Origin of the sequence: Variovorax sp. M-6 (assembly GCF_052114385.1) — a bacterium.
Lineage (GTDB): Bacteria > Pseudomonadota > Gammaproteobacteria > Burkholderiales > Burkholderiaceae_C > Variovorax.
Genome location: NZ_JBFREQ010000011.1, coordinates 111,253 through 167,778 on the forward strand (window position 1 = coordinate 111,253; position 56,526 = coordinate 167,778).

The 56,526-nt window shown below is 68.9% G+C and carries 50 protein-coding genes and 1 pseudogene (2 of these 51 cut by a window edge); 30 read left to right on the top strand and 21 right to left on the bottom strand.

Translation table 11 applies throughout. The annotated features are described in order from the left end of the window. The 3 genes from AB4Z46_RS14990 to AB4Z46_RS15000 form a co-directional block, all read left to right on the top strand. Positions 1 to 650, top strand: partial view of a carbon-nitrogen hydrolase family protein gene (locus AB4Z46_RS14990; RefSeq protein WP_442284293.1) — the 3' portion only. Its footprint begins 166 nt before the window's first position; only the last 650 of its 816 coding nucleotides appear in the window; its start codon lies off the left edge, out of view; its stop codon occupies positions 648 to 650. Between the two features lie 68 nt (positions 651 to 718). After that, positions 719 to 2,701, top strand: coding sequence for a two-component system sensor histidine kinase NtrB (locus tag AB4Z46_RS14995; protein ID WP_442284378.1), 1,983 nt, complete (start codon positions 719 to 721; stop codon positions 2,699 to 2,701). A gap of 10 nt (positions 2,702 to 2,711) precedes the next feature. After that, positions 2,712 to 3,338 carry a response regulator transcription factor gene (locus AB4Z46_RS15000; protein WP_442284294.1) on the top strand — a complete coding sequence of 209 codons (627 nt, stop codon included), beginning with the start codon at positions 2,712 to 2,714 and terminating at the stop codon, positions 3,336 to 3,338. Here the strand turns inward: AB4Z46_RS15000 and AB4Z46_RS15005 are convergent. Next, positions 3,335 to 4,000 carry an OmpA family protein gene (locus AB4Z46_RS15005; RefSeq protein WP_442284295.1) on the bottom strand — a complete coding sequence of 222 codons (666 nt, stop codon included), beginning with the start codon at positions 3,998 to 4,000 and terminating at the stop codon, positions 3,335 to 3,337. The two genes, AB4Z46_RS15000 and AB4Z46_RS15005, sit on opposite strands and share 4 nt — an antisense overlap. Positions 4,001 to 4,203: 203 nt before the next feature. Further along, positions 4,204 to 4,377 (bottom strand): hypothetical protein, encoded by a 174-nt coding sequence (locus tag AB4Z46_RS15010; RefSeq protein WP_442284296.1) that lies wholly within the window; start codon positions 4,375 to 4,377, stop codon positions 4,204 to 4,206. Here AB4Z46_RS15010 and mltA point away from each other — a divergent pair. Next, positions 4,376 to 5,512, top strand: a complete 1,137-nt coding sequence (gene mltA, locus AB4Z46_RS15015) for a murein transglycosylase A (protein WP_442284297.1) — start codon at positions 4,376 to 4,378, stop codon at positions 5,510 to 5,512. The two genes, AB4Z46_RS15010 and mltA, sit on opposite strands and share 2 nt — an antisense overlap. A 118-nt stretch (positions 5,513 to 5,630) precedes the next feature. Here the strand turns inward: mltA and AB4Z46_RS15020 are convergent, their stop codons facing one another. Both AB4Z46_RS15020 and AB4Z46_RS15025 read right to left on the bottom strand, forming a co-directional pair. After that, the gene (locus AB4Z46_RS15020) at positions 5,631 to 5,825 is read right to left on the bottom strand and encodes a hypothetical protein (RefSeq protein WP_442284298.1); all 195 of its coding nucleotides are present in this window, start codon (positions 5,823 to 5,825) and stop codon (positions 5,631 to 5,633) included. 36 nt (positions 5,826 to 5,861) lie between these two features. Continuing rightward, positions 5,862 to 6,323 carry an Lrp/AsnC family transcriptional regulator gene (locus AB4Z46_RS15025; RefSeq protein ID WP_442284299.1) on the bottom strand — a complete coding sequence of 154 codons (462 nt, stop codon included), beginning with the start codon at positions 6,321 to 6,323 and terminating at the stop codon, positions 5,862 to 5,864. A 106-nt stretch (positions 6,324 to 6,429) separates the two neighbouring features. Here AB4Z46_RS15025 and aceE point away from each other — a divergent pair, with 106 nt between their 5' ends. The 5 genes from aceE to AB4Z46_RS15050 are packed head-to-tail and all read left to right on the top strand — an operon-like array spanning position 6,430 to position 12,613. Further along, the gene (gene aceE, locus AB4Z46_RS15030) at positions 6,430 to 9,171 is read left to right on the top strand and encodes a pyruvate dehydrogenase (acetyl-transferring), homodimeric type (RefSeq protein ID WP_442284300.1); all 2,742 of its coding nucleotides are present in this window, start codon (positions 6,430 to 6,432) and stop codon (positions 9,169 to 9,171) included. A 48-nt stretch (positions 9,172 to 9,219) separates the two neighbouring features. Continuing rightward, a complete protein-coding gene (gene ltnD / locus AB4Z46_RS15035) occupies positions 9,220 to 10,113 on the top strand; it encodes an L-threonate dehydrogenase (protein ID WP_442284301.1) in 894 nt (297 codons plus the stop codon). A gap of 21 nt (positions 10,114 to 10,134) precedes the next feature. Beyond that, the gene (gene otnI / locus AB4Z46_RS15040) at positions 10,135 to 10,959 is read left to right on the top strand and encodes a 2-oxo-tetronate isomerase (RefSeq protein WP_442284302.1); all 825 of its coding nucleotides are present in this window, start codon (positions 10,135 to 10,137) and stop codon (positions 10,957 to 10,959) included. An 8-nt stretch (positions 10,960 to 10,967) separates the two neighbouring features. Beyond that, positions 10,968 to 12,158 carry an amidohydrolase family protein gene (locus AB4Z46_RS15045; protein WP_442284303.1) on the top strand — a complete coding sequence of 397 codons (1,191 nt, stop codon included), beginning with the start codon at positions 10,968 to 10,970 and terminating at the stop codon, positions 12,156 to 12,158. Beyond that, positions 12,155 to 12,613, top strand: coding sequence for a RidA family protein (locus tag AB4Z46_RS15050; protein ID WP_442284304.1), 459 nt, complete (start codon positions 12,155 to 12,157; stop codon positions 12,611 to 12,613). Before AB4Z46_RS15045 ends, AB4Z46_RS15050 begins: the two co-directional genes overlap by 4 nt. Before the next feature lie 81 nt (positions 12,614 to 12,694). On the opposite strand, the gene acs is transcribed toward AB4Z46_RS15050, so the two are convergent. Further along, positions 12,695 to 14,680 (bottom strand): acetate--CoA ligase, encoded by a 1,986-nt coding sequence (acs, locus tag AB4Z46_RS15055; RefSeq protein ID WP_442284305.1) that lies wholly within the window; start codon positions 14,678 to 14,680, stop codon positions 12,695 to 12,697. Between the two features lie 129 nt (positions 14,681 to 14,809). Between acs and AB4Z46_RS15060 the strand changes: the two genes are divergently transcribed. From AB4Z46_RS15060 to AB4Z46_RS15075, 4 genes are all read left to right on the top strand, one after another. Next, entirely contained in the window at positions 14,810 to 16,801 is a 1,992-nt protein-coding gene (locus tag AB4Z46_RS15060) for a hybrid sensor histidine kinase/response regulator (RefSeq protein ID WP_442284306.1), read from the top strand. Beyond that, entirely contained in the window at positions 16,798 to 17,556 is a 759-nt protein-coding gene (locus AB4Z46_RS15065; protein ID WP_442284307.1) for a response regulator transcription factor, read from the top strand. The genes AB4Z46_RS15060 and AB4Z46_RS15065 overlap by 4 nt, the downstream gene beginning before the upstream one ends. Positions 17,557 to 17,668: 112 nt before the next feature. Then, entirely contained in the window at positions 17,669 to 17,977 is a 309-nt protein-coding gene (locus tag AB4Z46_RS15070) for a DUF485 domain-containing protein (protein ID WP_442284308.1), read from the top strand. Further along, on the top strand, positions 17,974 to 19,698 hold the full coding sequence (locus tag AB4Z46_RS15075) for a cation acetate symporter (RefSeq protein WP_442284309.1): 1,725 nt from the start codon (positions 17,974 to 17,976) through the stop codon (positions 19,696 to 19,698). The genes AB4Z46_RS15070 and AB4Z46_RS15075 overlap by 4 nt, the downstream gene beginning before the upstream one ends. Positions 19,699 to 19,704: 6 nt before the next feature. Here AB4Z46_RS15075 and AB4Z46_RS15080 read toward each other — a convergent pair whose 3' ends face one another. From AB4Z46_RS15080 to AB4Z46_RS15125, 10 genes are all read right to left on the bottom strand, one after another. Further along, entirely contained in the window at positions 19,705 to 20,334 is a 630-nt protein-coding gene (locus AB4Z46_RS15080; RefSeq protein ID WP_442284310.1) for a 3'-5' exonuclease, read from the bottom strand. After that, the gene (locus AB4Z46_RS15085) at positions 20,331 to 22,172 is read right to left on the bottom strand and encodes a putative nucleotidyltransferase substrate binding domain-containing protein (protein WP_442284311.1); all 1,842 of its coding nucleotides are present in this window, start codon (positions 22,170 to 22,172) and stop codon (positions 20,331 to 20,333) included. The genes AB4Z46_RS15080 and AB4Z46_RS15085 overlap by 4 nt, the downstream gene beginning before the upstream one ends. Before the next feature lie 107 nt (positions 22,173 to 22,279). Continuing rightward, positions 22,280 to 22,954 carry a TetR family transcriptional regulator C-terminal domain-containing protein gene (locus tag AB4Z46_RS15090; protein WP_442284312.1) on the bottom strand — a complete coding sequence of 225 codons (675 nt, stop codon included), beginning with the start codon at positions 22,952 to 22,954 and terminating at the stop codon, positions 22,280 to 22,282. 36 nt (positions 22,955 to 22,990) lie between these two features. Next, positions 22,991 to 23,959: a PDR/VanB family oxidoreductase gene (locus AB4Z46_RS15095; RefSeq protein WP_442284313.1), complete on the bottom strand. Its 969-nt coding sequence runs from the start codon at positions 23,957 to 23,959 to the stop codon at positions 22,991 to 22,993. Positions 23,960 to 23,966: 7 nt separating this feature from the next. Next, the gene (locus AB4Z46_RS15100) at positions 23,967 to 24,986 is read right to left on the bottom strand and encodes an ABC transporter substrate-binding protein (protein WP_442284314.1); all 1,020 of its coding nucleotides are present in this window, start codon (positions 24,984 to 24,986) and stop codon (positions 23,967 to 23,969) included. Positions 24,987 to 25,022: 36 nt separating this feature from the next. Beyond that, positions 25,023 to 26,414: an FAD-binding oxidoreductase gene (locus AB4Z46_RS15105; protein ID WP_442284315.1), complete on the bottom strand. Its 1,392-nt coding sequence runs from the start codon at positions 26,412 to 26,414 to the stop codon at positions 25,023 to 25,025. After that, positions 26,411 to 27,292: an ABC transporter permease gene (locus AB4Z46_RS15110; protein WP_442284316.1), complete on the bottom strand. Its 882-nt coding sequence runs from the start codon at positions 27,290 to 27,292 to the stop codon at positions 26,411 to 26,413. Before AB4Z46_RS15110 ends, AB4Z46_RS15105 begins: the two co-directional genes overlap by 4 nt. After that, a complete protein-coding gene (locus tag AB4Z46_RS15115; RefSeq protein ID WP_442284317.1) occupies positions 27,270 to 28,070 on the bottom strand; it encodes an ABC transporter ATP-binding protein in 801 nt (266 codons plus the stop codon). The genes AB4Z46_RS15110 and AB4Z46_RS15115 overlap by 23 nt, the downstream gene beginning before the upstream one ends. A gap of 2 nt (positions 28,071 to 28,072) precedes the next feature. Further along, entirely contained in the window at positions 28,073 to 28,894 is an 822-nt protein-coding gene (locus AB4Z46_RS15120) for a creatininase family protein (protein WP_442284318.1), read from the bottom strand. A 155-nt stretch (positions 28,895 to 29,049) separates the two neighbouring features. Next, a complete protein-coding gene (locus AB4Z46_RS15125; protein ID WP_442284319.1) occupies positions 29,050 to 30,957 on the bottom strand; it encodes an acyl-CoA synthetase in 1,908 nt (635 codons plus the stop codon). A 126-nt stretch (positions 30,958 to 31,083) separates the two neighbouring features. On the opposite strand from AB4Z46_RS15125, the gene AB4Z46_RS15130 reads away from it, so the two are divergent. The 10 genes and pseudogenes from AB4Z46_RS15130 to AB4Z46_RS15175 all read left to right on the top strand — a co-directional run. Next, a complete protein-coding gene (locus AB4Z46_RS15130) occupies positions 31,084 to 31,467 on the top strand; it encodes a VOC family protein (RefSeq protein ID WP_442284320.1) in 384 nt (127 codons plus the stop codon). Continuing rightward, a complete protein-coding gene (locus AB4Z46_RS15135) occupies positions 31,451 to 32,680 on the top strand; it encodes an NAD(P)/FAD-dependent oxidoreductase (RefSeq protein WP_442284321.1) in 1,230 nt (409 codons plus the stop codon). Before AB4Z46_RS15130 ends, AB4Z46_RS15135 begins: the two co-directional genes overlap by 17 nt. A gap of 93 nt (positions 32,681 to 32,773) precedes the next feature. Beyond that, on the top strand, positions 32,774 to 33,289 hold the full coding sequence (locus AB4Z46_RS15140; protein ID WP_442284322.1) for a DUF1269 domain-containing protein: 516 nt from the start codon (positions 32,774 to 32,776) through the stop codon (positions 33,287 to 33,289). Between the two features lie 47 nt (positions 33,290 to 33,336). Beyond that, positions 33,337 to 34,500: a cytochrome c oxidase subunit II gene (locus AB4Z46_RS15145; RefSeq protein WP_442284323.1), complete on the top strand. Its 1,164-nt coding sequence runs from the start codon at positions 33,337 to 33,339 to the stop codon at positions 34,498 to 34,500. After that, complete coding sequence (gene ctaD / locus AB4Z46_RS15150) at positions 34,497 to 36,293, top strand: cytochrome c oxidase subunit I (protein ID WP_442284324.1); 1,797 nt, start codon at positions 34,497 to 34,499, stop codon at positions 36,291 to 36,293. Before AB4Z46_RS15145 ends, ctaD begins: the two co-directional genes overlap by 4 nt. A gap of 61 nt (positions 36,294 to 36,354) precedes the next feature. Beyond that, positions 36,355 to 36,981, top strand: coding sequence for a cytochrome c oxidase subunit 3 (locus tag AB4Z46_RS15155; RefSeq protein WP_442284325.1), 627 nt, complete (start codon positions 36,355 to 36,357; stop codon positions 36,979 to 36,981). Between the two features lie 11 nt (positions 36,982 to 36,992). Next, entirely contained in the window at positions 36,993 to 37,691 is a 699-nt protein-coding gene (locus AB4Z46_RS15160) for a heme-copper oxidase subunit III family protein (RefSeq protein ID WP_442284326.1), read from the top strand. 8 nt (positions 37,692 to 37,699) lie between these two features. Further along, positions 37,700 to 38,014 carry a cytochrome C oxidase subunit IV family protein gene (locus AB4Z46_RS15165; RefSeq protein WP_442284327.1) on the top strand — a complete coding sequence of 105 codons (315 nt, stop codon included), beginning with the start codon at positions 37,700 to 37,702 and terminating at the stop codon, positions 38,012 to 38,014. 215 nt (positions 38,015 to 38,229) lie between these two features. Beyond that, positions 38,230 to 38,439: a hypothetical protein gene (locus tag AB4Z46_RS15170; RefSeq protein WP_442284328.1), complete on the top strand. Its 210-nt coding sequence runs from the start codon at positions 38,230 to 38,232 to the stop codon at positions 38,437 to 38,439. Then, positions 38,402 to 38,932, top strand: a pseudogene (locus AB4Z46_RS15175) (sulfatase-like hydrolase/transferase); the annotation flags it as partial. The gene AB4Z46_RS15170 and the pseudogene AB4Z46_RS15175, both read left to right, overlap by 38 nt. Before the next feature lie 281 nt (positions 38,933 to 39,213). Here the strand turns inward: AB4Z46_RS15175 and AB4Z46_RS15180 are convergent. The 3 genes from AB4Z46_RS15180 to AB4Z46_RS15190 form a co-directional block, all read right to left on the bottom strand. Further along, entirely contained in the window at positions 39,214 to 40,377 is a 1,164-nt protein-coding gene (locus AB4Z46_RS15180; RefSeq protein ID WP_442284329.1) for an SGNH/GDSL hydrolase family protein, read from the bottom strand. Positions 40,378 to 40,461: 84 nt separating this feature from the next. Next, on the bottom strand, positions 40,462 to 42,090 hold the full coding sequence (locus AB4Z46_RS15185) for an MFS transporter (RefSeq protein ID WP_442284330.1): 1,629 nt from the start codon (positions 42,088 to 42,090) through the stop codon (positions 40,462 to 40,464). Between the two features lie 6 nt (positions 42,091 to 42,096). Further along, positions 42,097 to 42,615 (bottom strand): Lrp/AsnC family transcriptional regulator, encoded by a 519-nt coding sequence (locus AB4Z46_RS15190; protein WP_442284331.1) that lies wholly within the window; start codon positions 42,613 to 42,615, stop codon positions 42,097 to 42,099. Positions 42,616 to 42,786: 171 nt separating this feature from the next. On the opposite strand from AB4Z46_RS15190, the gene AB4Z46_RS15195 reads away from it, so the two are divergent. The 5 genes from AB4Z46_RS15195 (at position 42,787) to AB4Z46_RS15215 (ending at position 52,359) form a co-directional block, all read left to right on the top strand. Further along, the gene (locus AB4Z46_RS15195) at positions 42,787 to 46,392 is read left to right on the top strand and encodes an indolepyruvate ferredoxin oxidoreductase family protein (RefSeq protein WP_442284332.1); all 3,606 of its coding nucleotides are present in this window, start codon (positions 42,787 to 42,789) and stop codon (positions 46,390 to 46,392) included. A 211-nt stretch (positions 46,393 to 46,603) separates the two neighbouring features. Next, positions 46,604 to 46,933, top strand: a complete 330-nt coding sequence (gene yajC, locus AB4Z46_RS15200) for a preprotein translocase subunit YajC (protein ID WP_442284333.1) — start codon at positions 46,604 to 46,606, stop codon at positions 46,931 to 46,933. 120 nt (positions 46,934 to 47,053) lie between these two features. Beyond that, entirely contained in the window at positions 47,054 to 48,931 is a 1,878-nt protein-coding gene (gene secD, locus AB4Z46_RS15205) for a protein translocase subunit SecD (protein WP_442284334.1), read from the top strand. A gap of 12 nt (positions 48,932 to 48,943) precedes the next feature. Beyond that, entirely contained in the window at positions 48,944 to 49,897 is a 954-nt protein-coding gene (gene secF / locus AB4Z46_RS15210) for a protein translocase subunit SecF (protein WP_442284335.1), read from the top strand. 104 nt (positions 49,898 to 50,001) lie between these two features. Beyond that, entirely contained in the window at positions 50,002 to 52,359 is a 2,358-nt protein-coding gene (locus tag AB4Z46_RS15215) for a DUF1631 family protein (RefSeq protein WP_442284336.1), read from the top strand. Positions 52,360 to 52,627: 268 nt separating this feature from the next. On the opposite strand, the gene AB4Z46_RS15220 is transcribed toward AB4Z46_RS15215, so the two are convergent. The 3 genes from AB4Z46_RS15220 to AB4Z46_RS15230 all read right to left on the bottom strand — a co-directional run bounded on the left by AB4Z46_RS15220 (position 52,628) and on the right by AB4Z46_RS15230 (position 55,589). Then, entirely contained in the window at positions 52,628 to 53,143 is a 516-nt protein-coding gene (locus AB4Z46_RS15220) for a DUF494 family protein (protein ID WP_442284337.1), read from the bottom strand. Positions 53,144 to 53,213: 70 nt separating this feature from the next. Beyond that, positions 53,214 to 54,344 (bottom strand): DNA-processing protein DprA, encoded by a 1,131-nt coding sequence (gene dprA, locus AB4Z46_RS15225; RefSeq protein WP_442284338.1) that lies wholly within the window; start codon positions 54,342 to 54,344, stop codon positions 53,214 to 53,216. A gap of 18 nt (positions 54,345 to 54,362) precedes the next feature. Continuing rightward, complete coding sequence (locus AB4Z46_RS15230; protein WP_442284339.1) at positions 54,363 to 55,589, bottom strand: LysM peptidoglycan-binding domain-containing protein; 1,227 nt, start codon at positions 55,587 to 55,589, stop codon at positions 54,363 to 54,365. A gap of 160 nt (positions 55,590 to 55,749) precedes the next feature. Between AB4Z46_RS15230 and def the strand changes: the two genes are divergently transcribed. Then, positions 55,750 to 56,283: a peptide deformylase gene (gene def, locus AB4Z46_RS15235; RefSeq protein ID WP_442284340.1), complete on the top strand. Its 534-nt coding sequence runs from the start codon at positions 55,750 to 55,752 to the stop codon at positions 56,281 to 56,283. Positions 56,284 to 56,285: 2 nt separating this feature from the next. Continuing rightward, positions 56,286 to 56,526: the 5' portion of a hypothetical protein gene (locus AB4Z46_RS15240; protein WP_442284341.1), read on the top strand. It continues 245 nt past the right edge of the window; only the first 241 of its 486 coding nucleotides appear in the window; the start codon lies at positions 56,286 to 56,288; its stop codon lies off the right edge, out of view.

Sequence of the window (56,526 nt, forward strand, 5' to 3'; positions counted from 1 at the left end):
GCGAGACCGCCGGTGCCGGCACGGTGCAGAGCTTCCTGGCCGATGCCGCGCGCGAGTTCGGGCTCTGGATCGTCGGCGGCACGCTGCCGATCGAGACCGACGACGACCAGCATGTCTTCAACAGCTCGCTGGTCTACGGACCGGACGGCGCCTGCGTCGCGCGCTACGACAAGATCCACCTGTTCTTCTTCGACAACGGCCGCGAGCGCTACGACGAGCGCCGCGTGATCGCGCCGGGCTCGCAGCCCGTGTGCTTCGACCTGCCCTCGCGCGACGGCCGTCGCTGGCGCATCGGCATGAGCGTCTGCTACGACCTGCGTTTTCCCGAGCTCTACCGCGCGCTGGCGCGCGAGGGGGCCGAGCTGCTGCTGGTGCCCAGTGCCTTCACGCGCACCACCGGCGCCGCCCACTGGGAGGTCCTGCTGCGCGCCCGGGCGATCGAGAACCTCGCCTGGGTGGTCGCGCCCGCGCAAGGCGGCACCCACGAGAACGGACGCCAGACCTGGGGCCAGTCGATGGTGGTCGACCCCTGGGGCTCGGTGGTGGCGCAGCACGCCGAAGGAGAGGCCGTGGTGCTGTTCGAGATCGATGCCGCGCAGCTCGAAGCCGCGCGCGCGCAACTCCCCGCGCTGTCCCACAGCGTGATCTGAAGCCGGTGTCCGCGCCTGCACTGCCCGTCGCCCGCGTCCTGCGGCCCGCGTTCGCGCGCCTGCGCTTCATGCGCTCGGTGTGGCGGCGCTGGTTCCTCTGGGTGCTGCTGGCGATCCTGGTGCTGGCGCTGCTGGTCACCGTGGTCTGGCTGGCCGGGCGGCACGAGGTCGAGCAGACCCAGACCGTGCTGGACCGCGACACGGCCGATGCGGTGTCGGACCTGCGCGATGGCCTGCAACGCAACGTGCAGACGCTGCGCGCCTCGCTGGCCGGCGGGGTCGGCCGCGAGCAGTGGGAGACCCGGGCCGCGGGCCTGCTGCGGGACCATCGCGAATGGCTGCGTCTCGAATGGCGCGACCCGGCCCTGCGGCCGCTCGGGGCGGTCGATTCGCCCTATCGCCGGCGAGTGTTCGGCGACAACGAGCGCGGCCCCGACCAGACCGACGTCGAGCAGGCCTGCACCGCCGCGCGCAAGCTCGGCACGCCGGCCTATTCGCCCAGCCACTACGTGGCCTCGACCCAGGGCAGCGGCCTCGAGGTCCTGGAGCTGTGCGTGCCGGTCGAGGGCGGCGGCTATCTGGTGGCCGCCTACTCGCTGCGCGACACGCTGACCGAGATGCTGGCGCCGATGCTCAGCCGTGGCCAGGAGGTTGCCTTCACCGAGGCCGACGGCACCCGGCTCGTGGCGATCGGCGCGCCGCGCCGCATCGGCACGCGGGTCTTCACCTCGCAGCAGCTGATCGACCTTCCGGGTGCCACCCTGATGCTGCGCATCGACGGCTGGCGCGCCGTGCCCGACCTGTTCCCCAACATGCTGACCGCGCTGGTCACGGCGATCTCGATCGCGCTGGTGTCCGTGCTGGTGCTGCTGGCGCGCGACACACGCCGGCGCCTGCGCGCCGAACGCGATCTCGCCGATGCGCTGGCGTTTCGCAAGGCCATGGAGGACTCGGTCATCACGGGCTTGCGCGCGCGCGATCTCCAGGGCCGCATCACCTATGTCAATCCGGCCTTCTGCGAGATGGTGGGCTTCAGCGCCGAGGAGCTCATGGGCAGCGACGTCGAGGCGCCCTACTGGCCGACCGAACTGGCGCACGAATACCAGCGCCGGCAGGCGGTGCGGCTGGCCGGCGCCACGCCGCCGCGCGAAGGCTTCGAATCGGTCTTCATGCGCAAGGACGGCGCCCGCTTCCCGGTGCTGATCTTCGAGGCCCCGCTGATCAACGCCCAGGGTTCCCAGACCGGCTGGATGAGCGCCTTCATCGACATCAGCGAGCAGCGCCGCATCGAGGAACTGTCGCGGGCCAGCCAGGAGCGCCTGCAGGCCAGTGCGCGGCTGGCGACCGTCGGCGAGATGGCTTCGCTGCTGAGCCACGAACTGACGCAGCCGCTGGCGGCGATCGCGAGCTACGCCAGCGGCTCGCTCAACCTGCTCGGCGCCGACGGCCTGTCGCGCGCGAGCGAGCACGAAGAGGTCACGATGGCGGTGCGCCGCATCGCCGAGCAGGCCGACCGCGCCGGCCAGGTGATCCGCAGCGTGCACGACTTCGTGCGCCGGCGCGACCGCACGCGCGAGGCGGTTGCGCCCCAGGCGCTGGTCGACGCGGTGCTGCCGCTGGTGCGCCTGCAGGCGCGCAAGCTCGGCGTGCGCGTCGAGCTCGCGTTCGAGGAGCACCTGCCGGCCGTGGTGTGCGACCGGACGCTGGTCGAGCAGGTGCTGCTGAACCTGGCACGCAACGGCATGCAGGCGATGGACATGCCCGGCCTGGTCGAGCGGGTGCTGCGGCTGCGGGTCGTGCGCGCCAGCGGAAGTCCGGGTGCGGACGCGCGCCGCTGGCTCGAGTTCTCGGTCGCCGATGTCGGCTGCGGCATCAGCGACGAGGTGGCACCGCGCCTCTTCACGCCCTTCTTCACGACCCGGCCCGACGGCATGGGGCTGGGCCTGAGCCTGTGCCGCACCGTCGTCGAGCAGCACGGAGGCGTGCTCATGTTCGAGCCGCAGCGGCCGCGCGGCACGATCTTCCGTTTCACTCTTGCGACCGCCAGCTGACACTCACCTCATGCAACCCCTGATCGATGCCCTGATCTTCATCGTCGACGACGACGCGAGCGTGCGCGAGGCGCTGGCCTGGCTGCTGCGCTCGCGGCGCCTGGTGAGCGAGCAGTTTCCCAGCGCCGAAGCCTTCGAGGCGCGGCTGGCCGACGAGCCTTTGCTCGACCATCCGCACTGCCTGCTGCTCGACGTGCGCATGCCCGGCACCAGCGGGCTCGTTCTGTTCGACCGGCTCGCGGAACGCGGACTTCTCGACACCATGCCGGTGATCTTCCTGACCGGCCACGCGGATGTGCCGACCGCGGTGGACGCGGTCAAGCGCGGCGCCTTCGACTTCTGCGAGAAGCCTTTTTCGGACAACGCACTGGTCGACCGCATCGAGCATGCGCTCGGCGTCTCGCTGCACGCCATCGAGGCGCAACGCACGCGAAAGCTGCTCAAGCATCGCATCGACGAGCTGACGGAGCGCGAGCGCGACGTGATGCGCTGCGTGGTCGAAGGCCTGCCGAACAAGCTGATCGCCGATCAGCTCGCGATCAGCGTGCGCACGGTGGAGGTCCACCGCGCGCGCGTGTTCGAGAAGATGGAAGTCAAGTCGGCCGTGGAACTGGCCAACCTTCTGCGCGGCGTCTAGCCCTGCGGGCGTTCGCCGACGTAGATCTCCACGCGACGGTTCTGCGCCCGGCCGGCATCGCTGTTGTTGTCGGCGATCGGCTCGCGCGCGCCGCGGCCCTCGACGCGGATCGCTGCGGCCGGCACGCCGCGCGCGACCAGGTAGTCGCGCGTGCTGGCGGCACGCTCGATCGACAGCGGATTGTTGATGGCGTCGGTGCCGGTGCTGTCGGTGTGGCCGATGATGCGCACGTCGGCGTTCGGGTTGTTGCGCAGGCCGCTGGCGAACTGGTCGAGCACCGGCGAGAAATTGGGCTTGATCGCCGAGCGGCCGACGTCGAAGGAGATGTCGCTCGGGATCGCGAGCTTGAGCTCGTTGTTGGCGGTCTGGGTCACGGCCACGCCGGTGCCCTTGGTGGCTGCTTCCATCTGGCGCTTCTGGTTCTCCATGCGTTGCGACCACAGGTAGCCGCCCGCCGCACCCGCCAACGCGCCGACCGCCGCACCGGTGCCGATCGCGCCCCGGTTGCCGCCGGTGGCCGAGCCGATCGCCGCGCCCGCGAGCGCGCCCACCCCGGCACCGATGCCGGTGTTGCGCTGGGTGTCGGTCATGCCGGTGCCGGTGCCGGCACAGCCTGACAGGACGAGCGCTGCGGCACTGGTGGCAAGTACGAAATTTCTCATGTCAATCCTTCTCGGGGTGCAAAACGAAGAACGACGATTATCCCGAGCGACTCACGTCGAATTTGCGGTGCGGCGGTTTCCGCATGTAACACCCCCGGCGTTCGAGAGTCCTGGCCTGGCTTGCCGCTGCTTGCTGCGCTGCTAGCGATTCGATAGCGAGCGGCGCTGCGGCCGACAGGCCGAAGCGGCTCGGGGCTACGCCGTCAATCGCGCGGCGGCGGTTCGGCGGGTGAGCGCGGCGGCGTGCCCGGCGGCGCTTCGTCGGTGCCGTGCACGTCGTGCAGTTCGCCGCCCTTGCGGCCCGAGAACATAGTCCACCAGATGATGAGGATGAACACGATTCCGGCGCCGAGGGCTTCAAGCAAAATCAGACCCATGAACAAAGGACTCCGGTGGCTGGTAGGACTCGTGATCGTAGCAACGCTGGCGGGTTGCAGTGTCGGCACCCGACGGCCCGAGGTGCCGGCGGCGACGCCGAGCACGGCTGCGCCGCGCGATCTCGGCCCGCTGACCGGATCGCTCGCGCATCCCAAGAGCCGGTGGACGCCCGTGGCCTGGTCCGAGCTGCCGGGCTTCAACGAGGATGCGTTGCATGAAGGCTGGGTGGCGATGGTCGCCAACTGCGGGCGGCCGAACGCCGCCATCGCGCCGTTGTGCCGCGAGGTTCGCCAGCTCGCGTTGGCCGACGCCGACCAGCAGCGCGAATGGATGATGCAGCGACTGCAGCCCTTCCGGGTCGAATCGCCCGCGGGCCCGAGCGAAGGCAAGCTCACGAGCTATTACGAACCGGTCTTCGACGCCACGCGCCTGCCGACCGCGACGAACAACGTACCGCTCTACCAGACGCCCGCGGGCCTGGTCGCCAGGCGGCCGTGGTACACGCGCCAGGAAATCGACACCCTGCCCCAGGCCCAGGCCGCGCTGCGCGGCAGGGAGATCGCCTGGCTGGCCGACCCGATCGACGCACTCATGCTCCACATCCAGGGTTCGGGGCGGCTGCGCATCACCGAAGCCGACGGCTCGCAGCGCACGGTGCGCGTGGCCTTCGCGGCAACCAACGAGCAGCCCTACCGGAGCGTGCAGCAATGGCTCATGAGCCAGGGCGCGACCAAGGTGAGCCTGTGGCCGGAGGACACCAAGCTGTGGGTGGCGCAGAACCCGCAGCGCGTGTCGCAACTGCTGTGGAGCAATCCGCGCTATGTGTTCTTTCGCGAGGAGCCCTTGAACGAGGTCGATGCGGCCTCGGGGCCGGTGGGGGCGCAGGGCGTGCCGCTCACGGCCGGCCGCTCGATCGCGGTCGATCGCGACAGCATCCCCTACGGCACGCCGGTCTGGCTCGCTTCGCCGGGACCGGCCGTGCCGCTGGCCAAGCTGGTGGTCGCGCAGGACACCGGCAGCGCCATCGTCGGCGCGGTGCGCGCCGACTACTTCGCGGGCACCGGCGCCGATGCGGGCCGCGTCGCGGCTCGCGTCAATCAGCCGCTGCGCCTGTGGGCTCTGTGGCCTCGATAGGGTCTGATTGCGCCGACGCCCCTCTGCGCGTGAGCTGCCGCGGCCCGGCTTTGCCGGGCCGCTGGCAGCGCCCCCTGAAAGGGGGGGGGCGGCTACACGAAGTGAGCCAACCTGGGGGTCAGCCCATTTTTACGACGAAGATGGTGAGCATGGTCACGATCATGATGTGCATGAGGAACTCGAGCCGCCGCTCGCGCGGCGCGATGGCCAGCGCGGCGCCTGCCACGATCAGCGTCAAGGCGCCGAATACGAGATCGAAAGAGAAGTCCACTGAACCGTCGTCCTCGCTGGCGCACCGCGCCTGCACGATCACGGATTATCAATGAGGGCCGCAAGGCGGAGCCGGACTTCAGGGCAGCGGCAGCGCGGTCTTGTAGCGCACCTGCTTGAGCGCGAAGCTCGAACGGATCTTCTCGATGCCGGCGATCGGCGTCAGCTGCTCGAGGATGAACTTCTCCAGCGCCGCGATGTCGGCCACCGCGACCCGGATCAGGTAGTCGCTGTCGCCGGTCATGAGATAGCACTCCATCACTTCGTCGTGCTCCGCGATGCGCTGTTCGAACTCGGCCAGCGACTGCTTGCTCTGCGACTTGAGGCTGATCGAGATGAAGACGTTCAGGCCCAGGCCCAGCGCGCCGGCATGGACCAGTGCCACGTAGCGCTGGATCACGCCCGCGCCTTCGAGCGCCTTCACGCGCGCCAGGCAGGGCGAGGGCGACAGCTGGATGCGGCGTGCCAGTTCGACGTTCGACAGCGCGCCGTCGCGCTGCAGTTCGTCGAGAATGCGAAGGTCGATCGTGTCCAGTTGCATTCGATGCTGTTGATTGGGAGGGTCGCGGCATTTTATGCGGCTGATGCCTCGAAAAAGGCGTACAAACAGCAGCTAGTTTCAACGCCGCCGGCCTAAATTGCGGCTCATGAACGCTCCGATTTCCCCCAGCCAGCTGCGCGCCCTGTTCGACATGCCCGTGCACGATCCCGACCCCGTCGAAACCGCCGAATGGCGCGAGGCTTTCGTCGCGCTGGCAGAGGCCCACGGGCCGGAGCGGGCGCGCTGGATGCTCGACGAACTGGCTCGTCTGGCGCGGGCCCGGCGCATCGGCTGGCAGCCCGAACTGGCGACCCCCTACGTCAACACTATCGCGGTCGACGACCAGCCCGTGTTCCCCGGCGACCTCGCGATCGAGGAGCGCCTCGCCTCGCTGATGCGCTGGAACGCGCTCGCGATGGTGGTGCGCGCCAACCAGGCCTATGGCGAACTCGGCGGCCACATCGCGAGCTATGCCAGCGCGGCCGACCTGTTCGAGACCGGCTTCAACCATTTCTTCCACGCGCGCACCGACGCCGAGCCGCGCCGAGCCGCCCCAAGCGGCGAGCGCCCCCCGAGGGGGGGCAGCGACCCACACGAAGTGGGGGAGCGTGGGGGGCAACACCTTGGCGATCTCGTGTTCTTCCAGCCGCACAGCGCGCCCGGCGTGTATGCGCGCGCCTTCCTCGAAGGCCGGCTCGGCGAGGACGACCTCACGCACTACCGCCAGGAACTGACCGCGCCCGCCTTCACTGAAGGCCGCGGCGCCCGGGGCCTCAGCAGCTACCCGCACCCGTACCTGATGCCGGACTTCTGGCAGTTCCCGACCGGCTCAATGGGGATCGGTCCGATCAGCTCGATCTACCACGCGCGCTTCATGCGCTACCTGACGCATCGCAACCTGCTGAACTGCGAAGGTCGCAAGGTCTGGGGCGTGTTCGGCGACGGCGAGATGGACGAGCCCGAATCGATGAGCGCGCTGACTCTCGCCGCACGCGAGAAGCTCGACAACCTGGTGTGGGTGGTCAACTGCAACCTGCAGCGCCTGGACGGCCCGGTGCGCGGCAACGGCCGCATCATCGACGAACTCGAGAAGCTGTTCGCCGGGGCCGGCTGGAACGTCATCAAGCTGGTCTGGGGCAGCGACTGGGACGGTCTCTTCGCGCGCGACACCGGCGGCGCGCTGGCGCGCGCCTTCGCCAACACGGTCGACGGCCAGATGCAGACCTTCGCGGCCAAGGACGGGCGCTACAACCGCGACACCTTCTTCGGCCAGGACGAGGCGCTCGCGCGCCTGGCGCAGGGCATGACCGACGAGCAGATCGACCGCCTGAAGCGCGGCGGCCACGACCTTGTGAAGATCCACGCCGCCTATGCCGCCGCGGCCGCGCACAGCGGCCAGCCGACCGTGATCCTGGCCCACACCAAGAAGGGCTACGGCATGGGCAGCGCGGGCCAGGGCAAGATGACCACGCACTCGCAGAAGAAGTTCGAGGACACCGACCTGATCGAGTTCCGCGACCGCTTCGACCTGCCGCTCACCGACGCGCAAGCCACCTCGCTCGCCTTCTACAAGCCGGCCGAGGACAGCCCCGAGATGCGCTACCTGCTGGACCGGCGCGCCGCGCTCGGCGGCAGCATGCCGCGCCGCGTGACCGACTGCGAGCCCGTCGCCAAGCCCGCCATCGCGGCCTACGCGCAGTTCGCCGTGGCGGCCGCCGGCAAGGAGATGAGCACCACCATGGCCTTCGTGCGCATGCTGGGCAACCTCATGAAGGACGCCGCCCTGGGCCCGCGCGTGGTGCCGATCGTGGCCGACGAGGCGCGCACCTTCGGCATGGCCAACCTGTTCAAGCAGGTCGGCATCTATTCGAGCGTGGGCCAGCGCTACGCGCCCGAGGACATCGGCTCGGTGCTCTCGTACCGCGAAGCCACCGACGGCCAGATCCTCGAGGAGGGCATCAGCGAGGCCGGCGCGATCGCGAGCTGGACCGCCGCGGCCACCAGCTACAGCGTGCACGGGCTGGCGATGCTGCCGTTCTACATCTACTACTCGATGTTCGGCTTCCAGCGCGTGGGCGACCAGATCTGGGCCGCGGCCGACCAGCGCGCGCGCGGCTTCCTGCTCGGGGCCACCTCGGGGCGCACCACGCTGGGCGGCGAAGGGCTGCAGCACCAGGACGGCTCCAGCCACCTGATCGCCGCGACCATTCCGAACTGCAAGGCCTACGACCCGGCGTTCGCGGGCGAGATGGCGGTGATCGTCGATGCCGGCATCCGCGAGATGATGGTCGAGCAGAAGGACGTCTTCTACTACGTCACGCTCATGAACGAGAACTACGCGCAGCCCGACCTGCCCGCGGGCGCCGAGGCCGACGTGCTGCGTGGCTGCTATCGCTTCGAAGGCTGGCAGGGCGCGCGGGCGGACTCGTCGAAAGTCGAGGTCACGCTGCTCGGCTCCGGTGCGATCCTGACCGAAGTTATCAAGGCGGCACAGCAACTCGCCGAGCAGGGCATCACCGCGGAGGTCTTCAGCGTCACCAGCTGGAGCGAGCTTGCGCGCGACGGCCGCGCCTGCGAGGAGCGGGCACTGGCGGGTGAGGCGGAACCGGGCACGCCGTTCATTGCGCGGCAGCTTGCGGGCGGCAGCGGCCCCGTGATCGCGGCGACCGACTATGTGCGCACGGTGCCCGAGAGTGTTCGCGCCTTCCTGCCCGAGGGCCGGCGCTTCCTGACGCTCGGCACCGACGGCTTCGGCCGCAGCGACACGCGCGCCGCCTTGCGCCAGTTCTTCGGCGTCGACGCGCAGCGCATCGTGCGCGCGGCACGGCACGCGCTCGCATCGCGCTGAGGCGCCTATGATGCTCGCGCGCGCTGCGCGAACCTCCTAGGACCTCTCATGAAAAAAGCAGGACTCATCGGCCTGGGCGCCATGGGCGCGGGCATTGCCGCCACGCTGCGCGACCGCGGCTACGAGATGCACGTGTGCGACGCGCGCCCCGGTGCGGCGCTGCGCTTCGCCGAGGCCGGCGGCGTCGCCTGGGCCACGCCGGCGCAGGTGGCGGCGGCCTGCGAGGTCGTGATCTCGGTGGTGGTCAACGCCGCACAGACCGAAGCGGTGCTGTTCGGCGAAGGCGGCGCGGCCGCGGCGATGCAGCCCGGCAGCGTGTTCGTGATGTGCTCGACCGTCGACCCCCACTGGTCGATCGCCCTGGAAGAGCGCTTGAACGCCATCGGCATCCAGTACATCGACGCGCCGATCTCCGGCGGCGCCGCCAAGGCCGCGAGCGGCCAGATGACCGTGATGAGCTCGGCCCGGCCCGAGGCCTATGCACGCGCCGACGCGGTGCTCGACGCCATGGCCGGCAAGGTCTACCGCCTGGGCGAGCGCGCCGGCGCCGGCAGCAAGGTGAAGATCATCAACCAGCTGCTGGCCGGCGTGCACATCGCGGCCGCGGCCGAGGCGATGGCGCTGGGCCTGCGCGAGGGCGTGGCGCCCGAGGCGCTCTACGAGGTCATCACGCACAGCGCCGGCAACAGCTGGATGTTCGAGAACCGCATGGCCCATGTGCTGGCGGGCGACTACACGCCGCTGTCGGCGGTCGACATCTTCGTCAAGGACCTCGGGCTGGTGCTCGACACCGCGCGCGCCAGCAAGTTTCCACTGCCGCTCGCTTCCACCGCGCACCAGATGTTCATGCAGGCCTCCAGCGCCGGCTTCGCCAGGGAAGACGACAGCGCGGTGATCAAGATCTTCCCGGGCATCGAGCTGCCGGGCTCTTCGTCGTCCTGATCGCGTCTTAACATCACGCCCATGCCCCGATTCGCCGCCAATCTCTCGATGCTCTATCCGGAGCTCGACTTTCTCGATCGCTTCGACGCCGCCGCCAAGGACGGCTTTCGCGCGGTCGAGTACCTGTTCCCCTACGCCTGCGCGCCGCACGAGTTGTCGGCGCGGCTGTCGGCCAACGGCCTGCAGCAGGTGCTGTTCAACGCGCCGCCGGGCGACTGGGAGCGCGGCGAGCGCGGACTGGCCTGCCTGCCCGGGCGCGAGGCCGAGTTCCGCGCGGGCCTGCACAAGGCGATCGAGTACGCGGTCGCGCTGGACTGCCCGCGCATCCACGTCATGGCCGGCCTGGTGCCCGAGGGCGTCGAGCGCGAGACGGTGCAGCCGACCTATCTGGCCAACCTGCACTGGGCCACGGTCGAAGCGGCCAAGGCCGGGCGCGACCTGCTGATCGAGCCGATCAACACGCGCGACATCCCGCGCTTCTTCCTGAACCGGCAGGACCACGCGCACGAGATCGTCGAGGCGGTCGGCGCGCTCAACCTGCAGGTCCAGATGGACCTCTACCACTGCCAGATCGTCGAGGGCGACGTGGCGATGAAGATCCGCAAGTACCTGCCCACCGGCCGTGTCGGCCACTTCCAGATCGCCGGCGTGCCCGATCGCAACGAACCCGACGTCGGCGAGCTGAACCACGCCTACCTGTTCGACGTCATCGACGAGGTGTCCGCCGAATGCGGCTGGCAGGGCTGGGTCGGCTGCGAGTACCGGCCTCGGCGCGGCGCGGTCGCCGATGGCACCTCCGCCGGACTCGGCTGGCTGCGGTCCCTGCCGCGCTCTTCGCGCGCATGACGGCGCCCATGAAGCTCGAAGCCGTTCGCATCCCGCCGCGACTGCGGGCCTTCCCGGCCGGCGATGCCGAGGTCTTCGATGTCACGCTGGACGGCGCGCAGGTCGCGGCCGTCGTGCCGAGCCGTCAGCCGGCGCGCGGCACCTTGCTGAGCGCGATGGTCGACGCCCATGCCCACATCGACAAGAACTTCACGGTGCGGGAGGCCGGCGCGGCCGAGGGCAACCTGTTCGCGGCGATCGAGCGCATGGCCGCGCATCGCGCGGGCTGGACGGCGGCGTCGCTGCGCACGCGCATGCAGCGCGCGCTGGACGAAGCCTGGCGCGCCGGCACGCGTGCGCTGCGCACCCATCTCGACTGGGGCGGCGCCGAGGCGCCGGTCTCGCTGGCGGTCTTCACGCAGTTGCGCGACGAATGGCGCGGCCGCATCGAGCTGCAGTTCGTCGCCCTGACGCCGCTCGACCTGTTCGCCGATGGCGATGCCGGCGAACGCGCGGCGAGGGCGGTGAAGCGCGCGGGCGGCGTGCTGGGCGCCTTCGTCTATCGCAACGAAGCCATCGTGCACAAGCTCGGGCGGGTCTTCGACCTGGCGCAGGAGCACGGCCTGGCGCTGGACTTCCATGTCGACGAAGGGCTCGACGCGGACGCGACCGGCCTGCGCACCATCGCGCAACTCACGATTGCTCGCGGCCTGCGGGGCCGCGTGACCTGCGGCCATGCCTGCTCGCTGTCGGTGCAGGACGACGCCAGCGCCAACGACACGCTGGCGCTGTGCGCGCAGGCAGGCATCCACCTGGTCGCCTTGCCGAGCACCAACCTCTACCTGCAGGGCGCCTGGGACCGTACCCCGGTGCAGCGCGGCATCACGCGCCTGCGCGAAGCCGCCGCCCGCGGCCTGCGACCGAGCCTCGCGACCGACAACGTGCAGGATGCCTTCTACCCCTACGGCGGCTACGACCTGGTCGAGACCTTCGGCCTCGGCGTGCAGATGGCGCACCTCGCGCCGGCCGCCGACTGGCTCGACGCCATCACCGTGAGCCCGGCGCGGGCGCTGGGGCTGGACTGGGACGGGCGCATCGCGCCCGGCTGCCCGGCCGACCTGGTGCTGCTGGCCGCGACCGACGAATACGAACTGCTGGACCCGCGCGGCCGACGGCGCACCGTCATCCGCGCCGGCCGCGCCCTGGAGAACGACGAATGAGCATGGGCAAACCGATGGCCAACTACGCGGCCGCCAAGCGCGTCGGGGACTTCGTCTTCATGAGCGGCGTGGTCGCGGTCGATCCCTCGACCCGCCGTGCCGTGGCAGGCTACGAGGACATTCCCGACGACGCGCGCGCGGCCTTGCGCACGCTCGGCTACGCCACCGGCCAGATGTCGGTCGATGTGTTCGAGGCCGCCATCGTGGCGCAGAGCTGGTTCGTGCTCGAGCGCATCCGCCAGATCGCCGCCGAGCATGGCGGGACGATGGACGACGTGGTCAAGCTGGTCCAGTACTTCCGCCGCCTGCCCGACTACGCGCCGTACAACCGGGTGCGCGGGCTGTTCTACCCGGGCGAGCCGCCGGTCAGCACGGTGGTCGAGGTGTCGCGCTTCCTGCCCGGGGACGAGGTGCTGGTCGAGGTCGAAGCGACGGCGTACCTGCCGCAGCGCTGATCAGGCCGGCGCCGGGCCGCCAGCGCGGCGAAGTCCGCGCTTCGCGCAGACGGGCGGCCTGCGACTTCCCCCTCGGGGGGCTCAGTAAGGCTGGCCCAACTGCTCGAGCACGGCCGGGTTCTCCAGCGTGCTCACGTCCTGCGACACCACCTCGCCCTTGGCGAGCGTGCGCAGCAGCCGGCGCATGATCTTGCCGCTGCGCGTTTTCGGCAGGTTGTCGCCGAAGCGGATGTCGCGCGGCTTGGCGATCGGGCCGATCTCCTTGCCCACCCAGTTGCGCAGCTGGTCGGCGATGCGCCGCGCCTCGTCGCCGCTGGGCAGCGGGCGCTTGAGCACCACGAAGGCGCAGACCGCCTCGCCCGTGGTGTCGTCCGGCCGGCCCACCACCGCGGCCTCGGCCACCAGGTCGGTCATGGCCACCAGGGCCGATTCGATCTCCATCGTGCCCATGCGGTGGCCGCTGACGTTGAGCACGTCGTCGATGCGGCCGGTGATCGTGAAGTAGCCGGTCTTGCTGTCGCGCACCGCGCCGTCGCCGGCCAGGTAGTAGCGGCCCTGGAACTCGTCCGGGTAGTAGCTGGTCCTGAAGCGTTCCGGGTCGTTCCAGATGGTGCGGATCATCGAGGGCCAGGGCTTCCTGACGACCAGGATGCCGCCCTGGCCCCAGGGCAGCTCGTTGCCGGCCTCGTCCACCACGGCGGCGTCGATGCCCGGGAAGGGCAAGGTGCAGGAGCCCGGCACCAGCGGCGTCACGCCGGGCAGCGGCGTGATCATGTGGCCGCCGGTCTCGGTCTGCCAGAAGGTGTCGAGCACCGGGCAGCGGCCGCCGCCCACATGCCGGTGATACCACTCCCAGGCGGCCGGGTTGATCGGCTCGCCGACCGTTCCGAGGATGCGCAGGCTGTTCAGGTCGTAGTTGCGCGGATGCACCGTGTCGTTGCCCTCGGCCATCTTGATCAGCGAGCGGATCGCCGTCGGCGCGGTGTAGAAGACGCTGACCCGGTGGTCCTGGATCATCTTCCAGAACCGGCCGGCGTCCGGGTAGGTGGGCACGCCCTCGAACACCACCTGCGTCGCGCCGATCGCCAGCGGGCCGTAGGCGATGTAGGTGTGGCCGGTCACCCAGCCGATGTCGGCGGTGCACCAGAACAGGTCGTCGGGGCCGAGGTCGAAGGTCCACTGGCAGGTCAGCGCCGCATGCAACAGGTAGCCGCCGGTGGCGTGCTGCACCCCCTTGGGCTTGCCGGTGGAGCCCGAGGTGTAGAGCAGGAAGAGCGGGTGCTCGGCGTTCACCCATTCGGGTTCGCACACCGGCGGCTGCGCCGCCGCGAGTTCGGCCATCCACTGGTCGCGCGGCGCCTGGAAGGGCACCGCGCCGCCGGTTCGGCGCGTCACCAGCACGTGGCGCACGCTGTCGCAGCCGCCCAGGCCGATCGCCTCGTCGACGATCGCCTTCAGCGGCAGCTGCTTGCCGCCTCGGACCTGCTGGTCGGCGGTGAGCACCACCACGGCGCCGGTATCGGCGATGCGGTCGCGCAGGGAGGGCGCGGAGAAGCCGCCGAAGACCACCGAGTGGATGGCGCCGATTCGGGCGCAGGCCTGCATCGCCACCACGCCGTCGATCGACATCGCCATGTAGATCACGACCCGGTCGCCGCGGCGCACGCCCAGCGACTTCAGCACGTTGGCGGTGCGGCAGACGCGTGCCAGCAGGGCCTCGTAGCTGATCCGCGTCACGGCTCCGTCGTCGGCCTCGAAGACGATCGCGGTCTTCTCGCCGAGGCCGCTTTCGACGTGGCGGTCCAGGCAGTTGTAGGAGGCGTTGAGCGTGCCGTCCGCGAACCACTCGAAGAAGGGCGCGCGGCGCGCGTCCAGAACCTGGGTGAAGGGTTTCTTCCAGGTGACGAGTTCGCGCGCCAGCCGTCCCCAGTAGGCATCGGGATCGGCCTCGGCCTCGGCGACCAGCCGGTCGTAGGCGGCGCGGCCCGAGATCCGGGCCTGGCGCACGGTGGCCTCGGAGGGTTCATACAGCGTGAGCGGTGCTGCGGGGGAAAGGGTCGGGTCCATGGCGTACTCCTGAGGTGAGGCGTGCGGGTTGACGCAGGTCATGCTTGTCTGCGACGAGGTGTTCAACAATTCACAGCCATAGGATGTCCGACGAACATTGCAGGAGACACATCCAAAGATGACGAATGTTTGCAGCCCCCGCGGGAGGCCGCGGTGATCCGCGCGCCGGCGCCTGCGCCGGCCCCCCTGGAGCGCTATCTGACGCTGCAGACCGGGCTCGACCTGCTGGACCAGGGACTGTCGATCTTCGACGGCGACCTGCGCCTGGTGGCGTGGAACCGCGCCTACGTCCGCCTGCTCGGCTTCACGGACGACATGGCGTACCTCGGGGCGCCCTTCGAGAGTTTCATCGGCTACAACGCCCGGCGCGGCGAGTACGGCCCGGGCGACCCGGAGCGGCTGGTGGCCGAACGGGTGGCGGCGGCGCGCCACTTCGCGCCGCACGAGATCGAGCGGGTGCGCCCCGACGGGCGGGTGCTGCGCATCCGCGGCGAGCCGGTGCCGGGGCATGGTTTCGTGACGCTCTATTCGGACATCACCGAGCAGCGCCGCGCCGAGCAGATCATCCGCAGCCACAACGCCGAACTCGAGGACCGGGTGGCGTCGCGCACCACCGAACTGCAGCGCAGCGAAGAGCGGGTGCGGCTGATCATGGACTCGATCCCGGCGCTGGTGGCCTATTTCGACCACCGGCGCGTCTACCGCTACCTCAACCGCGGCTACCACGACTGGTTCCGCGTCGACACCACGCGGCCCGAATCGGTCAGTGCCAGGGTCTTCCTGGGTGATGCGGTCTACGCCCGGATCAAGCCGCAGGTGCTGCGCGCGCTCGCCGGCGAGACGCAGAGCCTGGAGTACGAACTCCAGACCTGCGACGGGCGCCGCCTGTGGGTGCGCACCTCGCTGGTTCCGCAGCGCAGCGCCGAGGGCGCCGTCGTCGGCTGCTTCGAGCTGACCTTCGACATGACGCAGGAGCGTCGCTCGCAGGCGCTGCTGGCACGGGCCCAGAAGCTCGAATCGCTGGGTCGCCTGACCGGCGGCCTGGCGCACGACTTCAACAACATCCTGACGGTCGTGATCGGCAACCTGGCGGCGCTGGCGGAGGCCCGGCCCGCCGATCCGGCGCTCGGCGAGTACGTGCAGCCGGCGCTCGACGCCGCGCGCCGCGGCGCCCACCTGGTGCGGGGCCTGCTGAGCTTCGCGCGGCGCCAGCCGCTGCAGGCGGCGGCGGTGCACGTGGGCGCGCTGGTCGACACCGTCGCCCGATTGGTGCGGCGCTCGCTGCCGGAAACCCTGCGGCTCGACATCGACGTCGGCGAGGTGCCGCTATGGACCTGGATTGATGCCACGCTGCTCGAGCAGGCGCTGTTGAACCTGGTGCTCAATGCCCGCGACGCCACCGGCTCCGAAGGCCGCATCGCGCTGCGTGCGCGCCGCGCCCATCTCGACGCCGCGGAGGCCACCCCGCTGCAGCTGTCCGCGGGCGACTGCGTGTGCATCGAGGTCGAGGACGACGGCGCCGGCATGGATGCCGACACCCTGGCGCACCTGTTCGACCCCTTCTTCACCACCAAGCATCCGGGCCGCGGCACCGGGCTCGGCATGGCGGTGGTCTACGGATTCATCAAGCAGTCGGGCGGCGCCATCGATGTGCAGAGCGCGCCCGGGCGCGGCACCACGGTCACGGTGTGGCTGCCGACCGCAGAGCCCTCGCCGGCCGACGCCGACAGCGAAGCCGACAGCGAAGTCGCCGGGCGCCCGGCCGCGTCGATGGGGTTGGCGCTGCTGGTGGATGACGACGCGCAGGTGCGGCGCGTGATCCGGCGCAGCCTGCTGGAACTGGGCTATTCGGTGCTGGAAGCCGATGACGGTGCCGCCGCGCTGAGCCTGCTCGAACACACGCCGGACATCGCGCTGCTGCTGTCCGACGTCGTGATGGCGGGCGGCATCGACGGCCGCGCGGTGGCGCGCGCGGCGCGCGAGGGCGGCCGGGCGCGCGCCGTGGTGCTGATGAGCGGCTATGCGCCGGGCGACCTGTCGCTGCAGACGGATTTCCCGATGCTGACCAAGCCCTTCGGCACGGCACAGCTGGCGCAGGCGATCCAGGAGGGCGTGAGATGACCGAGCACCGAGGCGCAGGCCTGACCCACCGTTCGGCCACCGACGAGGCGACACCGCCGTCGCTGGTCTTCGTGGTCGAGGACGACCCGGCCGTGGCCCGGCTGGTGCTTTCCACGCTCGGCGAGTTCGGTTTCAACTGCGAGGGCTTCTCGAACGGCGCCAGCGTGCTTCGGCGGCTGCAGGTCGAGAAGCCCGACCTCTGCATCGTCGACCTCGGCCTGCCCGACATGGACGGCATCGACCTCATGCGGCGCATCACCGCGGCATCGAATGCGGGCGTGCTGATCCTCACGGGCCGCGGCCATCCGGCCGACCGCGTGATGGGGCTGGAACTCGGCGGCGACGACTATGTCACCAAGCCCTTCGAGGCGCGCGAGCTGGTGGCGCGGGTGCGCAGCATCCTGCGGCGCCGCAGCCTGGCGCCGGGGCAGGCCACCGGCCAGCGGCGCTACGCCTCCTTCCTGGGCTGGCGCATCGACTGCGCGGCCAACGTGCTGCGCGCGCCCGACGGCGGCGAGCACCTGCTGGGCACGGCCGAGACCCAGGTCCTGCGCTGCTTCGTCGAGCGCCCGCACCAGATCCTCACGCGCGAGCAGCTCATGGGCGCGCGTGACCTGCTGCCGACCGACCGCAGCATCGACGTGCGAATTTCGCGCCTGCGCCGAAAGATCGAGCGGGACCCGCACGATCCGGCGATCATCAAGACCGTGTACGGCGCGGGCTACCTGTTCGCGGCGAACGTCAGCTGGGAGTGAACCAGCGGCATTCGCCTCGCATTGCATCGCAATGTGACGAATGATTGCATCGCGCCCCGCACGCGCAGGCCTCATCCCAGAATCGTCCCGACCGATGTCCAGGAGACCAATCATGAGCGACCCCGTGGTGGAGAAGATCCAGTCGAACCCCAAGTACCTCGAGCTGCGACGCAAGCGAAACCGCTTCGGCTGGTGGCTCACGGCGCTGATGATGGTGGTGTATTACGGCTACATCGCGCTGATCGCGTTCAACAAGCCCTTCCTCGCGCAGCCGATCGGCGGCGGCGTGACCACCATCGGGATTCCGATCGGGCTCGGCGTGATCGTCTTCACGATCCTGATCACGGCCTTCTATATTCGCCGCGCCAACGGCGAGTTCGATCGCCTCACGGCCGAGATCATTCGCGAGGCCACGCGATGAAAGCCCGCCACCTCGCCGTTGCTGCGCTGCTGGGCGGCGCCTGCACCCTGGCCGCGGCGGCCGGTGCCGATCTCGGCCAGGCCGCCAAGCAGCCGACCAACTGGATCGCGATCGCGATGTTCTCGGGCTTCGTGCTGCTGACGCTGTGGATCACCAAGTGGGCCGCCTCCAAGACCAAGTCGGCGGCCGACTTCTACACCGCCGGCGGCGGCATCACCGGCTTCCAGAACGGCCTGGCGATCGCCGGCGACTACATGTCGGCGGCTTCCTTCCTCGGCATCTCGGCGGCCGTGATGGCCACCGGCTACGACGGGCTGATCTACTCCATCGGCTTCCTGGTCGGCTGGCCGGTCATCACCTTCCTGATGGCCGAGCGGCTGCGCAACCTGGGCAAGTTCACCTTCGCCGATGTCGCCGGCTACCGCTTTCGGCCCGGACCGATCCGCGCCTTCGCGGCCTCGGGCACGCTGGTGGTGGTGGCCTTCTACCTGATCGCCCAGATGGTGGGCGCCGGCCAGCTGATCAAGCTGCTGTTCGGGCTCGACTACTGGGTGGCGGTGGTGATCGTGGGCGCGCTGATGATGGTCTACGTGCTGTTCGGCGGCATGACCGCCACCACCTGGGTGCAGATCATCAAGGCGGTGCTGCTGCTGGCCGGCGTGAGCTTCATGGCGCTGATGGTGCTGGCGGCCTTCAGTTTCAGCCCCGAGGCGCTGTTCGCCAAATCGGTCGAGGTGCGCACGAAGATCGCGGCCAATGGCGGCAAGAGCCCGGCGGAGGCTGCGGCGATAGGGCTCGGCATCATGGGCCCGGGCGGCTTCGTGAAGGACCCGATCTCGGCCATCTCCTTCGGCATCGCGCTGATGTTCGGCACCGCCGGACTGCCGCATATCCTGATGCGATTCTTCACGGTGCCCGATGCCAAGCAGGCGCGCAAGTCGGTGTTCTGGGCCACCACCTGGATCGGCTACTTCTACCTGCTGATCTTCATCATCGGCTTCGGCGCCATCACGCTGGTGCTGACCAACCCCGAGTTCGCCGACGTCGCGACCGGCACCATCAAGGGCGGTGGCGGGGCGGCCAACATGGCGGCGGTGCTGGTGGCCAAGTCGGTCGGCGGCAACGTCTTCTACGGCTTCATCTCGGCGGTGGCCTTCGCCACCATCCTGGCGGTGGTGGCGGGCCTGACGCTGTCGGGCGCCTCGGCGGTGTCGCACGATGTCTATGCGACGCTGATCAAGAAGGGCAAGGCCGACAGCCGGGCGGAGCTCAAGGTGTCGCGCATCACCACGGTGACGCTGGGCATCGTCGCGGTGCTGCTGGGCATCGCCTTCGAGAAGCAGAACATCGCCTTCATGGTGTCGCTGGCCTTCGCGGTGGCGGCCTCGGCCAACTTCCCGGTGCTGTTCATGTCGGTGCTCTGGAAGGATTGCACCACGCGCGGCGCGGTCGTCGGCGGCTCGCTGGGGCTGGTGTCCTCGGTGGCGCTGACCATCGTCTCGCCGTCGGTGTGGGAGGCCACGCTGGGCCATCCGGTGGGCTCGGCCTGGTTCCCCTATGCCTCGCCGGCGCTGTTCTCGATGACGCTGGCCTTTGTCGGCATCTGGTTCTTCTCGATCACCGACCGCAGCCGGCAGGCGCAGCAGGAGCGGGCCGCCTTCCCGGCGCAGCAGGTGCGCTCGGAGACCGGGCTCGGGGCCTCGGGCGCCTCCGGTCATTGAGCGATCTCATGCCATCGCGCGCAGCTTGAGGAAGGCGAGTGCCGCCATCACCGCATCGTTCAGCGCGTCGTGCGAGGGGCGCTGCGGCAGGTCCAGCGCCGCCATGATGGCGGCGAAGCGAAGGTCGATGTCGCCATTGCGAAGGTGCGGCGAACGGCGCCGATTCACGTGGTCGTAGTAGAGCGCCGAGACCTCGATCTTCGGCTGCGGCAGGCCCATGCCCAGCATCGGGAACAGCACCCGGTCGATCATCGCGACGTCGAACTCGAGGTAGTAGCCCACCAGGGGCCGGCTGCCGATGAAATGCATCAGGCGCTGCACCGCGGCGTCGGCCGCGAGGCCCTGCGCCAGGTCGCGCTCGCGCAGCTGGTGCACGCGCACGCTGCCGGCGGCGACGCTGCGGCGTTCGGGCCGCACCAGCAGCTCGAGCCGCTCGCTGCACATCACCCGGTTGCCCTGGATGCGCACTGCGGCGATCGCGACGATCTCGTCGCGCCGCGGATCCAGCCCGGTGGTCTCGCAGTCGATCGCCACCCACTCGTCGGCGGGCGGCGGGTCCCACATGAAGCGAAAGCGCGGATCGCCCAGGTGCTGGAGCAGCCACCAGCGCTTGAGGGCGGAGAGCCAGCCGGTCACAGCGCGTCCAGCCGGAAGCTCAGGCGCAGCATGCGGCGGAAGCGCTTGACCACCTCCAGCGTGTCCTTGAGCAGGTCGCGCTCGAGACTGCTCATGCGGGCCGGATCGATCTGGCCCGTCACCGTGTGCCCGGCCTCCTGTTCCGCCAGTCCGGCCTTGAGCCTCAGGCCCATGAAGAAATAGAGGCTCTCGAGCACGTCGGTGGCGAGCTCGCGCTCGATGTGGCCGCCGGCGGCCAGGGCCTCGAGGCGCCCCGCGGTGGAGCTCGTGTCCAGGCCCGCGCGCAGGGCCAGGCTGCGCATGCCATGCACGATCGGGAACAGGCCCTGCTTCTTGATATCGAAGCGCTGCCCGGCTTGCTCGCCGAGCGTCAACAGGCGCTGCCACCAGTGCGGGTCGTCGGCAAAGGCATCGATCGCCGCGGCGAATCGCGCCAGCATGGCGTCGTTGTCGGTGGCCAGGGAGAACAATCGGGCCCGCACGCCGGCCAGCAGCGCGGCGTCGCCGCCCACTGCGTGGGCATCGAGGAAGATCGCCAGTGCCATCAGCTGCTCGCCATCGGCTTGCAGCAGCCACTGGCAGGCGCGTTCGCCGAACTCGGCCTGGCTGCCGCGCCACTGCGGATTCGAGACCATGATGCCGCCGGGACATTCGGGGTAGCCGAACTCGATCAGCGTGCGCGTCAGGCGGGCGCAGATCGCGTCCAGGTCGGCTGGCGGCGCATAGCCGTCGCGCAGCAGCAGGCCGTTGTCCTGGTCGGTTTTCAGCAACTGCTCGCCGCGCCCCTCGCTGCCCATCACGAACAGGCAGCTGTTGGCGACCAGCGCCGGCGGCGCGATCAACGCCCAGGCGCGCTGGAACAACTGGGCGTTGAGTGCCTGCACCAGCGTGGCGATCTGCCCAACCCGGGTGCCGCCGCCGTGCAGCAGGCGGACCAGCCGCGTGACGTGCCCGCTGGCTCGGGCCAGGGCCTCGAGGTCCTGCGCCTCGGCGATCTCGCGGTTGATCAGGTAGGAGTGGTTGGAGAGGAAGCTGAACAGGTCGAGCGCCTCCAGCACGCCCAGGACCTCCCCGCCGCCGTTGCCGGCCATCACGACCACGCGGTGCACCTTGTGCCGCACCATGACGGTCAGCGCGTCGCCGACCGGATCGGCGGCGTTGACGCTGATCAGGCCGAAGCTGCTCACCTCGCGCACCGGCAGCCGGTCCAGCGGGGTGCCCTCCAGCACCGCGCGCTGCAGCGCCGTCACGGTGAAGATGCCCAGGCGCGGCGCGCCGCCGGCCAGGTCGCGGACCAGCACGTTGGTGCTGCGCTCGGCCTGCAGCAGGCGCACGACCGAGAGAACGTCGCAGTCGGCGTCGACGAAGTGTGGCGCCCGCACGGGAATCGCGTCGACCCGCGCCAGGGCCAGCGACTGGAGCTCGTGCTGGCCGCGGCGGCCCGCGATGGTGGCCAGCTTGTTCGACAGGTCGGAGAACAGCAGGGCACCGAAGGCCGCGTTGCGTGCGATCAGGTCGTTCACCGCCTCGCGCGCGAGCTGGTAGGCCAGCACCTCCTCGGCCGCCACGAAGCGCCCGCTGACCTGCCCGGCCACCAGGCTGCGGCCATCGAAGGTGTCGTGCGGGCCGAAGCTGGCGACCGGCTCGCTGTCGCCCGGCGCGAACTGCCGCACGAAGCCCTTGATGACGACGAACAGGTGGGTCGGGGCCATGCCGGCCTCGAGGATCGCCTCGCCCTCGCGGAAGTAGGCGATGTCGACCTGCGCGCGCACCCGTTCGCGCTCTTCGGGCGTCAGGCAGTCGAAGGGCGAGTGGTCGAAGTCGAAGGCGCTGGGCATTGCGGGTATGCGCCGGCAGCGCATGGCTGCAGCGGCGTGGACCCGATGATCGACCAAAGGCCGACTTGGTGCCACCCCGCGGCATCAAGCCTTGGCATCCGCGGCCTCTAGCGGACCCCGGCGCCCTTCAGCAGGAACTCGGTCACCTGCTCGATCAGGTAGCGGCGGTCGTTGTCGTCGCTTTCCTGCTTTCTCCTGAAAATCGCGATCTGCGTCGCATGGTCCGCATAGAACTGCGTCACGGCCCACAAGTGGAACAGGAACAGCATGGGGTCCACCGGGTCCATCAGGCCCTGGTCGATCCAGTTCTGGATCACCGCCGCCGCCTGGTCGGTGCGCTCATGGCTGTGGCCCATCAGCGGCTGCAGCACCGGCGCGCCGCGCATCATCTCGGCCGTGAAGATCCTGGAGCGCAGCGGGTGTTCGAACGAGAACATCATCTTGCGATGGATCAGGTCGCTGAGTACCTTGCGCGGCCCGAAGGCCTCGTCGCTGAAGCCGAAGACGCCGATCCAGTCGTCGATGATCCCCTGCAGCACCTGGCGGTACAGCGCCTCCTTGCTCTCGATGTAGTAGTGCAGCTGCGCCTTCGACAGGCCGGCCTTGTCGGCGATGGCCTGGGTCGAGGCGCCGGCCAGGCCCTCGCTCGCGAACACCTCGACCGCGGCCCGGTGGATCACGGCAATCATCTGCGTGTACTTGCGTGCCCGGCCGCGCGTGGCGGGCGCATCGAGGGACTCGTCCAATGCGCTCGTTGCGTCGCTGTTCGGTGCGGTGGTCATCGGAGGTACAGGGGCCCAAGGTGGCGGCGCGGCCGCCTACAGTTCGATCACCAGTTCGTCGCCCTTGGCGCGCGAGCAGCACAACGCCACCTTGTGGGCGCGCTCGCTGCCGGTGAGGCAGAAATCGCGATGCTCCGCACCCTCGCCCTCGCAGCCCACCACGCAGGTGCCGCACAGGCCCTGCTCGCACGACACCGGGATGTCGATGCCGAGGGCATGCAGCGCGTCGACCGCGCTCTGGTCGGCGGCCACCGGCACCTGGATGCCGCGCTGCGCAAGCCGCAGCACGAAGGGCTTGCCGGTGCCGCCCGCGGCATCGGCGGGCGCCGCGAAGTACTCGGTGTGCACCACGTCCTCGGGCCAGTGGGCGGCCGCCGTGCGAACCGCCTGCATGAAGCCGGCCGGACCGCAGACGTAGAGGTGGGTGCCCGGGTCGTGCTGCGCCAGCAATAGCCCGAGATCGATCTTCTGCGAAGCGTCGCCGGCGTCGAAATGCAGCCGCACGTGCGGCGCCAGTGCCGGCGCGCGCAGCGCCTGCGCAAAGGGCAGATGCTCCTCGCCGCGCACGAACAGGCAGAGCTCGAAGTCGGCCCCCGAGCGCGCCAGCGCCTGGGCCATCGCCAGCAGCGGCGTCATGCCGATGCCGCCCGCCAGCAGCAGGTGGCGACGGGCGTCGCGGCGGATCGGAAAGCTGTTGCGCGGCGCGCTGATTGGCAGCAGGTCGCCTTCGCGGACGCGGCCGTGCATCGAGGCCGAGCCGCCGCGGCTTGCGGCCTCGCGCTTGACGCCGATCAGGTAGCGCGAAGCCTCGCCGCCGTCCGTGCCGGCATCGCTGGCCAGCGAGTACTGGCGCGAGAAGCCGCCGGGCATGTGGACGTCGATGTGGGCGCCGGCCTGGTAGGCCGGCAGCGCGCGGCCGGCCGGATGCACCAGCTCGAAGGCCAGGATCTCCGGCGTCTGGCGCGCGATGCGCGCGACCCGCACGGTGAGGTTGCGTTCCACCATGGCCGGGCTACTTGGCGGCTGCCTTGCGCAGCTCCACGCCGGTGCCCTTGTTGACGAACTGCGTGGTGTAGGCGTCGCGGTAGTTGAAGTCGGTGGGCTTGTAGAGGCCGGCCGACACCGTCTTGTCGTAGAAGTCCTTCATGCGCTCGTCGCTGATCGCGCCGATGCCCTTGGTGGTGGCGTCGCCGACGTCGATGTGGGCGCGCAGGATCGGGATCGATTTCTCGATGTACTCGTCGCTGATGTCCGGGTTGATCTTCTGGATCATCTCGTCGGCCGCCTTGCGGTCGCCATAGAGGTAGTTGTAGGTGCCGATGTTGGTCGCCTCGACGAAGCGGCGCACCACGTCGGGCTTGGTCTTCACCAGGTCCTGGCGGGTCTCGATCACCATCCCGTAGGTCGACCAGCCGGCGTCGGCCAGCGACAGCACCACCGGCTTGAAGCCGGCCTGCTTCTCGACCGCCAGCGGCTCCGAGGTCGCATAGGCCTGCTGCACCGCCTGCTTGTCGGCCAGGAACTGCGACAGGCTGTAGTTGTACGGACGCACCTGCTCGTCGCGCATGCCGTAGGCCTTCTTCATCCATTGCCAGTAGCTGATCTGGCCGTCCTTGGCGAGCAGCACGGTCTTGGCCTTGGACAGGTCGGCGAACTTCTCGAAACCCTGGCCCGGGTGGGCGATGATGGCCTGCGGGTCCTTCTGGAAGTAGGCCGCGACCACCACGGTCGGCACCTTCTGCTTGATGTTGTCGAAGGCCATCAGCATGTTGCCGGTCATCAGGAAGTCGACCTTGCCGGCGGGCAGCATCGGCCGGTTGTTGACCTGCGGGCCGCCCTGCTGGATCTCGACGTCGAGCCCGTACTTCTTGTAGGTGCCGTCGGCCAGCGCCTGGTAGAAGCCGCCGTGGCCGGGCTGGGCGCGCCAGTTGGTGGCCAGCACCACCTTGTCCTGGGCGATGGCGGCGAAGGCGCTGCCGGCGAGCACGGTGGCCAGCAGGCTGCGGGCGATGAGGCGGGAGTCGGATTGCATCGTGGTTCCTCGGGTTGTGTCTGTGTCGGGGTGGGTTCAGGCGTCGCGCGCCATGTCGGGGTGCCAGCCGCGCGTCTTGCCGGGGTTCATCAGGCCCATCGGGTCGCTGCGCTTCTTGAAGTCGATCTGCTGGGTGTCGATGGTCTTCATCCCGCCGTCCTCGATGGTGACGACGTGCGGGTTGAAGATCTGGCAGCCGCCCTGCGACTCGATCTCGCGCATCACCTCGTACTGGTGGGCCTCGCCCTTCCAGCGCACCAGGAGGATCGAGAAGGTGCCGGACTCGCCCCCGGCGCGCGCGAACTCGTGGTGCTGCAGAACGTCGTCGCCGAAGATCTCGATGTGGCGGTCCACCACCGCGGGGTCGAAGGGCTGGGCGTAGGCGACCTGCAGGTAGGTCCAGCTGCGGTCGACCTTGAGCGCCTGCAGCGTCGTGTGGTTGTAGGCGCATTCGTAGGCCGGCGGCAGGCCCGCCGCCTGCAGCTCGGCCTCGGTGCCTTCGAGCGACACGCGGCCGCCGTGCGCCGCGACCAGCGCGCGAAAGGCCGGCATCGAGGCCGGCGCGACCATCGCGAACATCGCATGGCGGTCGGGCGGGAAGTGCTCGCCCAGCGTCGCGTAGTAGGGCGAGAAACGCGCATCGACGGCGGATAGCAGGAACAGCTCCAGCGCCGGCGTGCTCGCGGCCACGCCGAAGTCCAGCACGCGGCGGTAGCTGTCGAACAGCGCGATGCAGTGCACCCACTCGACCGCCGGGCTCAGCGCCACCTCGACCTCGGTCAGGATGCCGTTGGTGCCGTAGGCGTGGTGCACCTGCTGGATCTCGTCGCCGTGCAGCTCGATGATCCGCGGCTCGCGCTCGACGGTCATGATGCGCGCGCGCAGCAGGTTGCCCGGATCGCGCAGGATGCCATGGCGGATCGAGCCGATGCCGCCGAAGCCGCCCGCGATGAAGCCGCCGATCGAAGCCACGTGCCAGGTCGAAGGCCACATGCGCAGCGCCTGGCCGGTCTCGGCCACCGCGAGCTCGATGTCGTGCATGCGCGCGCCGGCCTGCACGCGCACGCGGCCGTCGCCGATCTCGAGCACGCGGCTCATCGGCGTGACGTCGAGCACCAGCCCGCCTTCGAGCGGCACGCACTGGCCGTAGTTGCCGGTGCCGCCCGCCCGCACCGTGAGCGGCAGCTTCCACTTCGCGGCCACGGCGGCGGCCTGGCGCACGTCGTCCTCGGTCGAGACCCTGACCACCAGGTCGGCCACGCAGCCGGCGAGTTGTTCGGTCAGGATCGGGCTGTACCAGTAGAAGTCCTTCGAGAGCTGCTTGCGCTGGCTCGGCGATGCAATGACGTTGAGGCCGTGCAGGTCGCGCCGCACGGCGTCCCAGTCGACCGCGGCTGCTGGATCGCTTTCCTTCAGTACGGCGCTCATCGCTCTCTCCTCATCTCGCTTTCATGCCAGTGGCCGAGAACCATGCGCGACAAGGCGGCAAACACGATGAAGATCACGATGCCCAGCAGGGACACCAGCAGCAGCGCCGCAAACATCATCGGGATCTCGGTGCGGAAGCTGGATTCGAGAATCCGCGAGGCCAGCCCGGTCTCGCGGCCCGCGGTGCCGGCCGTGAACTCGGCCACCACCGCGCCGACCAGGCTCAGGCCGCCGGCGATCTTGAGGCCGGCCATGAAGTAGGGCAGGGCGCTCGGCGCCAGCAGGTAGCGGAAGGTCTGCCAGGGCGAGGCCTTGTAGAGCTGGAACAGGTCGCGCAGGTTGCTGTCGGCGCTTTTCAGGCCGATGACCGTGTTCGACAGGATCGGGAAGAAGGCCACGATCCAGGCGCACAGCAGCAAGGCCGCGGTGGTGCTAGAGACGTAGATCAGGATCAGCGGCGCGATCGCGATGATCGGCGTCACCTGCAGGATCACGGCGATCGGGAACAGGCCGATCTCGACCCACTTGAACAGCGCGAAGGCGATCGCCAGCAGCACGCCGCCGACGATGGCTGCCGCCAGCGCGAGCAGCGTGAGCTTGACCGTGAACCACAGCGCGCTCGACAGCGTGTCCCAGTTGTCGATCAGGGTCGTGAAGATCAGCGACGGCGCCGGGATGATGTAGTGCGGCACGTTGTTGACGCGCACCAGCACTTCCCACAGCGCCAGCAGGCCGGCGACGATCGCGATCGGCACCACGATGCGCAGCAGCGATTCGCGCCGCCGCAGTCGCTCGTCGCGCGCCTGCAGCTGGGCGGCCGAGGGCGCGTCCTGCAGCTGCGCCAGCGCCGGCTGTTCAGTGATCGATGTCGACGCCATGGAGGGCTCCGTGCAGGGATTGCGACACCGCGGTGCAGTGCGCGTTGTAGCGGGTGGAGGTGCGGAAGGCTTCGCCGCGCGGATAGGGTTCGTCGATGCGGATCTCGTCGACCACGCGGCCTGGTCGCGGCGCCATCACCACGATGCGGTTCGACAGGTAGACCGACTCGTAGACGCTGTGGGTCACGAAGATCACCGAGAAGCGGTGCTCGCGCCAGATCGCCAGCAGGTCGTTGTTGAGCTTGATGCGCGTCATCTCGTCGAGCGCGGCGAAGGGCTCGTCCATCAGCAGCAGGCGCGGCCGCGTGACCAGCGCGCGCGCGATCGACACCCGCATCTTCATGCCGCCCGACAGCTCGCGCGGATAGACGTCGGCGAAGCGCGACAGGCCGACCATCTCGAGCACCTGGGCCACCACCGGCGCGGCGGCGTCGCGGGAGGTGCCGGCCAGCTTGAGCGGCAGCCAGACGTTGTCGAACACCTTGGCCCAGGGCATCAGCGTCGGTTCCTGGAACACGAAGCCGAGCTCGCGGTCGCTGGTCGAGGCGACGCTGTTCGCGCCCGACCAGGCCACCTCGCCCGAGCTGATGCGGGCCAGGCCGGCGATCAGGCGCAGCGCGGTGCTCTTGCCGCAGCCCGAGGGGCCGAGGAAGCTGATGAAGTCGTGTTCGCCGCAGTCGAGCGTCATGCCCTGCAGCGCGAGGGTGCCGTTGGCGAAGCGCTTGCTGACGTTGCGCAGGCTGACCAGCGGCGGTGTGGAGGGCGTGGCTTCGGCCATGCTCAGCGCCAGGCCGGTTCGTTGGCCAGCCGCTCGATCGGGAAGCGATGGACTTCCTGCAGCAGCTCGACGAAATTCCGCCCCACATGGTCGAGCACCGCCTGGCCCTTGGCCGCGGTGGCGAGCGTGGCATCCCCGGCCGCACCGGCCGGATTGATGTCGTGCATCTGCCAGCCGAGCTTGCCGGTCGGGGTGATCGACAGAAACCTGTTCTCCTTCGCCAGGTCTTCGGTCAGCGAATGGAAGTTGCGGAAGTTCTCGGGCCGCACGTGGTCGGGCGTCAGGTGCAGCATCACCGAGCTTTCGAGGTCGCCCGCGTGCACGCCGTGCTTGCCTTCGTGCGCCGTGAAGAGGCCTTCGGGCAGACCCAGCGTGTACCAGTTGGCCGCCACCACCATCATGTCGTGCGACTCGCGCAGGTCGCGCGCGACGATGTCCATCACCGCCATCTGGCCGCCGTGGCTGTTGTAGAGCACCAGCTTGCGCACGCCGGCGCGGGCGACGCAGGCGCCGATGTCCTTCCATTGGGCGATCAGCGTCGAGGCCGACACCGTCAGCGTGCCCGGGTAGCGCGAATGCTCGTTGCTCTTGCCATAGGCCACGGTGGGCAGGAACAGCACCGGCAGGTCGTCCGGCAGGTGCGGGATCGTCGCGCGCACCATGCCGTCGATGGTGGCGGTGTCGGTGGACATCGGCAGGTGCGGTCCATGCTGCTCGGTGGCGCCCACCGGCAGCACGGCGATCAGGCTGGAGCGGTCGAGGCGGGAAAACTCCTCGCTGGTCAGGTCGGACCAGTAGCGGCTGCGCAGGCGGGCGGAAGTCATGAGGCAACCTCGTTCGTCGTGAAGGTGCCTAAATTATCCACTCGGTAAAAAAAGATCGCCTAGCATTTACCCGAAAAGTACCAGACGAAACTGAAACCAAGAGTGAATCTGACTCTCAGCCCTGGAGGATTCACCCCCCAGATGTGATCAATCGGTCAATTGACGCAGACGACCCGATGGTGCAATTCCAGCCCACCGAGCCGCTCCTCGACCCGCAGGGCCAATGCCGCTTGCTCGGCCTCGGGAACCCCGCGGATGCCGATCCTGACCAGACTGCCGTGCACCGCGTCCGCGCCCACCACGACCTGGAAGCCGCCGGCCTGCGGAAGGTCGGCCAGCAGCTGGGTCACCACGCGCCGCGCGGCATCCCAGCGCAGCGCGGGCTTGAAGATCTTGCCCACGGCCGTCAGCGGCATGGGGTCGACAAAAAAGACGTTCACCGGCACCGCGGCACGCTCGGGCGTGCGTGCCCGGACGAAGTCGAGCAACGCCGCCTCGTCGAGCGTCGCGCCAGGCTTCAATTGCACGAATGCGACCGGCATCTCGCCGGCACGAGTGTCGGGCTGGCCGACGACCGCCGCCAGCGCGACGGCGGGGTGCTGGAAGAAGACCTCCTCGATCGCCAGCGGATCGATGTTGTGGCCGCCGCGGATGATGAGATCCTTGGCGCGCCCCGTGAGCCAGAGATAGCCGTCCTCGTCCAGCCGGCCCAGGTCGCCCGAGTTGACCCAGCCGGGCTCGACAAAGGCCTGGCGGTTGTGCGCGTCGCTGAGATAGCCCTTGAAGACGCCGGGCCCCGCCATGGCTACCACGCCGATCTCGTTGACCGCGCAGTCGCCCTGCCCGCGGCCTTCGGCGTCGACTTTCACGACCCGCACCCGGCTGTAGGGCAGCGCGTGGCCCACCGACCCGATGCGCAACGGACGCTCGGCGTAGCTCATGGAGTGAACGCTGGAGGTCTCGGTCATGCCGTAGACCTCCAGCACCGGTCGGTGCAGCCGCTCGCCGTAGGCCTTGCAGACCGCCACCGGAATGGCAGAGCCGCCGCCCGAGACGATCTCGATGCTCGACACGTCGGCATCGCCTGCCGGCACGTTCAGCGCGGCGGCGAGCACCGTCGGCACGCCGCCGAACACGACCGGCCGCCAGCGCTCCACGAGGCGCCACACGTTGCGGACCGCCTGGGGATCGCGCCAACCGGCGGGCGACACCACCACCAGCGTGCCCGCGGCGCACAGCGTGGCCAGCCCCTGCGTCAGAGCGCCGCCGACGTGGAACAAGGGCAGGCCGAAGAGCAGGGTCCGGCCGGCGCCCACCGGCAGCATCAGGCTCAGCGCCCAGGCCTGGTAGACCTGGTTGGCGTGGGTGTGGCGCACGAGCTTGGGCGAGCCCGTCGTGCCGCCGGTGTGAAAGCAGGCCGCCGTGTCGTCGGCGGCGATGCGGCGCCCGCTGAGCAGGCGATCGGACGGGCAGGCGTCGATCCGCTCGTCGAAACTGTGGACCGCGCCGGCGCCGTCCGGGGCGCCGCGCACGACCACGATGGCCTCGAGATCGGGCAGCTCGCCGCGAATGGCCTGCACCTTTTCCCAGATGTCGGAGCCCTCCGCGGGGCCGAGCGTCACCAGGACCTTGGTCTTCGCGGCGCGCAGGATCTCGGCGATCTGGGCGGACGACAGCCATGCATTCACCGGGTTGGCGATGCCCGCCGCCTGTGCGCCGAACAAGGCATAGAAGCTTTCGGGCACCAGCGGCAGGAGAAGGCTGACGACATCCTTCGGCCCGACGCCCAGGTCGCTGAACAGGTTCGCCGCCTGCGTGACGCGGGCGATGAACTGGCGATGGGTGACCGTGAATGGCGTTTCGTCAGGGTCGCCCTTCGTCAGGAAGTGGAACGCGGGCTCGTCGGGCGCATGCGCCGCGCCAAGCTGCAGTGCCTCGTAGGTGCTTTGCGCAGCGATGCGCTCCGCGTAGGGGGTGGCCTCGAAGGCCGCCGCTTCTTCCGCCGTGCGCAGCGGAGGCACCTCGGCGCCGATCGCACGATCCAGCAAACACGGACCCATCATGGTGTTCCCTCCGGGTTTCTTGATGCCGCGGTCAAGTCGGATGTCTGCGGCGTTCCATCATTCCCCTGCACGTTTCGCAAACAGGATCGCAACCGTAATATTTACGATCTTGCACGGAGAAGCAATATGCCCATCCAGTTGAATCACACGATCGTCAAGGCCCGCGACCCGCGGGCGTCGGCCGAGTTGCTGGCCGCATTGCTCGGACGCGGCGCGCCTGTCGCCTATGGCCCGTTCCTCGGCGTGGAGGTCGACAACGGCGTCACGCTGGATTTCATGCACGTCGACGGCCAGATCGACTGGCAGCACTACGCCTTTCTCGTCAGCGAGGGCGAGTTCGAGGAGATCTTCGGCCGCATTCGCGCGCGCGACATCACCTACTGGGCGGATCCGGGCCACCATCGGCCCGGCGAGATCAACCACGGCGACGGCGGCCGCGGCTTCTACTGGAACGACCCGGATGGCCATAGCCTCGAGATCCTCACCCGACCCTATGGCAGCGGCGCCTGAGCCGGCCGCCGTCGAATCGACACCGCCGTCCTGCGACGTGCTCGTGATCGGTGCCGGGCCGGCCGGCAGCGCCTGCGCCCGGATGCTCGCGCGCGCGGGCTTCGACGTCGTGCTTGCCGACCAGCACGACTTTCCGCGCGACAAGGTCTGCGGCGACGGGCTGATCCCCGACGCGCACCGCGCGCTCGCGCGGCTCGGCGTGCTCGATGAAGTGCTGGCGCGCGCCAGGAGTGCGCGGCACGTCGGCTGCGTCGGCCCGCGCGGCGGGCGGGTCGAGGTGCCGGCGCGGCTCGCCGTGCTGCCGCGCCGCGAGCTGGACGAGATCCTCCGGCGGGCGGCGCTCGCGGCTGGCGCGCGCTGGCTCTCGCCGGCGCGGTTCGAGGCGCCATGGCTCGATGCCGGCCACCGGGTGGCCGGGGCGACCTTCACGCTGGCGGGTGGCGCCGCGCATGCCGTGCGCGCACGCTGGACGGTGCTCGCCACCGGCGCGGCCTCGGGCCCGCTGAGCGCCGCCGGCGTCTGCGAGCGGCGCGCGCCGAGCGGCATCGCCCTTCGCGGCTACGTGAGGAACGAGGCCATGGTCGACCGCGTCACCGGCCTGGAGGTGGTGTGGCACCGCGCGCTGCGGCACGGCTACGGCTGGATCTTTCCGTGCGCCGGCGGCGTGTTCAACGTCGGCGTCGGTGCCATCGGCCGAGGCGACGTCAACTTGCGCGATCTGTTCGACGCGTTCGCGCGCGTCCACCCACCGGCTCGCGCGCTGCTGGAAGGCGGCGTGCCGCTCGGCCCGCTCAAGGGCGCGCCGCTGCGTTGCTCGCTCGACGGCGCGCGCTGGTCGCGGCCCGGCCTGCTCGTGGCGGGCGACGCCGCCGGCAGCACCTACCTCTTCACCGGCGAAGGCATCGGCAAGGCGCTGGAGACCGGCATGCTCGCCGCAGAAGCGATCGAGGCGGCGCGCGGCGGACGGCTGGACGACGCTGGCGTGCGCGCACGCTACGAATCCGCGCTCCGCGCGCTGAAGCCGCGCTTCGCCGCCTACGAGCAGGCCCATCGCATCAACAAGCATCCGTGGCTGGCCGACCTGCTCATCTGGCGCGCGCGCCACAGCGAAAGCCTCATGGATCGCCTGAGCGGCGTGCTGGAGGAAACCCACGATCCGGGCCCCCTCGTGACGGCCAAGGGCGTCCTGCGGCTGCTTCTGCCACCGGGCTGAAAGGTCGTCGGGCGCCGACTTGATAACGGCGCCCCTTGAGCATATAAGTCGTCATGGTTCCTTATTGCGTCGCGAGACGGAAAGGAGGGCCCCGTGAAGAGACGCACTTACTGGTTGATGCCGGACCCGGCGAGCGCCAGGCGAGCGATGCGCGATCTCGCGCAGGCGCGCGTCGACGTTGCGCACGTTCATTTCGCCGCGGCGGACGGCACCGACATGACCGGACTTCACGCGGCGAACGTGTGGCAGACCTCGGACCTCGTTCACGCGGCCAAGACCGGCTGGGTGGTCGGCACCGGCTGCGGCATGGTCATCGGCCTGGTCGCTGCGCTGGTGTTTCCGATCGTGGGCGACGAGCCCGAGTGGGAACTGGCCGTGATGCTGGGCGTCCTCGGCGGCGTGACCGGCGCGTGGTCGGCCAGCATGATCGGCATTTCGATCCCAAGCCCCCGGCTGCAGCGCTTCGAAGGCGCGCTGGCACAGGGCTGGATTCTCCTGATGGTGGACCTGCCGCAGTCGCGCGTGCAGGAAATCGAGGCGCTGCTGCAGACCGCGCATCCTGAAGCCCGCTTCGAGGGCGGGGAGCAGCACATCCCGGCGTTTCGCTGAAGCGCGCAGGGGCCACAGAACGCCGATGCAGAGCCAAGAGACCCCACATGATCATGGCTCTCGCCCTGTTGCTCATCGTGGTCGCCTCGGTGCTCTTCCATATTTTCAATCCGTGGTGGACGACGCCCCTCGCTTCGAACTGGAAGCAGATGGACGACACCCTGACCATCACGCTGGTGATCACGGGCATCTTCTTCGTCGCCATCAACCTGTTCGTCGTCTACACGCTGGTGCGCTTCCGTCATCGCGAGGGTCGCCGCGCGGCGCATGAGCCCGAGAACAAGAAGCTCGAGCGCTGGCTGATCGGCGGCACCACCGTCGGCATCATGGCGCTGCTGGCGCCGGGCCTCGTGGTGTACGCGAACTATGTCCGGGAGCCCCGCGACGCCCTCGTGCTGGAGGTGCTGGCCCAGCAATGGCAATGGCGCTTCCGCTTCCCGGGCGAGGACGGCAAGCTGGGCGCGACCGATGCGCGCTTCGTCAGCGCCACCAATCCGTTCGGGATCGACCCCGCCGACCCGGCCGGGCAGGACGACCTCCTGATCGCTGCCGACGAGGTGCACCTGCCGCTCGGCAAGCCGGTGCTGGTGCTGATGCGTTCGAACGATGTGCTGCACGACTTCTTCGTGCCGCCCTTCCGCGCCCGGATGAACACGGTGCCGGGGCAGGTCAGCCGCTTCTGGTTCACGCCGACCGTCGCGGGCCGCTTCGAGGCGCTCTGCGCGCAGTTGTGCGGCGTCGGCCATCCCAACATGCGCGGCTTCGTGGTGGTGGAGGATCCGGCGGCCTACAAGGCCTGGCAGGTGGCGCTGCCGACCTTCGCCAGGACGCAGGCCAAGGCCCCCGAGGTCCCGTCCGGCGGCGAGGCGGCCGGCGGCGCCGGCGCACGCGTCGAACAGGGCCGCGCGCTGGCGGACGCCAAGGGCTGCGTGGCCTGCCACACGATCGACGGCAGCCCGCGCGTGGGGCCGACCTGGAAGGGCCTGCACGGCAAGACCGAAACCATGGCCGACGGCTCGACCGCGTTGGTCGACGAGGCCTATCTGCGCAGCTTCATCCGCGATCCGCAGGCCCGCCACGTGAAGGGCTTCCCGCCGGTGATGCCCAAGATCGAGATGAGCGATGAAGAGCTGGCCGCGCTGGTGGCCTATATCCAGAGTCTGGGCAGTCCGCCGGCGCAGGCTGCCACCGAACAGAAGGCTCCGCGATGAACCCCTCTTCTCCCACGGGGCCCGCCCTGTCCCACGACGTCGACGCCGAGCACCACGCGCCGCAGAGTTTCCTGACCCGCTACATCTGGAGCCAGGACCACAAGGTGATCGCGGTCCAGTACGCCTGCACCGCGATCGCGGTGGGCGTGGTGGGCCTGGTGCTGTCCAACCTGATGCGGCTGCAGCTCGGCTTTCCGGGCCAGTTCGAGTTCATCAATGCCGAGCGCTATTACCAGTTCGTGACCATGCACGGGATGATCATGGTGATCTACCTGCTCACGGCGCTGTTCCTCGGCGGTTTCGGCAATTACATGATTCCGCTGATGGTGGGGGCGCGCGACATGGTGTTCCCCTACCTCAACATGCTCAGCTTCTGGGTCTACCTGCTGTCGGTGGTGGTCCTGCTGGCGAGCTTCTTCGTCGAGGGCGGACCCACCGGCGCGGGCTGGACGCTGTACCCGCCGCAGTCGATCCTGCCCGGCACGCCGGGCCATGGGGGCGGCATCGTCCTGATGCTGGTGTCGCTGGTCATCTTCATCGTGGCGACCACGATGGGCGGGTTGAACTACGTGACCACCGTGCTGCAGGCGCGCTGCGAGGGCATGACGCTGCTGCGCATGCCGCTCACGGTGTGGGGCATCTTCGTCGCCACCATCCTCGCGCTGCTCGGTTTCCCGGCGCTGTTCGTCAGCGGCGTGATGCTGCTGCTGGACCGGACGCTGGGCACCAGCTTCTTCATGCCGGCGCTGGTGTCGATGGGGCAGGTGACCGGCTACAAGGGCGGCAGTCCGCTGCTGTTCCAGCACCTGTTCTGGTTCTTCGGCCATCCCGAGGTCTATATCGTGGCGCTGCCGGCTTTCGGCATCGTCTCGGACCTGATCAGCGTGCACGCGCGCAAGAGCATCTTCGGCTACCGCATGATGGTGTGGGCCATCGTCGCCATCGGCGGCCTCAGCGTGGTGGTGTGGGCGCACCACATGTTCGTGAGCGGCATGAACCCGTACTTCGGCTTCTTCTTCGCGACCACCACGCTGATCATCGCCGTGCCCACCGCGATCAAGGTCTACAACTGGCTGCTGACGCTGTGGCGCGGCGACATCCACCTGTCGGTGCCGATGCTGTTCGCGCTGGCCTTCGTCTGCACCTTCGTCATCGGCGGGCTGACCGGGCTGTTCCTGGGCAACGTGAGCGTGGACATTCCACTGTCCGGCACCTATTTCGTGGTGGCGCACTTCCACATGGTGATGGGCGTGGCGCCGCTGCTGGTGGTGTTCGGCGGCATCTACCACTGGTTCCCGAAGATCACCGGCCGCATGCTCGACGACCGGCTCGGCCAGCTGCATTTCTGGATCACCTTCATCGGCACCTACCTGATCTATTTCCCGATGCACTACCTCGGCGTGCTGGGCATGCCGCGGCGCTACTACAACTTCGACGGCTACAAGTTCATTCCGCCCTCGGCCTTCAGCCTGAATGAATTCATTACCGTGATCGCGCTGATCGTCGGCGTGGGGCAACTGCTGTTCATCGTCAACCTCGCGTGGAGCGCCTGGCGCGGCCGGCCGGCCGACGCCAATCCCTGGCGTGCCGCCTCGCTCGAATGGCAGACGCCCACGACACCGCCGGGGCACGGCAACTGGGGGCCGCGGCTGCCGGTGGTCTACCGCTGGGCCTACGCCTACGGGGTGCCGGGTGCGGCGGAGGATTTCATCGCGCAGAACGCCCCGCCGGAAGCCGGGGGCGAGGAGCCCGAATCGGAAGGCCGGGGCGAGGTTCGAGGGGCGCCGGCATGAGCGCAACGCCGGGCCGCTCCCAATCCAGCGCACGGGCAGTGCGCAGCACGGAGATCGCCTCATGAACCCGGGCGCCGCCTTGGGCGTCCGCGGTGTCGACCGCGGCGGCCTGCCTCGCGATGCGCGTGCGAGCGCGGCCAGCATCGGCCTGTGGGTCTTCATGGGCGTCGCCACCGCGTTGTTTTCGCTCTTCATCCTGGCCTACGTGATGCGCATGAGCGGCGATGATGCGGTGACCATCGCGCTGCCCTGGCAGCTCTGGCTCAGCTCGGCGCTGCTGGTCGCCGGCAGCGTGGCGCTGCAATGGGCCCATGGCGCATCGCGAAGCCTCGACGCGCGTCGCACCCGTCGCCTGCTGCTGGCCGGCGGCCTTTGCGCGCTGGCGTTTCTGGGCGTGCAGCTGTGGGCCTGGCAGGCATTGTTGAGCGCACAGGTGATGCCGGCCGGCAATCCGGCCGGCAGCTTCTTCTATCTGCTGACGGCCATGCACGGGCTCCACCTCGCGGGTGGGCTGGTCGGGTGGGCATGGACGGCACGCGCTGCCTGGCCCGATCCTGCCGACGCCGCATGGCGCATCGCGCTGTGCGCGCGCTACTGGCATTTCATGCTGGTGGTGTGGCTGGTGCTGTTCGCGATGCTGGGCTGGGTGACGCCGGAGGTGGCGCGCTTCATCTGCGGCACATCCTGAGGAGGTATCCCATGACCAGCGCCACGATCGCAGCAGCGCCCTTGAACCCGGCCATCGCCGCCAGCGGCTGGCGCGGGCTGATTGCCGACTGGTCTTCCGATCGCCAGGCGTTCCACGTCTCGTGGGGCAAGGCGATGATGTGGATCTTCCTGCTCAGCGACACCTTCATTTTCAGCTGCTTCCTGACCGGCTACATGACGGTGCGCGTCTCGACCACCGCGCAGTGGCCCAATCCGAGCGAGGTGTTCGCGCTCCATGTCGGGGGGGCCGACATCCCGCTGCTGCTGATCGCGATCATGACCTTCGTGCTCATCAGCAGCAGCGGCACGATGGCGATGGCCGTCAATTTCGCCTACCGCCGCGATCGCGTGAACGCCGCCACGCTGATGCTCGTGACCGCGACCTTCGGCGAACTCTTCGTCGGCATGCAGGCCTTCGAGTGGTCCAAGCTGATCATCGAGGAAGGCGTGCGGCCCTGGGGCAATCCGATGGGGGCTGCGCAGTTCGGCTCGAGCTTCTTCATGATCACGGGCTTTCACGGACTGCACGTGTCGGCCGGCGTGGTCTTCCTGTTCATCGTGGCCTTCAAGCTGATCCGCGGCGACTACGACAAGACCGGCAACTACCAGATCGTCGAGATCGCCGGCCTGTACTGGCACTTCGTGGATCTGGTGTGGGTGTTCATCTTTGCGCTGTTCTATCTCTGGTGAGGACGACCATGAACCCCGGCACCGGCCAGCAACATCCGATCAGCCTCTACCTCAAGATATGGGGGCTGCTGTTCGTGCTCAGCACGCTGTCGTACCTGGTCGACTACTTCCATTTCCAGGGCTATCTGCGCTGGGGCCTGATCATCACCTTCATGCTGCTGAAGGCGGGGCTGATCGTCGCGGTCTTCATGCACATGGCCTGGGAGCGGCTGGCGCTGGTCTATGCCATCTTGCTGCCGCCCTTGTGCCTGCTGGTCCTTGTCGGCCTGATGGCGGCGGAGGCCGGCCATACCTTCCTGACGCGGCTGCTGTTCTTTCACTAGAGGGCCGTTCGACTCGCTGCGGCCGTCGTTCGGCCCCGTGATGGCGCACCTCGGCGCATTGCCTGAGGTCCCGGGCGCACAACGCACTCGACGGGGCTCGCCGCCCCTGGCTCACCGGCTGGCAACTCGTGGCGTGTCGCTTTTATCGCGCTGGTGATAGGGCTGCTGTTTCGGGTGCTGCCCTCTTCCTGGGGCAGCTGGCGAAGGAGGGGCTGATGGTGGAGGACATGAGCGTGGTCTATCCGCGCACCAACGGCGCCTGGATGGCGATCCTGAGCGGACAGTACCCCCTGACCATCGAGGGCGTGGCGCGCTGGACGGCCGAAGCACCGGCGCCAGCCGCGCATCCGCGCGCTGCCCTCGCTGCTGCGCGAGCAGGGCTATGCAATCGCCTTCTTCACGCCCACGGACCTCAACTTCATTGATGAGATCTCGGTGGTGCGCGCCCTGGATTTCGAGCACATCGTCTCGGATCCTGAATTGCAGAAGCTCGACCACGAGCGCACGAACTACCTCGGAGGTGCGGACGAATGGATGATCGAGCCGATGCTCGCGTGGAGTGCAGCGCAGCAGAAATCCGGCAAGCCCTTCCTGACGGCGATCATGACCAACGTGGGGCATCACCCGTACACGACGCCCGCGACCTGGAAGAAGATCCAGTTCCCCGGCGTCGTCGACGAGCGGCTCAACGACTGCTACAACTGCCTGCTCTACATCGACGGCTTCCTGAAGAAGTTGATGCAGGGCTACCAGGATCTGGGCCTGCGCGACAACACGGTGTTCGTCACCCTCGGCGACCACGGCCAGTCTTTCGGGGAGCACGGCTTGCGGCAGGTCTACAACGGCCTGTACCAGGAGGGCGTCCAGGTTCCGGCCGTGCTCTATGCGCCGGGCGTGCCGGGCCTGCAGGGAACGACGGTGCGCGGTGCGCGGCAACAGGTCGACGTGCTGCCGACGGTGGTCGATCTGTTGGGCTACGAGACGCGGGGCGGTCGGCTTCCGGGCGTGTCATTGCTGGCGCCCTCTCGTCATCCCGCAGGAAGAGGCATCGGCCGTGGCGCGCGAAATGCTCGAGTGGAAGGCGGGAAGCGAGCTGTCCATGTACGCCAGGCGCGACGGCGCCCCCGCGACCGCGCCCGGGACCGCGGCCGGGACTGTCGCCTGGTCCAGGCGCTGAGCACGTCCGGCCGCCTGCAGGCTCAGCCGGCGACGAGGCGAGCCACTTCCTTGTCGCTGATCGGCGTCAATGGCAGTGCGAAGGACTCGCGCAGCCATTGCACCAGCGATTGCGCCCACATCGCGTTCAACGCCGTGCCGCCATGGTGGTCGCCGAGCAACGCATTGTGGGGTTCGTCGCCGGCCGTGTTGGTGATGCGGAGGGTCGGGCCGATGGCCGCGCTCTTGTAGGTCGGCTCGCCGTCGGGACCGCGCTGGCCCCAACGCTGGATGAACCACTCGTTGTAGTCGACGTAGGCGATCCGCAGCGGGTCGGCGGCGGCGATCTTGCGCAGCTCGGCATTGGCGCCCGCCAGTGCCTTGCGGATGTTGGCCATGGCCGTGCCGTCGCGATACTTGTCGAAGTTCTCCGGATCGTCGGCTTCGTTGCCCAGTCCTGAAATCAGGATGCGGGTGGACGGATGCGAGGCGTGGATCAGGGCGATCGCCGCGCGAATCTGCTGCGAGCAATAGTCGATCGCGTTGCGCAGCTCGGGCGCGGAGGGGTCGCGCGACTGCAGTTCCAGCCACGGGTTCCAGTCGTTCGGCCCGATGCTGATCACGACCACGCCGCGGCGCCATTGCTCGGGCTGCTGGTCCATCAGCGCAACCAGGCGCGGCGCCTGACGGAAGGGCTGGCCGCGCCGTTCGCCGATCAGGTGCCTGCAGCCGGCCCCGGAGTTGGCGAAGTTGTAGAGGTAGTCCTCCTTCTTCGGTGCCCGCGAGGGCTGGAGCCCGACGAGTTCGCGGGCCCAGGCCACCCACCAAGGCCGTCCCCACAGCACCCAGGGGCCAAGGTCGATCTCGTCGCCGCGCAGGCGCGTCAGCGCTTCGGTCCACTGCAGAGTCGTCTGGCGCAAGGCGCCGCCGCGCTCGCTGCCGCCGAGCGGAAAGGCGCTGCGATCCTGGTAGGAATGGCTGTTGGAGTCTCCCAGCACGGCCATCGGGATGGCCTTCTTCGGCACCTGGTAGGAGGTCGTGCCGGACGGGGCGCCGTCGCCCCACAGCGCGACCGTGCCGAAGGCCGGCACGGCCAGCGCCAGCGCGGCGCCGGCTGCGAGGATGCCGAGTCGTCGCAGCCTTCGCCCGGGCGCGGGCTTCGCCGAGGTGTGACCGGGTCGAGGTTCGGATTGCTTGTCGTCAACCATCTGGGAGAGCTTCCTTGCGTTGCCCGCCGGCCCGGCGGGTGGCTCGGACGATGCTAACAAAGGGTCCGCGCAGACCGCGCGCGCTCAGCGGTGGGCGATGTAGCGCGTCACGATCGGCAGCGTCTCGCCCTGGTGGAAGGCCAGCCGCCGCTCGCGCAGGGCCATGTCGGCCGCGGTCGCGCGGTGGAAGCGGCGCAAGTGCTCGGTCCAGGACTCGTCGACGATCTGCTCCACGTAGCGGCCGGGCTCGGCGATGTCGTGCAACAGCTCCCAGCCGATCGCTCCCTGGCCCAGGCGCGCGCGGCGCGTCTCGTGCATGACCAGGTGGAAGGCGGCCGCTCGCGCCGGATCGATCAGGTACTCGACCGCGATCACCACCCGGCCGGCCTCGTCGGGCGCGCTGGCCGGCGGGCCCGCGGCCCAGCCATGGCGGGCCGGGCTGGTGTCGTCGTCCTCGCCCGTGCCGTCGGTCACGTAGCGCAGCGCCAGCCCCATGCTGAGGACCGCGGTCACCGAGGCGATGCCGAGACTGACGTAGATCGAGCTGAGTTCCGCCACCTGGCCCCACAGCGCGGCCCCCAGCGCGCTCGCGCCCATGATCGCCATCTGGTACATCGACATGCCGCGCGCGCGCACCCAGTCGGGCAGCGCCAGCTGGGCCGAGACCGAGAGCGAATTGGCGACCGTGATCCAGGCCATGCCGCCGAGGAACATCGCGGGCACCGCCACCCAGGCATTGGGTGCCACGGCCATGACGGCGGTCGCGCCCGCCTGCAGCAGCGTGCCGCGCAGGACCAGTTGATCGCGCTCCAGGGCCTGCCGCAGCCGGGGCAGGAACAGCACCGCCACGATGGCGCCCGAGCCCATCGCCGCCAGCAGCAGCGTGAAGGTGCCGGCGCCGCCGCCCTTGAGGTTGCGCGCCAGCAGCGGCAGCAGGGCCAGCACCGCGGTGGAATGCAGGAAGAAGATCGAGATCCGCACCAGCACCGCGCGCATGCGCTGCGACTGCCGCACGAATTGCACGCCGACGCGCATCGCGCTGATCAGCCGCTCGCGGCCGAGCGGATTGGGCGTGTGCTCGCGCCGCCAGTGCAGCACCACGAAACCCGAGGCCACGCACAGCACCGCATTGAGTCCGAACACCCACACGGTGCCCGCGCTCGCGATCAGCGCGCCGGCCACCAGCGGGCCGATGATGCGCGAGGCGTTCATCGAGATGCCGTTGAGTCCGAGCGCCGCCGGCAGGTGGCTGCGCGGCACCAGCTCGGGCACGATGGCCGAGAACACCGGCCAGCGCAGCGCCAGGCCGATGCCGTTGGCGAAGGTCAGGGCCAGCAGCAGCGGCGCGCTCATGAGATCGAACACCACCGCGGCGCACAGCACCACCGCCGAGCCCGCGAGCCAGAACTGGGTGGCGACCAGCCAGCGCCGGCGGTCGAGGATGTCCGCCAGGGCGCCGCTGGGCAGCCCGAGCAGGAACACCGGCAGCGTCGAGGCCGATTGCACCAGCGCGACCCAGATCGGCGAGGTGGTCAGCGAGGTCATCATCCAGGCCGCCGCGACGTCGTTCATCCACATGCAGACGTTGGCGATCAGCCAGGTGCTCCACAGCATCCGGAACACCGGGATCCGCAGCGGTTCGAGCGGACCGACGCGCGGGGCTTGTGCGGGGGCGGAGGCGACGGGGGTTTCCTGGGGCGAGATCGGCGGCATCGCGGCCTATTGTCGGCGGCCGGCGCGGCTTGCCGTGTCGGCGGAGCGCGCGGGGGCCAGGTGCGCGAGCGGCAGGGTCCGGCTCGCCTTGACCTCGCCGAGCGAGAAGCTGGTGTGCAGGTCCTTCACGTTCGGCAGGTTCAGCAGGTGCTTGAGCGCGAAGCGCGAGAAGCTGTCGAGGTCCTGCGACACCACCTGCAGCTCGAAGGTCCCGGTGCCGCTGATGTAGTGGCAGGCGATCACCTCGGGCAGCTTGCGGATCGCGTCCTCGAGCAAGCGGGTGGCGTCGCCGGAGATGCGCTCGGTGTCGACGCGCACGAAGGCGAGCACCCCGAGCCCGATCTTCTGGCGGTCGATCTCGGCGTGGTAGCCCTTGATGACGCCAGCCTCCTCGAGCGCCCGCACCCGGCGCCAGCACGGCGCCGCCGAGAGGCCCACGCGCTGCGACAGCTCGGCATTGGTCAGCCGTCCGTCGGTCTGCAGTTCTTGCAGGATTGCAAGATCGAACTTATCAATGCTTTCCATTTGATGCCATTTTAAGCAAGATTCATTCAAAAAGGTGGCGCCACAGGGCGCAAAACGCAAACACCTGTCGAGGCCGCAGGCATACACTTTGCGTGATGATGGCCGAGGGGTATTCGACCCGGATGCCTTGCACGCCACGCCCACAAGGCACAGCCACTGGAGACAACAAAGATGAACGCCCCGCTGCCCGAACACATCCGCCGCGCCCTCGAAACGGTCACGCTCGACGACAAGTATTCCCTGGACTACGGACGTGCCTTCATGAGCGGCGTGCAGGCGCTGGTCAAGCTGCCGATGCTGCAGCGCCTGCGCGACCAGCAGCAGGGCAAGAACACGGCCGGCTTCATCAGCGGCTACCGCGGCTCGCCGCTCGGCGGCTACGACCAGGCGCTCTGGAAGGCCAGCAAGTTCCTGAAGGAACAGAACATCGTCTTCCAGCCGGGCGTCAACGAAGAACTGGCCGCGACCGCGCTATGGGGCACGCAGCAGCTCGGTTTCTCGCCCGCCGGCACCAACCGGTTCGACGGCGTCTTCGGCATCTGGTACGGCAAGGGCCCGGGGGTGGACCGCTGCTCCGACGTCTTCAAGCACGCCAACATGGCCGGCACGACCGAGTTTGGCGGCGTGATCGCGGTGGCCGGCGACGACCACATCTCGAAGAGCTCGACCGCGGCGCACCAGAGCGACCACATCTTCAAGGCCTGCGGCACGCCGGTGTTCTTCCCGGCCAACGTGCAGGAAATCCTCGACCTCGGCATCCACGCCTTTGCGATGAGCCGCTTTGCCGGCATCTGGTCGGGCATGAAGACGATCCAGGAGATCGTCGAATCCAGCGCCACCGCGATGATCGATCCCGAGCGGGTCGAGGTCGTCATCCCGACCGACTTCCAGATGCCGCCCGGCGGCCTGCACATCCGCTGGCCCGACCATGCGCTCGAGCAGGAAGCGCGGCTGATGCACTACAAGTGGTACGCGGCGCTGGCCTACATCCGCGCCAACCGCTTGAACCACAACGTGATCGAAGGGCCGAACGACCGCTTCGGCATCATGGCCAGCGGCAAGGCCTTCAACGACACCCGCCAGGCGCTGATCGACCTCGGCCTCGACGACGCGGCCTGCCGCCAGCTCGGCATCCGGCTGCACAAGGTGGCGGTGGTCTGGCCGCTCGAAGCCCAGCTCACGCGCGCCTTCGCCACCGGCCTGCAGGAAATCCTGGTGGTCGAGGAGAAGCGCCAGGTCATCGAGTACCAGCTCAAGGAAGAGCTCTACAACTGGCGCGCCGACGTGCGGCCCAACGTGGTCGGCAAGTTCGACGAGGGCGAGGTCTACGAAGCCGAGGGCTACTCCGGCGGCGAGTGGTCGATGCCGAATCCGAGCGCCCACGAGCTGCTGCGCGCCAATGCCGACCTGAACCCGGCACTGATCGCCAAGGCGATCGCCCAGCGGCTCAAGAAGACCGGCCTCCTGGCCGCGGCCGGGGCCGACATGGCCGCGCGCATCGAATCCCAGCTGGCGATCCTCGAAGCCAAGGAGCGCTCGATGGCCGCGCCGCAGGTGATCGGCGTCTCGGACGCGGCGCGCCAGCCCTGGTTCTGCTCGGGCTGCCCGCACAACACCAGCACTGTCGTGCCCGAAGGCTCGCGCGCGCTGGGCGGCATCGGCTGCCACTTCATGGCGACCTGGATGGACCGCTCGACCATCGGCTTCACGCAGATGGGCGGCGAGGGCGTGCCGTGGGTCGGGCAGCAGCCCTTCACCACCGACCAGCACATCTTCGCCAACCTGGGCGACGGCACCTACTTCCACAGCGGCCTGCTGGCGATCCGCCAGAGCATCGCGGCCGGCGTCAACATCACCTACAAGATCCTCTACAACGACGCGGTCGCCATGACCGGCGGCCAGCAGGTCGGCGAGCGGCCCGAGGGCCACTCGGTGCTGCAGATCGCCGAGAGCCTGCATGCCGAAGGCGCCGTGAAGGTGGTGGTGGTCACCGACGAGCCCGAGAAGTACGAAGGCGTCAACGTTCCCGGCGACAACGTCAAGGTGCGCCATCGCGACGACCTGGACGAGATCCAGCGCGAGTTCCGCGAAATCAAGGGCACCACGGCCATCATCTACGACCAGACCTGCGCCACCGAGAAGCGGCGCCGCCGCAAGCGGGGCACGGCCGTCGATCCGGCCAAGCGCGTGGTCATCAACGAACTGGTCTGCGAAGGCTGCGGCGACTGCAGCGTGCAGAGCAACTGCCTGTCGGTGGAGCCGCTGGAGACCGAGTTCGGCCGCAAGCGCACCATCAACCAGAGCACCTGCAACAAGGACATGAGCTGCCTCAAGGGCTTCTGCCCGAGCTTCGTGACCGTCGAGGGCGGCCAGCTCAAGAAGAAGGCGAAGGCCAAGGGCTCGACGCCGGCCGAACTGGGCGCGCTCTCCGAGCCGGCACTGCCCTCGCTCGCGGGCGACCAGGTCTGGGGCATCGTGGTGGCGGGCGTCGGCGGCACCGGCGTGATCACCATCGGCCAGCTGCTGGGCATGGCGGCGCACATCGAGGGCAAGGGCATCGTCACCMAGGACGCGGCCGGCCTGGCCCAGAAGGGCGGCGCCACCTGGAGCCACGTGCTGATCGGCGAGACGCAGGACGCCATCCGCACCACCCGCGTGGGCACGGCCGCGGCCGACCTGATCCTGGCCTGCGACCCGCTGGTCAGCGTCAACGCCGAGACCCTGGCGCGCATGCGCGAGGGCCGCACCCACGTGGCGCTCAACAGCCACAGCAGCCCGACCGCCGCCTTCGTGCGCAACGCCAACTGGCAGAACCCGCAGGAGGCCTGCGCCGCCGAGATCGCGCGCGCCGTCGGCGTCGACGGTGTCGGTGCCTTCGATGCCGATGCGGCAGCGACCTCGCTGATGGGCGACAGCATCTATGTCAACCCGATGATCCTGGGCTACGCCTGGCAAAAGGGCTGGGTCCCGCTGGCGCTCGAATCGCTGATGCGGGCGATCGAGCTCAACGCGGTGGCGGTCGACAACAACAAGGCGGCCTTCGAATGGGGGCGCCAGGCCGCCGAGCGGCCGGCCGAACTGCAAAAACGCGTGCAGCCGGGCCAGGTCATCGAGTTCAAGAAGCGCGAGACGGTCGAAGCGCTGGTCTCGCGCCGCGCCGAATTCCTGACCGGTTACCAGAACGCGGCCTATGCCGACGAATACAAGGCCTTCGTCGCCAAGGTGCGGCAGGCCGAGTCGGCGCTGGGAAAGACCAGCCTGACCGAGTCCGTGGCGCGCTACCTGTTCAAGCTGATGGCCTACAAGGACGAGTACGAAGTCGCGCGGCTGCACACCGACCGCAGCTTCCTCGACCGGGTCGAGGGCATGTTCGAGGGCGACTTCAGGCTCAACTACCATCTGGCGCCGCCGGTCATCGCGAAGAAGAACGCCAAGGGCGAGCTGCAGAAGCAGAAGTTCGGACCGTGGATGCTCACCGGCTTCAGGGTGCTGGCGAAGCTCAAGGGCTTGCGCGGCACGGCGCTCGACGTTTTCGGCCGCACCGAGGAACGCAAGACCGAACGCGCCCTGATCGGTGAGTACCGTGCCAGCGTCGAGGAAGTGCTCGCCGGGCTGAATGCCGCCAATCACGACACCGCGCTGGCGATCGCCAGCCTGCCCGAGCAGATCCGGGGCTACGGCCATGTCAAGGAACGCAACCTGGCCGCGGCGCGGGTGCGCTGGGCCGAGCTGCTGGCCAAGTGGCGCGATCCGCGGGCCGGGCGCGCCGCGGCTTGAGGCTTGCGCGCCATCCGGGCCCGCCGGAAAAGCCCCTGAACGCCGCCCCGGCTTAGGTCGCGGCGGCTTGCCTACGGCCGAATACAATGCTTGGTGCTGTGCGCGGGCCAGGCTCCGCGCTGCGTGGCCGCCGGGTGCGGCCGCGGATGCGACGGAACCTCATTCAAGCGAGGGCCGGCGCTCCTCTTCCTTTCCCTTGTTGGAGACTTCCTTGTTCATTTCTTCTGCTTTCGCCCAGACCGCGCCCGCTGCCGGGGGCGGCGACATGATGTCCTCGCTCGGCAGCATGCTGCCGCTGGTGTTGATGTTCGTGGTCCTCTACTTCGTCATGATCCGCCCGCAGATGAAGCGCCAGAAGGAAGCGCGCGCCATGATCGAAGCCCTCGCCAAGGGTGACGAAGTCGCCACCTCCGGCGGCATGCTGGGCAAGATCACCCAGATCGGCGAGCAATACCTGACGGTCGAGATCGCCAAGGGCGTCGAAGTCCAGATCCAGCGCAGCGCCGTGATCCAGGTGCTGCCCAAGGGCGCAATCAAGTAATGCTCGTCCCCAGGTCGGGCTCACCCGGTGCCGCGGTGTTTCGCCGACCGCGGGGGCGCTTCGTTGTTTGTTGTGTGGCGGCTGCCCGGATGCGAGCACTGATCCCCGAAAGTTGAATCGATGAACCGTTACCCGGTCTGGAAGTACGCGATCATCGTGATCGTGCTGCTTGTGGGGCTTGTCTACGCCCTGCCCAATTTCTTCGGCGAGGCGCCTGCCGTGCAGGTGTCGTCGGCCAAATCGACCGTCAAGGTCGACGCCGGCACGCAGGCCCGGGTGGCCGAGGCGCTCAAGGCGGCCTCGCTGGTGCCCGACCTGCTGACGCTCGACGCCACCTCGGTGCGGGCCCGCTTCGCCACCACCGACGACCAGCTGAAGGCGCGCGACGTGCTGCAGCGCGCGCTGGTGCCCGACCCGAGCGATCCGCCCTACACGGTGGCGCTGAACCTGGCGTCGCGTTCCCCGAGCTGGCTCGCCGCGCTGCACGCCTTCCCGATGTACCTGGGCCTCGACCTGCGCGGCGGCGTCGACTTCCTGCTCCAGGTCGACATGAAGGGGGCCATCGACAAGCGCGCCGAATCCTTCGCCAGCGACCTGCGCACCGGCCTTCGCGACAAGAACGTGCGCGGCAGCGCGGTCAGCCGCAACGGCCAGACCATCGAGATGCGCTTCCGCGATGCCGCCGGGCTGGATGCGGCCAAGCGGCTGCTGCAGGACCAGTTTCCCGACCTGAGCGCCGTCGAGAGCCAGGAAGGCAGCGACTTCAAGCTCATCGCCTCGATCAAGCCCGAGGCCGCGCGCCGGCTGCAGGACGCGGCCCTGAAGCAGAACATCACGACCCTGCACAACCGGATCAACGAGCTCGGCGTGGCCGAGCCGGTGATTCAGCAGCAGGGCCTGGACCGCATCGTGGTCCAGCTCCCCGGCGTGCAGGACACGGCCAAGGCCAAGGACATCCTGGGCCGTACCGCCACGCTCGAGATGCGCCTGGTCGACGAGAGCGCCGAGGGTCGCGCGGCCGAAATGGGCACCGGCCCGGTGCCCTTCGGCTCGGAGAAGTTCCTCGACCGCCAGGGCCGCGCGGTGATCGTCAAGAAGCAGGTGCTGGTCACGGGCGAGAACCTCACCGACGCCCAGCCCGGCTTCGACTCGCAGACCCAGCAGCCCAAGGTCGACCTGACCATGGACGCCAAGGGCGGCCGCATCATGCGCGACGTCAGCCGCGAGAACTTCAAGAAGCGCATGGCGATGCTGATCTTCGAGAAGGGCAAGGGCGAAGTGCTCACCGCGCCGTCGATCAACGGCGAGCTCGGCAACCGCTTCCAGATCTCCGGCTCGATGAGCGTGGTCGAGGCCAACGACCTGGCGCTGCTGCTGCGCGCCGGCTCGCTGGCCGCGCCGATGGAAATCATCCAGGAACGCACCATCGGCCCCACCCTGGGTGCCGACAACATCAAGAAGGGCTTCGACAGCGTGATGTACGGCTTCGCCGCGATCATGGTGTTCATGTGCCTCTACTACGCCCTCTTCGGCGTCTTCTCGTCGATCGCGCTGGCGGTCAACCTGCTGCTGCTGGTGGCGATCCTCTCGATGCTGCAGGCCACGCTCACGCTGCCCGGCATCGCCGCCATGGCGCTGGCCATCGGCGTGGCGATCGACTCCAACGTGCTGATCAACGAGCGCATCCGCGAGGAACTGCGCGCCGGCGCCTCGCCGCAGGCCGCCATCCATGCCGGTTACGAGCGTGCCTGGGGCACCATCCTGGACTCCAACGTCACCACGCTGATCGCCGGTGTCGCGCTGCTGGCCTTCGGCTCCGGCCCGATCCGCGGTTTCGCGGTGGTGCACTGCATCGGCATCGTCACCTCGATGTTCTCCGCCGTGTTCTTCTCGCGCGGCCTGGTGAACTTCTGGTACGGCAGCAAGAAGAAGCTCAAGACGGTGTCGATCGGCACCGTCTGGAAGCCCGACACCACCGCCGTGGCCGACGCGAAATAAGAGACACGACACATGGAATTCTTCCGGATCCACAAGACGATCCCGTTCATGCGCCACGCGCTGGTGCTGAACGCGGTGTCCTTCATCACCTTCGCGCTGGCGGTCTTCTTCCTGTTCCATCGCGGCCTGCACCTCTCGGTGGAGTTCACCGGCGGCACGGTGATGGAAGTCGCCTCCCAGCATTCGGTCGACGTCGGCAAGGTGCGCGAGACCGTCGCCAAGCTCGGCTACCAGGACGTGCAGGTGCAGAACTTCGGCACCTCGCGCGATGTCCAGATCCGCCTGCCGGTGCAGAAGGGCCAGTCGTCGGCCCAGCAGAGCGAGCAGGTCATGGCCGCGATTCAGGCGGTCGACCCGACGGCGACCCTGCGCGGCAACGAGTTCGTCGGCCCGCAGGTCGGCGAGGAGCTGACCACCAACGGCCTCAAGGCGCTGGGCATGGTGGTGATCGGCATCATGATCTACCTGGCCTTCCGCTTCGAATGGAAGTTCGCGCTGGCCACCGTGCTGGCCAACCTGCACGACGTGGTCATCATCCTGGGCTTCTTCGCCTTCTTCCAGTGGGAGTTCTCGCTGGCGGTGCTGGCCGCGGTGCTGGCGGTGCTGGGCTATTCGGTCAACGAGTCGGTGGTGATCTTCGACCGCGTGCGCGAGAACTTCCGCCGCTACCGCAAGCTCAGCACCCACGAGGTGATCGACAGCGCGATCACCTCGACCATCAGCCGGACCATCATCACCCACGGCTCGACGCAGCTGGTGGTGCTCTCGATGTTCTTCTTCGGCGGCCCGACCCTGCACTATTTCGCGCTGGCCCTGACCATCGGCATCTGCTTCGGCATCTATTCGTCGGCTTTCGTGGCGGCGTCCATCGCGATGTGGCTGGGCGTCAAGCGCGAGGACCTGGTCAAGGGACCGGTGAAGCGCGACGGCGATCCGAACGACCCCAACGCCGGCGCCACCGTGTGAGCCCGGTCTTGGGGTTGCCGAGCATGGCGGGCCCTTGTGCGGTTACGCTTCCCGATGCAAGCTCAAAGCTTGCAGAATCGAAATAATTGCCGTCCCGACCATCCATGACCACGCGGTCCCATGCAGCTTCCCTCCAACTCTCCCGCGCGACGCGCGAGCGTTTCGTCGCCGCCACCGAACCGCTGATCGCCCCCGTCGGGCAGGCGGTCCTCGAACGGCTGGTGGTCCTGGCCTCTCAGACCGGCAATGCCCGCGAGATGCAGGAGAACCGCGACGGCTTGCTGGCCTTCCAGACCCACGGCGCCCACTGGGTGGCAATGTCGCAGGCGGCGTGGCGCAAGGCGCTGGTCGGCAGCACGGCCGAAGGGCCGAGCACCAACTCGCTCTCGCACCTCGAACTGATCGGCGACGAGGTGGTCGAGACCAGCATCCTGTCGTCGCGGCTCGCGCAGTTGATCCAGGACAAGGCCAATTTCGAACTCAACGACCTCCGGCTGCGCATCCAGCATCTGGAAGGAACCCACGAGCTCAGCGCCAAGGACATCCTCAAGCCCGAGGCGCTGGCCAGGGTGCTGGTCGACCAGTGGCTCGCCACCGGCATGAACCGCGGCCTCTGGAACAAGGTGCAGGACCAGGTGCAGCAGCACATGGTCGAGGGGGTGGTCCAGGCCTACAAGGATGCCAACGCCTTCCTGGTCGGCAAGGACGTGATGCCCGAGATCGACCTCAAGAGCTTCGTCCGTCGCACCGGTTCGGCTAGTTCGGGCACTGCGCCGCTGGGCGGCAGTTTCGCGGGCGGCGGCAGTGCCTCGATGGGCATCTCGGCGCAACTGCAGGCCGCAGCGGGCAGCTTCGCGCCGGCGGCGATCGGTGTCGGGCGAGCCCAGGCCGGCGGCGACACCATGATCGCCACCGGCGGCTCGCCGCTGCTGCTGGCGCGCCAGCGGGCGCAGGGCGTGCTGCTCAATCTCAAGCGTTTCGTGACCGCGCGCATCGGCGGCGACATCACCCAGCCCCGCCTGAACGGCGGCGGCGAGATGGTGGGCGGCATGGGCGCAGGGGGCGGCATGGGCGGCGGTGCGCCAGCCTTCGCGGCGGCAATCGCGGATGCCGAGGCGGCCTACCAGATCGCGGCATCGCAGTACGTGGTCGGCGAGGGGGCCACGGCCATCCACCATGCCTCGGCCGAACTGCGCCGGCGCACCAGCGAACTCAAGAAGAAGGCACCCACCACGGCCGACAAGGCCACGGTCGAGATCGTGGCACTGATGTTCCAGGCCATCCTGGCCGAGGAGCGGATTCCGTTCTCGGCCCGCGTCTGGTTCGCGCGGCTGCAGATGCCGGTGCTGCGCGTCGCCATCGCCGAGCCGGAATTCTTCGGCACGCTGCAGCATCCGGCGCGCATGCTGATCGACCGCATGGGTTCGTGCGTGATGGGCTTCGATGCGGCCGCCATTTCGGGCAGCGCGCTCGAGGGCGAAATCCGCCGCGTGGTCCAGGTGATCGAGCAGTACCCTGAAACCGGCCAGCGCGTGTTCAAGCTGGTGTTCGACGAATTCGTCGCCTTCCTCAACAAGTACCTGACGCAGAGCGACACCACCCAGCGGGTGATGAGCGTGGCGCAGCAGGTCGAGCAGAAGGAGACGATGGCGATCCAGTACACCATCGAGTTGCGCAAGATGCTCAACGACATGCCGGTACGCGAAGAGATCCGCGAGTTCCTGTTCAAGGTCTGGGCCGAGGTGCTGGCGATCGCCGCCCTGCGCTATGGCGCCCAGGACGAGCAGACCGTGACCCTCAAGCGGGCCGCCTCCGACCTGGTCTGGGCGGCCAGCGCCAAGCCCAACCGCAACGACCGCACCCGCGTGATCCAGGACCTGCCGAAGCTGCTGCAGCGGCTGCGCCAGGGCATGACGCTGCTGGGCATCGTGGGCGAGCCGCAGGAGGCGCACATCAAGACCATCGGCGCCACCCTGTCCGATGCCTTCCTGTCGAAGACCGAGGCGATCCCGCCGGCCAAGATCGAGGCCATGGCCAAACGCCTGGCCAACCTGGAGGATTTCGTCTCCGACGAAGGCACGACCGACCTGCCGCTCGATGCCGCGAGCATCGAGTTGCTGCTCGGCGTCGATGCGGCCTCGATCGAAGTGGTGCCCGACACCGGCACCAAGGTCGGCGAGGACATGCTCGCCTGGGCGCACGAGCTCCAGGTCGGCACCTGGTTCATGCTCGACCACAACGACCGCGTGAACCAGGTCCAGTTCGTCTGGCGCAGCGACCGCAAGCAGTTGCACCTGTTCGCCTCGAGCGATGGGCGCAGCTTCCTGATCCAGGTCGGGCGCCTGGCGTCCTATCTGCAGGCGGGCCTGCTGGTGCCGGCCGAAGAGGAAACGCTGACGGTGCGCGCGACGCGCGAGGCATTGGCCAAGCTGGACGCCAATCCCGAAAGACTGTTGAACTAGCTCGCCCCCAGGTTGCCCGGCACTTCGTGTCCGGGCGCCCACCCCCTACCGGGGGCAACACCAGCGGCCCGGCAAAGCCGGTTCCGCGGTGTTTCACCAACGGGCCTGGCTGCGCCGGCCGGATCGGAGAGGCGTCATGTCCTTGCTTCGGCGGCGCGCAGCGCACGCCCGTTCGTGGGCAGCCGCGGAACCGGCTTCGCCGGGCCGCTGGCTGCGCCCCCGGAAGGGGGTGGGCGGCTACACGAAGTGAGCCAACCTGGGGGAGAGCCTAGTGCGCCACGCGCAGCGTGGCATCGTCGCAGAGCTCGTCGAGCACCAGGGCGTCGGGCTCGACGCCCGTGCTCCAGTGCACCATCAGCACGATGATCTTGAGTTCGTCCAGCGCCAGCGGCTCGCCGGGCGTGGCCATGGCGCGTTCGACCACGATCTCGCGCATGCCGGCCGGCAGCACGCCCGCGGACTCGAGGAAACTGATGAAGCCCAGGGATTCGGCGCCGATGTGTTCCTGCTCGGAGGTCGAGTAGACGCGCATCGAGTCGGCCGATTGGGGAATCGCCGCATCGGCCGCGGTGCCGGCCAGCACGGTGGCGCTGATGCCGTCGGCGTGGCGGCTGAGCTGTACGCCACGGGTCGCCAGGCTCAGGCCGTCGAGCCAGTGCAGCGCCTCGCGGATCTCTTCCGCATCGAAGCCCTGGGCGCTGAGCTTGCGCCCCAGCTGCTCGGGTTCCGGGCAGGCGTCGCCGCGCCAGTAGTTTTCGTAGACATACACGAGCACTTCGAACATGGGTTCAATATAGCCCACTCGAAGCGTTGCCCCGCCGAAAGTTGCGTCGACACGACGCAGCCTTCATGGGTCAACCGAGCGCGATGCGCTGGAACAGGCCGCCCGGCAGCCGGGCGACGCTGCCCGCCAGCTCGAGTTCGAGCAACTGCGCCTGCAACGTGGCCGGGCCAAGGCCGGTGCGGGCGCACAGGGCGTCGAGGCTGACCGGATCGAACCCGAGTTCGCGCAGCAGCCCGAGTTCCTCCGGCGCATCGTCGGCCGCGGCGGGCGAAGGCGGCATGGGGCCGCCATCGAAACGCAGCTCTTCCAGCACATCGCCGACCGATTCGACCAGCTTGGCGCCCTGGCGGATCAGTTCATGGCAGCCGCGCGATTGCGGCGAATGGATCGAACCGGGGATGGCGAACACCTCGCGCCCCTGCTCGGCCGCGAGCCGGGCCGTGATCAACGATCCTGAGCGCAGCGCGGCCTCGACCACCAGCGTCCCGCGCGTGAGCCCGGCAATGATGCGGTTGCGCTTGGGGAAGTTCTGGTTCAGCGGCGGCGTACCCAGCGGGTACTCGCTCACGATCAGGCCCTGCGCGGCGATTCGATGGGCCAGCTCGCGATGACGGGCGGGGTAGACGCGATCGAGCCCGGTGCCCACCACCGCCACCGTGGCCGGCCGCTCCGGGCCCCCGGCCTCGAGCGCGCCTTCATGGGCCGCTCCGTCGACCCCGAGGGCCAGGCCCGAGACCACGGGGATTCCGGCTTCGCCGAACGCCCGCGCGAACGCGCGAGCGTTCTCCGTGCCCTGGCTCGTGGGATTGCGGCTGCCGACCATCGCGATGCTTCGGTCCAGCTGCGTCAGGTCGAATCGGGATGCGCCCAGCAGATACAGGAGCAGCGGCGGGTCGGTGGTCTCGAGCAGCGCAGCCGGGTAACCCGGGTCGCCCAGGGTCAGCAGGCGTCGCGTGACGCCGTGGGCGTCAGTGCCTTGCAGCCATTCGAGCGTCCGGTCGAGCAGCGCGGCCAGCCCGGCCGGCTCGCGCTGCAGTGCCTGCGCCTGGGCGCTGCTTGCGACCTGCTGCAGCGCCGCCTGCGATTGGGCGAAGATTCCTGCGGGCAGGCCGAAGGCCGCGAGCAGCGTGCGTGCCGCGACGTTGCCGATGCCCGGTGTCAGCGAGAGGCGCAGCCAGCCCGCAAGTTCGTCGCGTTCCACGCCAAGATGACGCTCGCGTCAGGGGTTGACCAGCAGGTCGCCGACCCGCGGTGTGTCGTTGATCTCGAGCACCAGGGCATAGGACGCCTTGTCGAACGGACGGAACACCATCAGCAGGCCGATGCGTTCGTTCGGCAGCTTGACCACTGCCTTGCCGGTGTTGTTGGGGGCGCCTGCGCGGTCGATCATGGTCTCGCCATTCTTGAGGATGGCGAGCACGTGGCCGGACTCGATGCCGTCGCGCGTTCCCTTGTTGATCACCACCACCTGGTTCTGGGCCGCGAACTGCACCGCGTTGCCGTAGACCGAGACGATGCGTCCGTTGATGATCTGTTCCGGTGCGCGCGGCGCGTAGCTCAGCAACTGGCGCTGGGGCTCGGGCAGCAGGCGGTCGCCGGCGCGCATCTCCTCGCGCGCCGCCACGATGTCGATGGTCGCCGGGGTCACGTTCGCGACTTCCTTGCCCTTGTCGAGCTCGGTCGTGATGGTCTGGCTGCGCTTGAGCTGCGCTTTCCCGAGGTAGGCGGCCTCGTAGCCGAGGAGCTCGCCGGTGGCCGGATCCTGCAGCGGCGTCGCATTGCGGAACACGCGGAAGGTCTTGATCGGGCCGGCGACCTCGATCAGCGGCGAGTTGGCGTCGCCCAGCGCGTAGGCGCGGTCGCCGCGGGCCAGCAGTACGCGGTTGTCGTTGCCGGCGACGATGTGGGGTGCGGTCGTGAGCGTGTCTTCGTCGACGATGATCGGCTCGCTCAGGAAAGGCTCGATCAGGCTCGGATTGAGCGTCGGCAGCGCCATGCCCGCCATCGACTCGTAGCGGGTTCGCGGCGACAGCTTGATCGTGCCGTCGGCGGCGCCGCCGCGGCGGGTGCTGAGGCGCGCGCGGCCGCCGCTCTTGTCCAGGTACAGCACCTGTCCGGGGTAGATGCGATGCGGGTTCGAGATCTCGCTGAGGTTCATGCCCCAGAGTTCGGGCCAGCGCCACGGGCTGCGCAGGAACAGGCGCGAAATCGCCCACAGCGTGTCGCCCGGCTTGACCGTGTACTCATCGGGCGCGTTGGGGGCGAGTTCGCTGATCGGAATGCCTGCTTGCGCCGTCTCCTGGGCTACCGCGCGCTGTTGTGGCGTCACGGGGTAGCTCTGAGCCTGAGCGAAAGCCGTCGCGGTGCCCATGCCCGCCAGGGCGACAGCCGCCAGGGTGGCCAAAAGGCTGGGACGCAGGCTTTCGTTGAGTCGGAGTTTGTTCATGGTTTATGGTGTGCACACACTACGCCACGCAGGATGTACGAATCCTCACAATTTGCAACGAATTTTGCGCTGAAGCCCTTGATAGGGCAACGTATTCGGGGCGTTCGCCGGCGCCGCGTCGCGGAAATGGCGAAAATAGCGACAACTTTTCCTCGACTTCATGGCTAAAAGAACCATTTTGAGTTACCCGGACCCGCGCCTGCACACGGTCGCCAAGCCGGTGCAGGGTGTGGATGCGCGCATCAAGACGCTGGTCGCGGACATGCTCGAGACCATGTACGACGCCAATGGCATCGGCCTCGCGGCGACCCAGGTCGACGTCCACGAACGGCTGGTGGTGATCGATGTTTCCGAGGATCGCGACAAGCCGCTGGTGCTGATCAACCCCGAGATCGTCTGGGCCAGCGACGACAAGGTCCTCAACGAAGAAGGCTGCCTCTCGGTGCCCGGCATCTACGACGGCGTCGAGCGCGCCACCGCCGTGCGCGTGACCGCGCTCGATGCCGAGGGCGAGCCGCAGACGATCGAGGCCGAGGGCCTGTTGGCGGTCTGCATCCAGCACGAACTCGACCACCTGCTGGGCAAGGTGTTCGTCGAATACCTGTCGCCGCTGAAGCGCAATCGCATCAAGAGCAAGCTGCTCAAGCAGCAGCGCGAAGACCAGAAGTCTGAACAGCGCGAAGGACGACGTTGACCATGAGGCGCCTGTGGCCCATGGCGCTGGCGGCCCTGGCGCTGTCCGCGTGCGCGCTCGACCCGACGCGGCTGCCGCTGGGCAGCACTCGCGCCGAGACGCTGCAGAAGCTCGGTAGCCCGACCGCGACCTACCCGATGCCCGGCGGCGGCGAGCGGCTCCAGTACTCGCGTGCGCCGGCGGGTTTTGCCGTCAACAACGTCGACTTCGACGCCGGCGGCCGCGTGGTCTCGATCCGCCAGG

Excerpts from the sequence above, each read along its gene's own strand:
- AB4Z46_RS14995 (WP_442284378.1), top strand. The coding sequence starts at position 719 with ATGCGCTCGGTGTGGCGGCGCTGGTTCCTCTGGGTGCTGCTGGCGATC.
- AB4Z46_RS15000 (WP_442284294.1), top strand. The coding sequence starts at position 2,712 with ATGCAACCCCTGATCGATGCCCTGATCTTCATCGTCGACGACGACGCG.
- AB4Z46_RS15005 (WP_442284295.1), bottom strand. The coding sequence starts at position 4,000 with ATGAGAAATTTCGTACTTGCCACCAGTGCCGCAGCGCTCGTCCTGTCA.
- mltA (WP_442284297.1), top strand. The coding sequence starts at position 4,376 with ATGAACAAAGGACTCCGGTGGCTGGTAGGACTCGTGATCGTAGCAACG.
- AB4Z46_RS15010 (WP_442284296.1), bottom strand. The coding sequence starts at position 4,377 with ATGGGTCTGATTTTGCTTGAAGCCCTCGGCGCCGGAATCGTGTTCATC.
- AB4Z46_RS15025 (WP_442284299.1), bottom strand. The coding sequence starts at position 6,323 with ATGCAACTGGACACGATCGACCTTCGCATTCTCGACGAACTGCAGCGC.
- aceE (WP_442284300.1), top strand. The coding sequence starts at position 6,430 with ATGAACGCTCCGATTTCCCCCAGCCAGCTGCGCGCCCTGTTCGACATG.
- ltnD (WP_442284301.1), top strand. The coding sequence starts at position 9,220 with ATGAAAAAAGCAGGACTCATCGGCCTGGGCGCCATGGGCGCGGGCATT.
- otnI (WP_442284302.1), top strand. The coding sequence starts at position 10,135 with ATGCCCCGATTCGCCGCCAATCTCTCGATGCTCTATCCGGAGCTCGAC.
- AB4Z46_RS15045 (WP_442284303.1), top strand. The coding sequence starts at position 10,968 with ATGAAGCTCGAAGCCGTTCGCATCCCGCCGCGACTGCGGGCCTTCCCG.
- AB4Z46_RS15050 (WP_442284304.1), top strand. The coding sequence starts at position 12,155 with ATGAGCATGGGCAAACCGATGGCCAACTACGCGGCCGCCAAGCGCGTC.
- acs (WP_442284305.1), bottom strand. The coding sequence starts at position 14,680 with ATGGACCCGACCCTTTCCCCCGCAGCACCGCTCACGCTGTATGAACCC.
- AB4Z46_RS15065 (WP_442284307.1), top strand. The coding sequence starts at position 16,798 with ATGACCGAGCACCGAGGCGCAGGCCTGACCCACCGTTCGGCCACCGAC.
- AB4Z46_RS15070 (WP_442284308.1), top strand. The coding sequence starts at position 17,669 with ATGAGCGACCCCGTGGTGGAGAAGATCCAGTCGAACCCCAAGTACCTC.
- AB4Z46_RS15075 (WP_442284309.1), top strand. The coding sequence starts at position 17,974 with ATGAAAGCCCGCCACCTCGCCGTTGCTGCGCTGCTGGGCGGCGCCTGC.
- AB4Z46_RS15085 (WP_442284311.1), bottom strand. The coding sequence starts at position 22,172 with ATGCCCAGCGCCTTCGACTTCGACCACTCGCCCTTCGACTGCCTGACG.
- AB4Z46_RS15090 (WP_442284312.1), bottom strand. The coding sequence starts at position 22,954 with ATGACCACCGCACCGAACAGCGACGCAACGAGCGCATTGGACGAGTCC.
- AB4Z46_RS15095 (WP_442284313.1), bottom strand. The coding sequence starts at position 23,959 with ATGGTGGAACGCAACCTCACCGTGCGGGTCGCGCGCATCGCGCGCCAG.
- AB4Z46_RS15100 (WP_442284314.1), bottom strand. The coding sequence starts at position 24,986 with ATGCAATCCGACTCCCGCCTCATCGCCCGCAGCCTGCTGGCCACCGTG.
- AB4Z46_RS15105 (WP_442284315.1), bottom strand. The coding sequence starts at position 26,414 with ATGAGCGCCGTACTGAAGGAAAGCGATCCAGCAGCCGCGGTCGACTGG.
- AB4Z46_RS15110 (WP_442284316.1), bottom strand. The coding sequence starts at position 27,292 with ATGGCGTCGACATCGATCACTGAACAGCCGGCGCTGGCGCAGCTGCAG.
- AB4Z46_RS15115 (WP_442284317.1), bottom strand. The coding sequence starts at position 28,070 with ATGGCCGAAGCCACGCCCTCCACACCGCCGCTGGTCAGCCTGCGCAAC.
- AB4Z46_RS15120 (WP_442284318.1), bottom strand. The coding sequence starts at position 28,894 with ATGACTTCCGCCCGCCTGCGCAGCCGCTACTGGTCCGACCTGACCAGC.
- AB4Z46_RS15125 (WP_442284319.1), bottom strand. The coding sequence starts at position 30,957 with ATGATGGGTCCGTGTTTGCTGGATCGTGCGATCGGCGCCGAGGTGCCT.
- AB4Z46_RS15130 (WP_442284320.1), top strand. The coding sequence starts at position 31,084 with ATGCCCATCCAGTTGAATCACACGATCGTCAAGGCCCGCGACCCGCGG.
- AB4Z46_RS15135 (WP_442284321.1), top strand. The coding sequence starts at position 31,451 with ATGGCAGCGGCGCCTGAGCCGGCCGCCGTCGAATCGACACCGCCGTCC.
- AB4Z46_RS15145 (WP_442284323.1), top strand. The coding sequence starts at position 33,337 with ATGATCATGGCTCTCGCCCTGTTGCTCATCGTGGTCGCCTCGGTGCTC.
- ctaD (WP_442284324.1), top strand. The coding sequence starts at position 34,497 with ATGAACCCCTCTTCTCCCACGGGGCCCGCCCTGTCCCACGACGTCGAC.
- AB4Z46_RS15155 (WP_442284325.1), top strand. The coding sequence starts at position 36,355 with ATGAACCCGGGCGCCGCCTTGGGCGTCCGCGGTGTCGACCGCGGCGGC.
- AB4Z46_RS15160 (WP_442284326.1), top strand. The coding sequence starts at position 36,993 with ATGACCAGCGCCACGATCGCAGCAGCGCCCTTGAACCCGGCCATCGCC.
- AB4Z46_RS15165 (WP_442284327.1), top strand. The coding sequence starts at position 37,700 with ATGAACCCCGGCACCGGCCAGCAACATCCGATCAGCCTCTACCTCAAG.
- AB4Z46_RS15170 (WP_442284328.1), top strand. The coding sequence starts at position 38,230 with ATGGTGGAGGACATGAGCGTGGTCTATCCGCGCACCAACGGCGCCTGG.
- AB4Z46_RS15180 (WP_442284329.1), bottom strand. The coding sequence starts at position 40,377 with ATGGTTGACGACAAGCAATCCGAACCTCGACCCGGTCACACCTCGGCG.
- AB4Z46_RS15185 (WP_442284330.1), bottom strand. The coding sequence starts at position 42,090 with ATGCCGCCGATCTCGCCCCAGGAAACCCCCGTCGCCTCCGCCCCCGCA.
- AB4Z46_RS15190 (WP_442284331.1), bottom strand. The coding sequence starts at position 42,615 with ATGGAAAGCATTGATAAGTTCGATCTTGCAATCCTGCAAGAACTGCAG.
- secD (WP_442284334.1), top strand. The coding sequence starts at position 47,054 with ATGAACCGTTACCCGGTCTGGAAGTACGCGATCATCGTGATCGTGCTG.
- secF (WP_442284335.1), top strand. The coding sequence starts at position 48,944 with ATGGAATTCTTCCGGATCCACAAGACGATCCCGTTCATGCGCCACGCG.
- AB4Z46_RS15215 (WP_442284336.1), top strand. The coding sequence starts at position 50,002 with ATGACCACGCGGTCCCATGCAGCTTCCCTCCAACTCTCCCGCGCGACG.
- AB4Z46_RS15220 (WP_442284337.1), bottom strand. The coding sequence starts at position 53,143 with ATGTTCGAAGTGCTCGTGTATGTCTACGAAAACTACTGGCGCGGCGAC.
- AB4Z46_RS15230 (WP_442284339.1), bottom strand. The coding sequence starts at position 55,589 with ATGAACAAACTCCGACTCAACGAAAGCCTGCGTCCCAGCCTTTTGGCC.
- def (WP_442284340.1), top strand. The coding sequence starts at position 55,750 with ATGGCTAAAAGAACCATTTTGAGTTACCCGGACCCGCGCCTGCACACG.